This is a genomic window from Chryseolinea serpens, assembly GCF_900129725.1.
GTDB classification, from domain to species: Bacteria; Bacteroidota; Bacteroidia; order Cytophagales; family Cyclobacteriaceae; genus Chryseolinea; species Chryseolinea serpens.
Map to the genome: position 1 here is coordinate 1 of NZ_FQWQ01000007.1, position 57,671 is coordinate 57,671.

Consider the following 57,671-nt stretch of genomic DNA (forward strand, 5'->3'; position numbering starts at 1 on the left):
GGTCAATTTGCCCCGGAAAACGGTGGTCACTTTGCCCCGAAATCAGGTGGTCACTTTCATCCGGAAATTGGTGGTCACGTTACTCGGAATCTCCAGCCACCACTGAATTTGAGATTGTCCGCTTAACGGCAAGTATGTCGCGGTTGTAATTAAGCGGTGTAGAACGTAGTTATGCGATTGGGTGGCTTGATACATTTCTGGCACCAAAATTTCCGCTATATTTAAAATATATCTGCTTTTAAATACGGCATCTTAGATGAGAAGGGAACGGCTTGGGGTCTATCCTTTGGGTGGAGTTCTTCGAAAAGGACAAAGGTACAATTATAGTAGAAAGTAAATAGGGAAATGTAGTATGTTCATTAGTGAATCCGAAAGTGTGATCTATAATTAACAAACAAGAAACCCGGAATCTATGAAGTTCCAACAGTTTCAATTGGTGTGCTCGCTTATTTTATTTTCTTGTAGGATTACGTCAGCGCAGTCCACAGTCGAGAAGGTAAAATTCTCGAGAATTGAAGTGGGTTCTGGGCTTTCCAATTCCAATGTTACTTGTATCCTTCAGGATTCAAAGGGATTTCTTTGGTTCGGTACGCAAGACGGATTGAATAAGTTTGATGGATATAACTTCAAAGTTTACCGAAATAATCCAGATGACACCTGCAGCTTATTAACAAATGCAATTAACTGCGTTTTTGAGGACAGCCAAAAAAAAATTTGGGTAAGCACACGCAGTGGTGGCTTACAATATTATGACAATAAACTGGATCGATTTTACAGGATCAGTGAGTTTTCTACGAATGCCCATATCCTTCAAATTACTGAAGATGATAATAATAATCTCTGGATAACAGGCAGCAGATATCTTGATGCTTTTGTAGCACAGCTGGATCGGAGCACTGGGAAATGGAAAAGTTTTATTCTATTCCCATCTAAAGAACCAATTGAATCGCTTCTAAGAGAATCAGAAGATGAATTTTGGATAGGGGTAAGACGGGGAGGATTTTTAAAATGGAACAAAAAGGCCAATACTGTTAAACGATATCTGCATGACCCTGAAAATTCAAAAAGCGCAGTCTGTTTTGATATTCACCAAATTCTTAAGGATACCAAAGGTAACCTCTGGATTGCGTCAAGTGAGGGACTAAGTAAATTTGAAATTAAAAACGAAGAATTTACCAATTTCACGGCAAATCCTTCCAATCCTGGAAGTCTTCTTTTTAATCCGATTAGACAAATGGCTTGGGCTAATGGTCATTTATTGCTGACAACAGAAAACGGAGGACTAAGCAGGATGGACACTACCACCAATCAGTTCACCAATTTTTTATTTGACAAAAATGATCCGTATTCACTGAGTGATAATTCCGTGTGGTCTGTTTATTGTGATCATCAGAACCGAATCTGGACAGGTACTTTTTCAAAGGGATTGTGCGTAATAGACAAATTGCAAAACAAATTTTCTCAACTCGATATCGTCCTCGAAAATGATATAGTAAACGCTATTTATCAAGATCATAAAGAAAGGCTCTGGATTGGTACTGAAGGAGGTATTGTACTTAAGGATAGGAACAGAGTGAAATATTACAAACATGAGCCTAATCAAAAAGGCAGCCTCAGCAGTAATCCAATATTGTCTATCTATGAGGATAGCCAAAATCGAATATGGTTTGGGACATGGGCAGGTGGTCTAAATAGATACGATGAAAAAACGGATCGTTTTGTTAGTTATTTACCCAATGAGAAAAACTTAAAGAGTCTTTCTGATCCTAATGTATATTCCATTTGGGAATATTCCAAAACAAAGGAATTATTGGTAGGCAGTTATAAAGGGTTAAATATTTTGACAGATGAAAAAAACGGAAGTTTTGAGAGCTATAAAGAGAAGGAGAATGGAGCAAACAACTATATCAGAAGTATTTATGAAGATAGTAACGGCAACGTATGGTTGGGCACCATCGAAGAACTCGATTTATTTGATATAAAGAACAAAAAAATCATCCGTTTCGATTCAAGAACAAATAAGAAAGAAATCAAAACTAGCGAAATCGTAAATTGTATTTTGGAAGATAAAAAAAAGAGGCTCTGGGTTGCAACAACAGCAGGGCTGGAAATGATCATCGGTAAAAAATTCATTAAACGCTTTACTACTAAAGACGGATTGCCTAATAATATTGTCAATGGCATATTAGAAGACAGCAAAGGGAATCTCTGGTTGAGCACCACCGAAGGAATCTCCAAATTCAATCCCGACAACAAAACAATTCAGAATTATAATGTAAGTGATGGATTGTATGGCAACGAATTTAAACCCAATGCCTGTTTCAAAAGCAAAGACGGATTATTTTTTTTCGGAGGTAAAGGCGTAAATGTATTTGATCCTGATAGTATCCAGCAGAATCCGTATGTCCCGCCTGTTTATATCACTGATTTCAAGATTTTTAATAAATCCGTAACAATAGGGGAAAGGGACTCATTGCTTAAAAGTCATATTGGTGAGACTCAGGAGATATATCTGCCATACAAGTACAATGTTTTTAGTTTGGAATTTGCAGCTCTTAACTTTTCATCAAGCAACAAAAATAAGTATGCCTTTAAATTGGAGGGCTTTGAAAGTGATTGGAATTATGTGGAAAATCAGCGTTCAGCTACATTCACTAACCTGGATGCAGGAACGTATACATTCCGAGTTAAGGCAAGCAACAACGATGGCCTTTGGAATGAGAAGGGGGCTTCTTTGATCATTCATATTTTACCTCCCTTCTGGAAGACGTCGTGGTTCAGAACGATGGTGGGTCTTTTAATGGTAGGTTTAGCTATTGGTTATTATAAAGTAAGAGTACACGCGATCAAACAGCAAAATAAAAAACTTGAAAGCCTTGTCGCAAAAAGGACTGAGGAACTTGAACATACAAATGAGGTACTCATTCATCGTGACGAAGAAATTCAGACTCAGAACAATGAGCTTTTTAATCAACGAGAAGAACTAGCATCTCAAAATGAGCAACTTCAATCCGCACGACAAGTTATCGAAAAGCAGAATAATGAAATTATACTTCGTAACGAATCTCTAGAGGAAGAGATAAAGGACAGGACTAAAGATTTGGTGGGATATAATCAGCAGCTGGAACAGTTTGCTTTTATCACCGCCCATAACCTCCGTGCGCCGGTTGCACGCATTTTAGGCTTGGGCAATGTTTTGGAATTTGCATGTAAGAGTTATGACGACGAGAGATTGATTACCGGCAAGCTCATTTTTGCAACAAAGGAATTAGACACTGTAGTAAAAGATTTGGGTGCCATTTTGGAGTTGAGGAAAAATAACACATCCCTCATCACAGAGGTAAGTCTGCAGGAAGAGTTGAGATTGGTAAAAGAGAATTTAGAAAAAGAAATTTTGGAAACTAATGCAGAGATCAAAGAGGAATTTTCAAAGGCACCTTTGCTTCGTACTTTAAAACCTTACCTGGATAGTATCCTTATTAATTTAATTGGTAATGCTATTAAATATCGGCACCTGGATAGACGACCGCTGATTCAGATTAAATCAGAAGTTGTTGAAAATCAAATTTGTCTAACAGTAAGCGATAATGGTATAGGTATGGATCTGTCGGCCTACAGGGAAAAATTATTCACTTTGTACGGCCGTTTTCATGATCATGTGGAGGGCAAGGGCATGGGGCTTTATCTGGTAAAGACTCAAGTAGCCGCGTTAGGCGGAAAAATAGAAGTTGAAAGTGAAGTAGACTGCGGAACGACTTTCAGGATTTTCTTTCTAAATCGAAATCTGGGGTAGATGAACCATACTATCTTGCTGAACCGAGTACTTAACTAAAAGAGTGATCGACCCTGAGGCTTGGGATAGTGACAAGGAAAAAGTTGTCGACACCCACCCAGGCTTTTATCGCGGTGGTAGCGGCGCTGATGCTCACGCTGGCCACCATCGGCTTCCAGCCCATCAAGGCCGCCATGCCAGTCCGGCGACAAGTTTGAAGTCGGAGTAACACATATAATCTTCCTTGCAGATATAGATCAGATTCCCAAAATTACACTAATATTAGTCCTGTCATCCTGGTTAGTGAGATTATTTGGTGACCTACAACCTATGATTACTTTTATCCTCGTTACTATCTTGTAAAAAATGACTACTTACCGAAACGCAAAAAAAATTCAAACATGACAACCATTGATTCTTCAATATTTATTGAGACAACTTTCAAGAGCCCTGTAGAAAAAATATGGGAAGCCTGGACAAACCCAAACCTAATAATGAAATGGTTTGGATCCGATCCGAAAGGAAAAGGCTTGAGCGCTAAGCTTGATGTGCGAGTAGGAGGCTACTTTGAAATAACATTTCAAGACTCCGATCTGACAGAGCATACGTGCAGTGGAATTTATGACGAGGTACAAGTTTTAAATAAATTAACTTTTAGTTGGCGATGGAAAAATGAACCAGGTGACGAGTCTTTTGTCGTTTTGTCACTAGCTCCAGAGGGCAAATCAACGAGAATGCAGTTCCAGCATAAGAATCTCAGTAGTGGTTCAAAACACGACTATGCAAAGGGATGGCAAAATACATTTTCAAAACCTGAAAGCCTGGTAGAGGCGGGATGATCCAGATAAGCATTATTGTGGAAGACAGGTGTATGAGGTGATACGCCTATATGAAAGCCGGGAGTGGTCAATGCGGTGACAAATAACCAGACAGATAGATAAAGCCCATACTTTTCGGGACGGTTTCCATAAGCCACAATGCCTCATTAATGTGACTCCTGCAGGTATATTTTTCTAAAATGCTGTAGGTGGAGATTCCAACCCCTTGATCACTTTATTCCGTGAGGGCGTTATCACCGCGAGGTATGCAAGCATAGGCTGGCTTTTATTTGACATAAGTTCAAGTAATCAAAATCAAAGGTGGTCAGTTCTTCACGGAATGGATTGTCTGGCAGCACGGAATGTTGCGTTCATGGGCCCTCGAAAATAAAATGTCAACTGCTTCGCAATCCCCAAGATGCGAATAAAATGTCGGTGGCATAATCAGGCGTGTAAATTCATCTCCATGTTATGATCGGAATTGCCTCAAATGAGAGCAGATAGCCAGTACCCAGTGCATGCAGGACTACAAGCACTATTGGAATATACAGCTGGTTTTTGGCAAATGTCTGTTTCGGTAAATAGCAACCCCTGACATCATGACGGTTGGTATTATCAAAACGGATATTAAAGTGATGGCGAATGATATCGCACTTGGAGCGGCTATGTTGTTATCGTAGTCAGCAAAGCCAAGCTTCAACATTATTAAAAGTGCGAGATACAAGGCTGATGTGAGGGTGGGAAAATTATAGACGCTAAATGACTTGCCAGATCCAGTTGATTTAAAGAAGTGCAGAAAGCGGTGGCAGACCCAAAATACGATACTTGCTAGTCCGGAAATAATCCACAAAACAAGAAGCGTTAACTGTATGACAACGACACTTCCAGGTATTTTTTTCATCACAAGATTGTCAAAATAAAGCACCTGTCCAGCCAGTGGATCAATGATTTTGACCATACCGACCTTGCTGGTACCTGCTACTACGAATGTTGAGTCGGAACTTGCTAGATATTTTTGTTTTTGTTCCGGCGTGAATATCCAGGACTTTGTTACGACGTTTTCAACGCGTTCCACTCGTTCAATTCCTATTAGATAATCCATAAAAAGCATGCTTTGATTTCTCGGATTGATGGACACGTAATAACCATCGTCAAATGTGAATATTGTATTAGGTGGGGTAAAAGTGGACGTACTATCTTTCCTAAGCGAGCCGACTTCAAAATCCCGAATTAACTGCGAAATTCTAACGAATGCCTCTGGTTTCGAGGCATTGATGAAGATAACATGTCCAATGCCATGCTCAGGCAGATAGGCTACTTCACAGAGACCACCATCCAACGTGCCGCCATGGCCATGGTATACAAACCCCTTATATAAAGTTGTTTCGTTACCAAGGCCATAGCCCAACTGCAATCCTACACGCGCAGCAGCCGTTCCTTGTGGCACTTCCATTTTCCTAACTACTTCGTCAGACAGCAACTCATCGCCTTTAAAAGTGCCTCTATTGAGAAGGAATTCGATCAAGTTCGCCATATCGTTGGGTGTCGAATTCATTGCACCTGCCGCCCGATAAATGACGTTTCGGTAAGGAAGTACACGGAGGTTTCGGTCGTACTGAACAGCCGCATATTGCCTAAAGAGGATGTCATTATAAAATGTCGTCCTTGTCATCCTTAAGGGCTGTAGAATTTTCAGAGTAGCATACTCTTCAAAGGTTACCCCGGAAATTTTTTCAACCAGATAGGCCGCCACTCCATAGCCGGAGTTTGAATATGCTTTTCTTGTTCCCGGAACCCAGCGACACACCCGCGAGTGGGGATGAAAGTCAAGTGCAATTTTCAACGGGATGGGAACTGAATCGTTATGTGCGATTTCTGGTGAATGGATGTCGTCCCACCCGGTAGTATGACTTAATAAATGAATAATCTTCACCGGATTCGAATTCTCCCATGCATTCTGAAACTTGACCTCGGGAGCAATGCTGTGTAGCTCATCCTGTAGACTCAACTTTCCTTCGCGCTCAAGTTCAAGAACACAAAGTGTAGTGATCATTTTAGACACGGAGGCGCAACGAAAAATCGTGCCTTCGTTGGCATCGATATTTTTCCCGACATCAGCTTTTCCGAATCCCTGCGAGAATATTTTTCCCGATCTTGTAACAATAGCTATTCCGCCTCCCGGTGTTCCGGTTTCTTTCAGGATTGTCGAGATTTCTACTTTAAGCTGTTGTAGTTTACTATCGGGAGTGGGCTCGAGTCGTTGTCCGTGCAGCGTTGTTATTTGCCATAGATTGAAAAAAAGTAGGAATATTACCGGTAAGAGCACAACCTTTCGTATCATACTGACAAGACGTGGAGAGCCATTAAAATGTTACGATAAAAAACGTTGATTATATCAAGCTGAGTGACAGGGGAAGTACTCGCGGCGATTCCCGAAATGGAATGGATGATATTGATGGTAGGGATTAGCTAGCGGAGTAGTGGGCGCAAAATCATATGGTCAACTGCCGGGGAACCCGCGTTTGGATTCGAAGGGAGCTGGCTAACTAACGGGGCCAGCCAAGCGGCTTTTCGGAGCCTTTAATATAGTCAAGACCTCCCTGGACCCATTTCTTCTACCTTATCCCTTACAAATCGTGCTACTGTGGTTATAAATGTCCGTGCTACAATTTACAAGGGATAGTGGTAAACCAGTGAGTGCATCCGTAAAGCGCCAGCCGTTGATAGCTGAAGATTCTATTTCAAAGCAGTATTCACTGTTTGACTATCCACGAATTGCTCAAAGCTGATTATTTTGCCATCCTTCAATTTCCAAAGGTGCGCTACCCTGGCTTGAATTGGTTTGCCAGTTTGTTTATAAATGCCGGAATAGGTTCCATACGCGACCACCTTGTCTCCGTCGGCTACATAGCCTTCTGGGGTAAATTTGTAGTCAATCCACTCGTTGCCTAAACGACTAAATACGTTCTTGGTTATTTCGTCTAATCCGATGTAGGTGCCAGCATAAGGAAAACCTTTGGCTTCTGTCCAGGAAATATTTTTTGAAACATGGTTCGCCAGATTTCTACCGTTTTCTTCTGAATTTTTTCCTTCGTAAGTGCTTTTTATGATTTCAAGATTTGTCATAGTCGTATGGTTTGAAGAACAGCTTGACAGTGTAACCGTCGCTGCCAAGCTGAGAATCAATTGTTTTACCATTTCATTTCCCCTGTGTTTACTTTCGCGCCTATCTGCAAGGCGATTTCAAAAGTTAGCGTAGGATATTTCGCTTTCAACGCGGCGATTAGGGATTCTGAAGTTTTATTCGTTTTCAAAGCCTCTTCATAAAATTGGAGATAACGCTTTGTGTGTCTTACTGCCGATAGATCAAATGCCGATTCAGATTTGGCATGGGCAGGAATTACGATAACGGGATGCAATGATTCAATTTTATCCAGTACTGAAATCCACGTATTGCGCGCTTCTGTGCTTTGAGCATCGGCCATCCATAAGTGGAAGGTATTGCCAAAAACATTAATGCCACCTATTACCGCTTTTATGGAGGGAATCCATACGAAGGTTTTTGTCGGAAACTCTTCCAAACCGGCCACCTCTATTTTTTGACCTTCCAATTGAATGCTATTTCCTGGCAGTACCTGGGGTAAAACGGCGTTGGAGGTTATAGCTTTACCCAACCGGCCGCCCCAAACATCTAGTTTCTTTTGGGCAGTGGCTTTAATGTGTTCTATTGTTGCAGGTGACGCATAGGCGGTTACTTCCGGAAAATATCTTTTGAATACTTCCAGTCCGAAGTAAAAATCGGGGTCACCATGACTTACATAGATAGTTGTAAGTTTTTTGCCAGAGTTCTTAATTTTTTGAGCCACAGTCTCTGCATCCGCCAAAGTGAATTGGGCATCAATGAGTACAGCCTCCGTTTTGCCAGAAATGATTACTGACGCGACGCCAAAACTGTTTTCCGAGGCATTGAATACGTCGAGTGTTAATGTTTCTGTTTCGATTCTTTTGAAATTTTGAGCTTGTGTTTCCATATTCGATGAAATTAGGATTGCTAATAAAAAGGCAAAAATTGGTTTCATTTTTGTCATGGTAAGATGATGACGATGCAAAGGTGACATCATCCAATCCCCAGGAACATTGAACAAGTTCAATAAATGAAAGGCGGAATTACTTTTTTATGGAAAGCTTCTTCCTGATTTTACTCAGAAATTCGTGACTGATGCCTAAATACGCTGCAATCTGGATATTGGAAAGCCGTTGAGCCAACGAGGAATATTTCTCGGAAAAATCGATGTAACGTTGATCTGCAGTTTTGCCCAAGTAGTCAATCATTCGCCTTTGCAGGGCTACATGTGTTTTTTGGGTCATAATCCTGAATAGCTTTTCTATGGCGGGAATACTTTCGTAGGCAAGGTCTTTATCTTGTTTCGAGATCAATAATATTTCACTGTCTTCAAGAGCTTCTATAAATAATTGTGATGGCCTTTGATTGGTAAAACTGTCGATGTCGGTAATCCACCAATCTTCCATGGCAAAGTAAAGTACTTGCTCAAATCCATTTTGGTCAAGGTGGTAGACTCGAAAGAGGCCTTTCGTCACAAACGCTTCAAACGTGCAGGTGTCACCTTCCTGAAGTATGAACTGCTTTTTTCTAACAAATTGAGGCTTAAAGAAATTGCAAAACTGTTCGGTCTCCCTATCCGAGAGGGCAACATGTTTTGCTATGTTTTGGTGAAGAAGGGTTGTCATGTTGGCAATTGATAGTAAGCGCGTTGGGTAAAGGTAACAAAAATGGAAATCGACTAATGTGAGATAAAACAGGAATTGTTTCTAAATCGGATTATAAGCTCATTTATTGAACTAGTTCAATGTTTTTGGCTTGGGTTTGCTGCTTGTTTGTATTGTTTAAAAAGAAACCAGATATGGGAATATTGGGACGTTATTCGAGCTGCTCCTGAGACTTCTGAGAATTTACATCCGATGTTTTAAGTATTGGTAATCTTATGATGTTTCGAAAACCCTTACAGGCTATGGTTTAACATATAGACTAGGAAAAAAGTAATTATGGACAGAAAAAAATTTCTAACAAATGGTTTCTTAGGCTTAGGGGCAATTGCAGCGTTACCCACCGCAATCACTTCTTGTTCAGGGGACGATAAAGTCGATACGGCTACCCCTGCAAATGGTGGTGGCAACAACTCAAGTGACTGCGTGATTTCGCCGACAGAAACTGTGGGACCTTTTCCTATCCGTACCCCTGCACAGTATGTTCGGGCTAGTATTTTTGGCGACAGAACGGGCATCCCCCTTTTGATGACCCTAACCATACAAGACCAGAGTAGTGATTGCTCGCCACTTGCAGGAGTATTAGTGGACATTTGGCAATGTGATAAAGATGGTAATTATTCTCAGTACGGTGGCAATCAATTGCAAACTGCCAATTATAACAACCAGAATTTTCTTCGTGGCAGACAAACTACAGACGCTAACGGACAGGTATCATTCATTAGTATTTTTCCGGGCTGGTATCCGGGGAGAGCTCCCCATATCCATGTTGAAGTTCTTACGACAAGTGGTACCTCCCTTTTGGTAACACAAATTGCTTTTCCTATTTCTGTATATTCGGCGGTTTATGCAACCAATGGCTATAATGGAGCCCCCGATAGGTCAAACGCACAAGACAGCATTTTTTCAGATAGTTTGAGCAGAAATATGGCAGATAGTGTTACTGGGAATATTGTCGATGGGTATACACTGTTCAAAACAATTACAGTAGGATAAATATTCAATTGCGACTTTTGTCTGCGGTTCGAATGTAAGAAAGGAATGACGTGTCTTTGTTGAAATGACGCATGATGCAAGTATTCCCCTGGCTGTATTTATGTCTTTAAGTGTTGGATAGCCGAAGTTCCTAAGCTTTTCGTGATGTTGCATTGGAGCCACTCCAAAATCGATACACTCATCGCGATTAAAAACATCCCGTAAAGAGCGTCTTCGGCAGGAATCGTTCCTATTCTTATACCCAGATTTTCGGCGTTATTATACCACACAACGGGCTCCTCTATCCAGGTGCCAGTGAGAATTCCGTTTACAATAAAAAAGGGAATAAGGGTTAGGAAATAGGAGAAGTAGAATCTTCCTAAAAAATTAACCTTCCATATAAATTGAAGCGTAAACAGGTATGCTGCAAGTCCCAACAAGGCAGTGGACGTGTACCACCGATCAGTATTCAAAAAACCAATCACCAAGCAGACGAGAACGATCGTTGACGAAATGGCCTTTTGGGAAGACCCCAGATAATCTTTTTTAACCAGGTAATTCGACGCTACGTATATGAATAGCGATGCGTAAGGGATGCAAATGAAAAATAGAATTTCCTCAATAGGTAAGCTTCCGAGATATACTCCGGATAGATATTTTTCGTTGAAGCCCCAAACACCTTTCTGCGTGAACCATTCATCCCAGAGGATAAAAATTGTACCCGGAATTAAGATCGCAACCCACAGATTTCTCCACTTCTTCGAAAAATTTGCTTTTGAATAAAAGCTGAAGAGAACTGGAAACAAAATCGTGAGAAAATCAATTGTAAGGTACAGGTATTTTGAATTCAACATCATTGTGTTTCTTGACGTTCTTTTTTATAGGTGAATTGTTTGGGGGCATACTTTTTTGGGGCAATCAGGAAACCAAATGCCTCACAGCCTTCTTTGGTATGCTTGCCATGATGTATATAGTGCGCGTTAATCATGCGCTGTAGATAGCTGCTTCTTTTTTTGGGTCTCCATTTGATTCGCTGATGTACAATTACATCGTGAAAAATGATATAAAATACCCCATAAAAAAAGACTCCAACCCCTACCGCAATTCCGTACGGGCTGTAGATGACTAAACTGAAATAGTAAAGCAAACCAATGGATGGTAAACTGAAGACTACTACAAACCAGTCATTTTTTTCAAGGACTTGCTGGTGAATGGTATGATGGGATTTATGCCATGTCCATAGAAATCCATGCATGATGTGTTTATGTGTAAACCATGCAACGAACTCCCAAAACAGAAATGTTCCGATAACGATGCAGAAGCAAATAGAGAGCGTGACAGCATTCATCAGGCCTTGGTAAAATATTGACTGAGGATGTTAAAGCGGTATTCAAAAATACCTCTCACTTCCTGGGCAACAAAGAGATAATTGGCTAGCCTCCCGATAAGTCCAAAGGGTACCGCATATTCGAGTTCATCGATCATTTCAACCCCTCCATTTACTTCCTTAAATGAGTGTTTATGTGCCCAGTACGCGTATGGACCTTTTTTCTGAATGTCAACAAATGATTCGCTTTCCAATACCTCAATTATTTCTGTTTCCCAATACATTCTAACAAAGGGAAGGACAGTGATCTTGTATCTTATAATTTGACCGATGTGCATTTTATTTCCACCAGACATCGACAGAATTTTAAAGTTTAGTCGCTTCGGGGTAATGTCCGCCAAGTTTTTGGGAGAGGAGAAAAAATCCCAAGCTTGCTGCCTGTTGATGGGAAGAAATTGTTTGAAGGTTAATTTATACATTCTCTCATTTTTTATGCTATGTCAATGCGTTACTTGACCCGAATCTTCGATCATATTGTGGCGTGAGCGCGAATTTCACGGTTCAGAATATTTTGAAGTTCTGGACGATTCAGGATCAAACTAAACCAGTATGTATAGGCCTCCGGGTTTTGAAGCATGTCTTTCTTTACAGCCGCAGGTTCTGCATATTTCCAACGCTCCACTTCAACGCTATTGATAATGGGTTCACCATTGAATTGCCCGATGTAGACGTGGTCTAATTCATGTTCAATCAGGTTATTGGAAAGCTCAACATGGTATATGAACTTGAATAAATACTCCGGTTGGAGATCAATTCCCATTTCTTCCATCAACCTTCTTTTGATTGCGGTTTCCATGGTCTCACCCGGTTTTGGGTGACTGCAGCACGTGTTAGTCCAAAGCCCTGCACTATGGTACTTAAAGGCTGACCGTTTTTGAAGAAGGATTTCTCCCTTTGAATTGAAAAGCAGCACGGAAAAAGCACGATGGAGGGCGCCTTTTATGTGGGCTTCCATTTTATCCATGGTGCCGAATTCATTATCCCTTTCATCTACCAATATCACGTGGTCCATTACAGCAAATTTAGTTGATACTTAAAGTAGGAATAGGCCAGTAGTCTCGCCTTGTGCCTATTGTGAATTCTTATGCGACTCTGAAGCATTTGTTGAGATGGTGTATTTCTTATTTTTTCGAAGAGGGCAAGATAATACATGTATGCCACGTACACGCCAAAACGCGCGGAGCGCGGCAGTTGCCTGATACCGGTGTATCCATCACGGAAATCAGCTTCAATACTGTCTTCAATATTTTTTTTGCTGTTTTCATCAAAATGATTCATTTCGATGCCCGGAAAATAGGTCCGGCCCATGCCTGCAAAATCTGCATTTAAATCGCGTAGAAAATTAATTTTTTGAAAGGCTGAGCCTAGGCTCATGGCGTGCGGTTTTAGTTTTTGAAACAAATCATTATCACCGTTACAGAATACATGCAGGCACATCAAACCAACTACCTCAGCCGAGCCAAGGATGTATTCTTTAAACCCCGTCGCGTCATATTCTTTTGCGCATAGATCCATTTCCATGCTATGAAGGAAAAGGTCAATTAACTCTTTGTCGATTTTGAATTGATTTGCGGTTGCCTGGAAACTGTTCAGGATTGGATTCAAACTTATTTTTTCTTCAAGAGCACAGTAAGTATCTTGCTTAAACCGGTCAAGGAGCTCCTTTTTATTATAGTCATGAAATGTGTCTACGATTTCATCGGCAAACCTAACAAACCCGTAAATAGAATAAATTGGATCCCTGAGTTCGTTCTTTAAACAACTGATACCAATGGAAAAGGACGTACTGTAACACCGCGTTACGAGACGACTGCATTGAATTGAAACATTATCGTATAAAGCTTTCATACGGCTGCAGGTTCTGTTAGGCTGATTGAGTTATGCTGACGGATCAATTCGCGGGCGGCAATCTCTCCCGAAATAAGCGCCGGAGGCACTCCAGGACCTGGGACTGTTAACTGTCCGGCGTAAAACAAGTTCGAGATCTTCTTGTTCACGATGGATGGTTTTAAGTGAGCTGTTTGCATCATGGTGTTTGCGAGGCCATATGCATTTCCTTTAAACGCATTATAGTCAGTAATAAAATCAAGGTGCGCATAACTTTTAGTAAAAGTTATGCTCTGCCGAATGGGTTGTCCTGTCAGCTTTTCGAGTCTAGTGATCGTCAGATCGTAATACTTTTTGCGTATCTCTTCGTTGTCCTGTAATCCTGGTGCAACCGGGATTAGTATGAAAACATTTTCGTGCCCAGGAGGCGCAACAGTCGGGTCGCTTTTAGAGGGACAACAGACATAGAACAGCGGATTTGTCGGCCATGATGGTTCTTCGAAAATCTCTTTTGTATGTAATGAAAAATCCTGATCAAAAAAGAGATTGTGGTGCAACAAGTTTTTTAGAGATTTGTTCACTCCAAGATAAAACACCAGGCTGGATGGGGCCATGAGCCGTTTTTGCCAATATGCTTCATCGTATCTGCGATGAGAAGCCGCTATCAAATGCTGCTCAACATGGTGATAATCTGCTGACGCAACGACGTAGTGGAAATTCTCTACTTCTTCGTTTACTCTTAAGCCGGTGGCCTGTTTGCCAGAAACAATAATTTGCTGGACAGCGCTGTTGAATTTAAATTTAACTCCCAGCGATGATGCAAGCGTGACCATAGCCTCAATAATTTTGGACATGCCGCCCTGCGGATACCACGTACCAAGTGCTATATCCGCGTAATTCATGAGGCTGTAAAGTGCGGGAGTTTTTTGCGGCGAAGCGCCTAGAAACAATACCGGAAACTCAAGAAGATGGATGAGGTGAGGATGCTTGAAAAATTTGCGAATGTAGGACGACATCGATTGAAAAACATGGAGTTTAAAAACGCCCTTCAGTAACCCGATATCCATTAGTTCCATCATAGACAGTCCGGGGTTGTACACTAAATGGTGCACACCTATTTCATACTTGTATTTAGCTTCCTCGATGAATTTCAGTAGGTTCTTGCTGCTTCCAGGTTCTAACTGTTCGAACACCTCGCTAACACCGTCGATGCCAGCCGGCATATCAAGAAAATTGTTCGGAGCATAAAATATGCGATAGGATGGATCCACTCTCTCGAGCTGATAGTAATCTGACGGAAGTTTTCCGAAGTGTTTAAAGAATGACTCAAAAACATCGGGCATCCAATACCAGCTTGGCCCCATATCAAAGGTATATCCTTGCGCCTTAAACTTTCGCGCACGTCCCCCGGGCGAATCATTTTTCTCAAACACGGTCACATCAAACCCATGTTTCGCCAGGAAACAAGCGGAAGAAATGCCGGAAAAACCGGAGCCAATGATTGCAACTTTCTTCATTCCTGAATCAATTAATTTTTGGTCTTTGCTATTTCGTGATCACTTGTGAATCCGATGTCAACAGCGCGGCAAACCTCCTCGTCACCCGTGCGGATGTCTGGAGGTCTGGTGATGCTAATTCAACGATCGATGCGTTATTTTGTTTAGTCTTTTGTTGGTAATGTTAAACAAAATGTAACGCTTTTCTGCGATTTGATCGAAATTTCGCGTTTTGTTTAACGGGACCTCATTAGATCGATCGTCAATTGGGTTTGATAAAAAGGAGGTTGAACAAATGAGCTCTTACGGAGAATATCGAACCATCGGAAAAAGCTGTAGGCTTTAAGTATGAGCCAGATATCGGCTTAATGTTGAGAAGAGGGAAACTTCTCGTATAGGAATAGAGGGAACAAGCAGGAGTGGGCTGATGACCTACCTGGCTTTGGCGAAAACGAACCGTTTTAAAGTGGCCGTTGTAACCTCGTGGCTGGCAAATGCTCTTGAAATCATTACCGGCAGGCCTGCGATGGAACAAAATGTATTCAGTCAGTTAATCCCAAACTATTGGTCAACAAGGAGCAAGAACTGAAACAGATCGGCTGGTGCATATTTCAAGGGCCTTTATGCAGTAATGAAACCGTTATACTAAAATGATCAACCCAATTTTGAACGGGGGATTTGAAAGGGTATTAGCGATAATCCTATGAGCCTCTAGTAGTGTCTATTCTGAAATTCAAGGAGAATCTGTCAGGAGTGTCAGCCCAAACGTTGCCCAGGCCGTGACGCGACTTGCGGGGCAATTATAGCTATTGGCAGGGAGCTGCCGGCGGTTTGTTGTGGATTTGTATCTTTAGTCTTCAGACCCGTCAAGGGGCTGAAGCGATTTTTATGAGAACGGCACAAATACTATTCTGCGATCTTTGGCTTCCCAGAGACTTTATGTGTCAATTTTTGGCGCGGGCCAATCAACTTGAGACAATTGTTATCCGCGATCTTTTTCGCGAAGCGTTAAAAACTACCGATACCCTGAGAGATGAACTCAAGAGCTACATGGACAAGGGAGAGATCATTCCCATAGAAACGGTTGAACGATTGATTTTATGGGGCATTCAGCATAGACCACGTTTTCTATTGACGGGCTACCCCAGGTCTGTCGAGCACTTCGAAAGCTTTATGAAATTTTGCACTACCCATGCCATAACCGTCAATAAGCTTTGGTATTTCAAGACAGAAGACTTTGCAGACATTCTGAATGATACTAGTCACTTTTCAAAGCTGCATTGGTCAGAAGAGGAGATAGCAGAATCCAAGCAAAAGCGCTTGTCCGATCATAATAAATTTAGAGGCGTAATGAACAGCCTTTTACTTTCTCATGAACAACTATGGCACGTAGTGCAGCTAAATAGAGGAGAGTTTACAGACGCGGCGCTGATTACATCAAAAATATCGGATAAATCGTTGTAGCCGAAAAAAGATATTTTTGCCTCTGGCAGTCCTTCCAGTAGGGAACATTTGATTGATCCCTACAGGTTATCGTATTGATCTAGAGTTTTCAAGCAGTATCACCGGCGTGTTCTGCCGAGACTTTGGTCACACTTCTGCTGTGTTATACAAGAGGTTACGACAAAAGTAAAAACGTTTTCTTAATGGCTTTTCGCTTTATTCCTGAATCTGAAGTTTATTGGCAACCTTTCATAACAAGTCGTACAATCTTTTCACATTACTATTGTTGATGTCTTCGTATTGAAGTAATCTATTGTGCCTGGATTACGAGTCAGGGCTTTGATCACTAGCGCACGATGCAGCGCCGAATTGCAGCCCGAGTCGGTGATAAATGATTGCATTTTGCTCTTCGGGAAGGGCGGAAGATATGTTCACTTTTTATACAAAAGTGTCACGATGGCTACAAAGCTGCTCAAAAGATGTTGATTCAATAAATTCGCGGTCTTCGTATTTTTTTGTGCATAACCTTCAAGCCTTGAATCGTTGCGCGGGTGGTCTCATCGTACAAGCCACATTTGAATAACCCAAAGCTTACAGGCTTCATTTGTCTACTATTATAGGGTGACAGTTACTGCGCGTAATTTTTAATTTTTTAAAAACATCGATCTATTGTGTAAGTCTATAGGATTAGTATATATTTGTTATTATCGGATAAGATAAACGTTGTAACTGTGAAAAAAACACCTACCCTAACCGCATGGTGCCATGTATTGCTGGCACTGTTGTCGACTACTTCGTTTGCACAGCAAGCGCCTCCTATCATCAATACCTTAAAGGTTATTCCGCCGTCGCCTACAGCGGCTTCATTGGGACGCTATGGCGATGTTCCGATCAGTTATTATACAGGGGGCGCAAACGTGAGCATTCCGCTGTACGAAATCAAAACCAAAGATCACACACTGGCGATCAAGCTGGATTATTCTTCCAATGGCTTCAAGGTAGCCGAGGATGCTTCGTGGGCGGGATTGGGGTGGTCATTGTTTGCTGGGGGCGTTATCACCCGTACGGTAAAAGGTCTTGATGACCTCAATGGGTTTTACAGGGCGCCGCTTTTTCCTGCGTCGTGGGATGCGCCTTACCCCAGCCAGGAGTGGAACGACCTGCTCGACCGGATGCGGTCTATTGCGGATGGCCAGGAGGACTCAGAACCGGATATTTTTTCATACAATTTTGGAAATTATACCGGTAAATTCCTGATCGATAAAGAAGCGGGGGGAAATACTGCGCGGGGAGGAAATGTAGTCAAGGCCAAGAGTAACAATCTGCGGATCGAGTATAAGTATGACGAAAATGTTCAACTTTATTTCCTGGCGACGGATGATCGCGGTATAAAATATTTTTTTAACCGGCAGGAGCTGACTGTAAATTACGACGCCCACGTTCCGGGCTACTACGGAACGACTACGTCTCTCCCCAACTTGAACGATGCCGGGATCATTGCCGGTCTGCAGGGGCATTATAACAGCCAGGTAATTTCGAGCTGGTATCTTACCAAAATTGAATCTCCATCGGGCGAAACGATCGACTTCGAGTATAATACGAGCCCGTTTTCGGGACTAAGCCCGGTAAGTTTTTATGAGGAGCAGTTCATTTCACTTCCCGGCATGGTCGGCAACGGCGTACAATCTAACTATCATATTTCAAGGGAGATGCACTACCAGTATTTCCTGAAGAAGATCCGGTTCCAGAACGGATATATTTTGTTCAATAACCCGGCTACGGTGGCTGCTGCAGAGACTGCACGAGCCGATATCGAAATCCCCGCCGGGGTCACCGGGCCCACCAAACTCAGGAGCATGGAGGTGTATGACAACGCGTCGGTTCTTAAAAAGAAATTTATTTTCGACTATGGATATTTCAATGCATCACCGACCCCCGATTTTAACAGCAGACTGAGACTGGACAAGGTAACGGAATATGGTGCTGACGGTGCTACGGCCAAACCCGCCTATGTGTTTGACTATTTTAATAAAGACGATCAATTTCGTGAAAAGATATCCAAGGCGATCGACTGGTTCGGATTTTATAATGGCAAGAACGCCAATGTCAATGTACTCCCCGAGATTACCGGACCGGATGGTTCTATTTATAAGGGAGCAGACCGTACGCCCAGCCTCGACTTGAATGATTATTTGCCGGGTGTATTGAAGGCTGTTACCTATCCTACCGGCGGTCGCTCTGAATTCCAGTACGAGCGGGCTACCTTTATCCAGGGTATCATTCCGCCGAAGCCGATCACCGTTCAGCAAACCGCCTTTTATACCCACGTGTGGAGCAGCAGCGACGAGTGCCACAACAGCAGTGATGTGGATCTTTGCGTCGTGCCTTCCATATCGGATCCGTACGTCTGGACGGTCACTCCCGAGGAAGCGGTCGCCTCGGCCTATCATGCAACCATCGAGTTTTCCGGAACACACGATTACTCCGTTGACAACGGGGGCGGTGAGGGGTATGAATCCTTCCCCGCACCGGACGCCAATGGCAATTGCAGCTCGGACCCGCTTACCACCTGCGGATTTCTCAGCAACATGGCATTTGTTCGACTGGAATATTGGAGTGATCCCAACGTGGATCTTACGGTTCCTAATCCGCCGGCACCGACCTCTACGGTCAATCTCAACGGCTGGCCTATGGGTGACTGTCACTGCGGTCAATCCAACATTACCCTGAACCCGGGAAAATACCGGATCGTCGTTCCACCCAACACCATCAGCCGGGGTATGTCTTTTGATGCTACGCTTTCTTACCGGGGATTTACACCGCAAGAAATAAATTTAAGCGCTGCGGGCATCCGCGTGAAGAGCGTTGCGAACTATAACGGCACGGAGAAAACATCCTTCAAACAATTTGTCTATACCGACGATGGAACGACTGCCGGATCGTCCACGGGCAATCTGCTCAACCCCCCGGTAATTTCGGCCATCGTGCCGGCTGTCGTATTTATAATGAATGCCGGTAATAACGGTGTCGAATATACCAACCCGACGTTCACCCAGATGCTCATGCGAAGCTCGGCTTCTCAGGTGGCACCGGACTTTGTTTCCGGTAGTTCTCTGCTGGGCCATACTAAAGTTACCGAGATCTTCGGGGAACAGGGAGAAGGCGGAAAGATCGAATATAATTATAAAAACTACGCACAAGTTGCGTCAACGTACCCCGGGTTGCCGGGATACAGCAGCCCCGAGAACGGACAACTCGAGTCGGTCCTCTATATCGATAAGAACGGGACGACGATAAAGCGTATCGACAATGTGTATACCGAGTTGGGAACTTCTTCTGTCGATGCGCTGAAGGTGGTGAGCAGGATCCGCAACCCGGATTTCTGGCAGACCGCTTCCGCTGATGTGTACTTTTATTCCATGCCGTATCAGAATACATCCTCCTGGTGGGAACTCACGCAGCGAAAGGAAACCGAGTACGCCGGTGGCGTGGCAAACACAGTAACAACGGCTTACACGTATGGTAACAGTGGGCATAAACTGATCACGCAGGAAGAAAGAAATCAAAGCGATGGCAGCACGCTCCGCGTCACCTATCAGCGGCCCACCGACCAGCCGAATTTTCAGTCCACGGAGGCCTACGCCAAGATGGATGAGCTTAACCAGATCGAGCCGGTTATCGAAGAGCATACCTTGTGGAAGCCGAAAGACGGTACCGGCTTCCAGGTCATCGACGGTCATTATGTGATCTACCAAAATGTGGCTGGTGACATTGTTTCGCCATCCGCAGTTTATGAATTGCAAAAGACGCGGCCGGTCGATGAAGTTGACCTCGGATATGACGATTTTCAACTTGAGTTCGAGGTAGACCGTTATGATGAATCCAACGGCAACGTCCTGGAGTATCATGAAGCATACGACAGGCCACAGACTTTTGTGTGGGGATACGATGGCGCGTTGCTGGTGGCAGAAGCGAAGAACGCGCACGTCGACCAGATTTTTGTAGAAGGTTTCGAGGAACAGCTCGGTGAAGCGTTCGCCGATGCATCGGGAAAGAACCTGGCCAGGAGCGGCCGCAAGGTCTGGCCTTCCGGCAGCTACACGATACCCGCCGCATTCAATCCACCGGCAGCGTATACCTATAGCATGAGCTACTGGTATTATGCCGATGGTGGCTGGAAATTCAGCGGTGAGGTTTCCTTCGACAGGAACATTGTTTCGTCCGGCACGAAGATCGACGATATCCGCGTGTTTCCCGAAGGCGCTGAGCTGATCACCTACACCCACGACCCGTTGACCGGTGTTACCTCCGTTACCGATGCCAATGCCGTTTCGAGATTTTACACGTACGATGCCTTCAGCAGGCTGTCCGTGGTGAAGGACCACGAGGGTAACATCGAACGGCTGTTCGATTACAATTATGACACACAGACAAGACCCTTTAATTACATTGCTGTCAAGGAATCGTTGGTGGAGGGTATTACAACCGAGACCGACGCCGCTACCCGCACGATCGGGGACATTACAAAAACCAACCGGTTCTTCGACGGACTCGGAAGACCATCGCAGATCGTTTACCAGCAGGCTTCACCTGCACATGACGACATTGTGCAGCCGATCGCGTATGACCTGCTGGGCAGAGAGGCGGTTCATTACCTGCCGTATGTACCGCCGCAATCGGATGGTTCCTACAAGAGTTCGAGCGTGAGCGCGGCGGGTGTATATCAAAATTCTCCTCACTATACGTTTTACACTCAGGCCAGCACCACGGTGGCGCGCGACACCAAGCCGTATGCACAAACCATCTTTGAAGATTCGCCTCTGAACAGGGTATTGAAAACCGGTGCTCCCGGCGAAGCGTTCCAGCCGCAGGACGCAGAAGAGAATGATCATACCGTCAAGCAGCAATACCGGTTCAATACCGAAAACGAGGTGCTGCTGTTTCGCTATGACGATGTGAGAGATAAGATCAGCTACCAGGTTGAAAGCGCCACCGAATACTATTTGCCGAATCAGCTGAAAGCGGTGGTGGCAACCGACGCGCATCACTACGAGCAGGTGGAGTTTACGGATACCTCCGGCAAGCTGATCCTCCGCAAAAAACAATACGGGCAGGAAGGCGCCACCAAGCTCTATGCCGAGACCTATTTTATTTACGACAACCTGGGCAATCTCATCACCGTGCTCTCGCCCGAAGCCGTCAAGCTGATCAAACATTAAAAGACCTTTTATGATGAAACCTGTTACCATCGCTCTGGCGATCTTCCTGGGCGTGTGTGCCGATGCCTACGCTCAGAACGTTCTTACCCGCGACATTCAATGGAACGTCTCCAAAACATTCAATGCCCAGGATAGCACATGGAAGGAGGAGCCGGCCGTTTTTATCTCGTATGGAAAGACCCAGCTTGAGTGGAGAGACGCTCAGGGCGCGCCTATCCAGTCGTTTAAAGTAATCGATGCTGTCGGCGAGTGGACCAACGCGCGCGAGGATGGCTTTGTTCAATACGAAATTACCGATGCGCAGTATAGCGGCACGGTTTCCATCCGCAGAGAGGAAAAAGAGGTCACGATCCGGATCACGATAGCCTCGGACCCTGAGGCCTCCTACGAATTGACCATAAAGAACCACAAGACCCTATAACCCGTTTTCACATGAAATGTCTCATCGCTGCCGTTGCATCCGGATGGCTCCTGGCCTTGCTGCTTAGCATAAGTTCGACCGCGTACGCTCAAACCAACAGCGTTCCCGATGCGGTCGAGTTCCAGGTGCTGAAGAATATTTACGATAGTCTGGCCGGTTCGGGCTGGACCATCAAAACCAACTGGCCGGCTACCGGCAGCTGGCCCGCAGCGGCAGAAAGCAGTACGTTTGGAACCTGGTATGGTGTAACGGTAACCGACGGCGACATCAGCGGCATTGCATTAAACGGTAATTTGCTGACCGGCACGTTGCCGCGGTCGCTCAGTCAACTCACCAGGCTCCGCTCTCTGAATCTCTCCAACAACCAGGTGAGCGGAAGTATTCCTTCCACGTTCAGGCTGCTCGTTAACCTCCAGGATCTGCTCCTGGCAACGAACCAGCTGGCGGGTGCATTACCGGCTTCTTTTTCACAACTCACGGCCCTGAAACAGCTCGACCTGGGCAATAATTTGTTAACCGGCAGCTTCGTGATGGGCACGTGGCCCTCCATAAACAGGATTGTTCTGGATAACAATCAATTCAGCGGCGCATTTCCGTCGCAGGTATCCTCGGCGGCGGCGCTCACGTATTTGAGTGCCAATAATAACAGCTTCACGTCATTGCCGGCCGCCTTGCTTACGGCGCCTGTGCTCACCACCTGCTCGTTTACCAACAATGCGCTCACGGTCATCCCTGATTTTGGAACCTATCCCAACAAAGCGAATCTCACGCTGAATCTTGCCAGTAACAAACTTGATTTCGGAAGCCTGGAGCTCGTTGTTAACCGGGGTATTCAGTCGGTTGCGTACAATCCGCAGAAGGAGCTCGACAACACCAGTGCGATCAACGTAGCGCCTGGGGGTGTTTTGAAAATGCAGGCCAGAAGTGCCGGGGCCAATGGCTCGGTGGTTTGGGAAAGGAAACTGGATGGCGGTACGGTGTGGAGCTCCATCAACGCTCTGAATCAGGACGCGACGCAGCAGACGCTGAACCTGCCGAATTTTTCGCAAAGCGATAAAGGCTACTACCGTTATAAGCTGACCAACACCGCGATTAATGGTGTTACCATTTATTCGGTTACCGCGACGGTCAGGACGGGGCTCGATGTAGTGTGGAACGGGCAGGCCAACGTAACCAGCAGTGGAGCCGATGTGGTCAAGACCACAGCCGCGGGCTGGAACAGTGCAGGCGCCATCGCTGAAAATATTTTGCCCGCTGGCCAGGCGGGTTGGATCGAATTTCTGATCAGCCCCCAGGCCACCGCGCAAAATTACGTGGTAGGCTTTTCTACGACCACCACCTATACCCGGGCCAGCCTCAACTATGGCATCGAGATCAACGCGCTGTCCGGCAACAAAGTGTTTATCCATGAATTGAACGAAGCCGGCATCGAGCTGGGTACATGGGCCCCGGGTGACTATTTCCGCATCGAGCGTTCGGGTACTTCTATCATCTACTCCAGGAACGGTGTACAGATCCGGAGCGTAACGGCCAGTACGGCGGAGCTGAAAAGCAAGGTCGTGCTGTATAGCGGCCAGTCGCCGATGACGACATCTTCCTTCTGGATCCCCGCTTCGCGCGGCGTGGTGCCCGATGCGTGGGAGTTTGCTGCACTGAAAGATTTCTTTACAAGCCTCGGCGGCTCTACGTGGACCAAGAAGACCGGCTGGCCCACGACCAGTTGGGTCGCCAACATCACCGCGGCCCAGATGGACGCGTGGTATGGCATTGTGGTGGAGAGTGGCGACATAACCGGGTTGTCGTTCGTGCAAAACAACCTCACCGGGCAGATCCCCGCCAGCCTATCCAGGCTGACGATGATGAAGGCGATAGACCTGCGGATCAATAAGATCGGAGGGGTTATTCCCGCCACGATCACGTCGCTGGCAAACTTGAAGGATTTGAGATTGTACGATAACCTGATCACGGGAACCATACCTGAAGATATCGGTCGCCTGACGAACCTGGAATACCTTACCGTTGCTAAGAACAACCTTACCGGTCATGTTCCGGCCAGCATCGGCCAGCTCACGAAGCTGTACTGGCTGGGCCTTTACCTCAATAGCGACCTGGGGGGACCGTTGCCTACCGAATTTTATAACCTCATCAATTTAACGGACCTCTACATTTACGATACGCAAATCGAAGGCGAGCTGTTGCCGCAGATCGGGAACCTGTCGAAGCTGAGGATCTTTTACGGATACCGCAACAAATGGAGCGGGCCCTTACCGGAGGCGTTGGGTTCTATCGCGACCCTGGAGGAGCTTTACTTATTCAGCAATTCGTTCACGGGCGAGGTACCGGCGAGTTGGCGCAATCTTCAGAAGCTAAGATATATCTGGCTGCACTGGACCTCCATTAATGGCTTGGTGCCGGAATGGTTCAGCGAGATCAAGCCCCTGGTGAGCCTGGCCATCGGTGATACGAAGATGAGCGGCGTTATTCCGCCGTCATACGGCACGCTCCCCAACCTGAAGGAACTTTATCTCGAGCGGCTGGACCTTACCGGAACCATACCCGAGGAGCTCCAGGCCCTGACCAAGCTCACCATTGTCGACCTGAAGTTCACCAGCCTCAAGGGCGACATCCCCGCATGGCTGATGAACAGGTCCACACTCAAAGAGTTCCGGCTGAACGACGCCAAATTTACGGGGCTGCCTGATTTTTCGGCGCGTACCGACAAGGCTTCGCTCATCATCTACATCCAGAACAACGAGATCCCTGTGCGGCAGATCGAGCCGTATTTCACGGCCGCGGGTAAACACCCGTTCAAGGCATTTACCTATGGCCCACAGCGGAGTACCATCGAGCAGCAACTAACCGTTGCGCCGGGCGCGGTGCTGAAGCTCGTGGCGCCCGATGGCGGGGTACACGGCGTTTACGCGTGGGAAAAATTTACAGGCGGTGCCTGGGTAAACGTTGGCGCCTCCAGCCAGAATGCCGACCCGAAGATTTTCGAGCTGGCAGACATGAACGAAGACAAGACTGGCACCTACCGGTATACCGTTACCAATTCATGGCTTCCCGATATCCGGTTCGAATCGGGCGAACTTCATGTTCAGCTTTTCGATGCGCTGCAGACCGGCATCGACAATCTTTCCTACCAATACCGGTATGACGCAAAGAAAAGGGTGATCAAAAAGAAAATTCCTGGCAGCGATTGGGTGTACTATGTATACGATGCGCGCGACCGGGTCGTGCTGAGCCAGGATGGTAACCAGCGTGCACGGATCGTTCCCGAATGGACGTTCACCAAATACGATGCACGCAACCGCCCGGTGCTGAGCGGTATCTACAAAGATGCCAACGCCCTGTCGCTGGAGCAAATGCAGGAGCAGGTCGACGATTTCTACAGTTCCCGCGGATACGAGAGCGCCTTCGAGCAATTTACCGGGGTGGCAGGCGCTGCGCAGGGGTATGACAACGCATCATTTCCCGTGATCACCGACCCCACCGCCGTTTATTCCGTCACCTACTACGACAACTACCGTTTCAAAAGCCTTCTTGCAAACGCGCAGGACTATGCCTATCGCAACAATGAGCTATCAGCTTCGCCGGGTCAGCGGGCGCAGGATGAATCGCCGCAGGGTCTTTTGTCCGGGCATACCACGGGCACACGCGTCCGGAATTTCGAAACCGGCGACTGGCTTACGGAAGTGCTTTATTACGACGATCACTACCGCACCATTCAGCGGGTAGCGCAGCACCACCTGGGCGGCGCAGAGATCATCACCAACGTCTTCGACTTTCGCGGAAATGTGATCCGCACGCGCACCACCGTCACGAAAGGAGAAGCATCGACTTTCGTGATCCGGCGGTTCACCTACGATCATCATAACCGGTTGCTCCAAACCTGGCATGCCATAAACGGCGGAACGGATGTGCTGATCGCTGACAACACCTACAATGAGTTGGGCGAGCTTATTACCAAGAACCTTCATACGGTAGGGAACGAAGCGCCCAAACAAAGGGTGGATTACCGCTACAACATCCGGGGATGGATGACCCGCATCAACAACAGCGATCTGTCAGATACCGAAGGCGGGCCTGCCGATCTGTTCGGGATCGAGTACGGATATTTTGAAAACCTCGGTATCGGCAATTACGTGCCGCGGTATGATGGCACCACGTCGGCTGCCAAATGGAGCGCCGGAGTTTTGGCCTCCGATGCACTGACCCAGCGGTCGCACGTATATTATTACGACCCCCTCAACCGGATGACGGCGTCGGAATATGCCCAACGCAACCAGAGCGACTGGAGTGTTACGCCGGCCTATGCCGAGCACGTTGAATTCGACCTGAACGGCAACATTGCTACGCTGAAGCGTACCGACGCCACGGGGTCGCTCATGGACGACCTGCTCTTCGATAACGGCAGTGCCAGAACCCGTAGCAATCGCCTGCTGTCGGTTACCGAACGAGGACAGGACAGTGAAGGATTCCTGGATGTTCACGAAACAGGCCTGGACTATGGGTACGATCGAAACGGTAACCTGAGTACCGACCTGAACAAGGGTATCCGTGACGTGACCTACAACCCATACCTGAACCTGACGGAGACGGTTGAAAAAGAAACCGGCGAAAAAGTGGAGCACGTGTATACCGCCGGTGGGATCAAGCTGGGATACAAGATCTATGAGCCGGGCACGTCTACGGTTTCCAAGCGATATGATTATGTCGGTCCCCTGGTATATGAAAATGACACGTTGCGGTATATCCGTCACGAAGAAGGTAAGGTCGTGGTTCCTCTGCCGGGCGCAGCAGACGCCTCACTGGAGTATCAGTATGAGCTGAAAGATTTACAAGACAACATTCGCGTGACGTTCACCACGCAGGAGAAGACCACCGTGCAAAAAGCCACCATGGAAGACAACGGTCAGGCTGATGAAAGCAACCCGCGGGTTCGCGAAATGGAAGTGTTCAACGATCTTTTTGAAACCGAGGTCACGAACGTCAGCCAATGGCTCAACCACACCAGCTCGTCTATCGGCAATGCCATCTATCTCGATGGCTCGGCGAACCGCACGATCGGTCCCAATACGGCCCTTAAAATTTACCCTGGCGACAAAGTGGTGCTGGACGTTTACGGCAAGTTCGAGGTAGCGCAGTCGTATGACCGGCTCACCGTTGCCGAAATGCTGGCGCTGCTGGTTACGCCCATTCAATCGGCTGCGGCAAAGCTCGATGGCGCACCCCAGGCCATTTCGTCGGTGATCTCCGCGGGCCTTATGCCCTTGCTGGCCGACCCGAGGGGCGACGACAATGAGGCGCCCCCGGTATACCTCAACTACATTTTGTTCGACAACGATTTTAATGTGATCGATCTCGGCTACGACCGCATCGATGCCTCGGCGGGGTTCGAGCCTTTCCAGGAGAATACGGTCGACTTCAGTGCCATGCACGTCGAAAAAGTATTTCACACGTCAGGCTACGTATATGTTTACGTGAGCAACGAGAGCCCGGGCACGCGGGTGTGGATGGATGACCTCACCATCACCTATACGCCATCCCCCGTGCTTCAGTCGGAAGACTATTACGCCATGGGTTTGTCGATGACCGGCACAGCCTTCGAGCGTGGCAATGAGGCCTACAAAGGCCAGGTGGTTACCGACGGCATAGGGGTTAAAGATCTTGGATTCCGCCAATACGATCCGGCGCTCGGCAGGTTCCAGGCGGTCGATCCCCTGGGCGAGTTGCATTTCGATCACAGCCCGTATCAGTACGCCGACAACAACCCGCTGCATGCCGATGTGCTCGGCCTCGATCCGCCATGGGATATGCTGAGCAAGTTATGGAAGTCCTTTTTCGTGAAGCGAAAATCGAACGGACAAACGCTTCGGGTTTGGAGTGGTAACAAACCACCACGGTCGGCACGCCGGACCGGCGGATCGTCCAACACAAAACCGCCGAAGACTCCAGGCCCCTCCACCACGCCAGGAGGAAGTACAGCGACCAACGCGCCGCCGCCAGCCCCTGGAGCAGAAACGGATAAAGATAAAGACAAGGAAAAGGATAAGGACAAAGACAAAGACAAGGACAAGAAATCGAATACGGTGGTGGTATTCGGTCCTTCGCTTAGCGAATCTACGTCGCGTAACAGTCGTGGCAACGATAACCGTATACCGCGGTCATACGTCAACAGCGTAAACAACGGTGTGCCGGATGATGACTTCAGAGGTTTCTCCGATGCCGAGGTCGATCACGAAATAGGCCGGTTTACGTCTGCCCTGGATAACCTGCCGGTGTATCATGCCTACCGTGATGTGATGACCAACTTTGACCGGGAGCGGTCTCACCAGGAAGTATTCAGCCGGCTCGCCGCCAACGAAGCTCGTGCGCTGTATTATCGCGCATCGGTCGACAAAAGAAATTCATTCCTGGCGGAAGTGATCGCCAACAGCAACTACAGTGAGCTTCATGCCACGGCCAAAGCTTCGGGCTATCCGGTGCTGCCCATTAAGGAACTGATGGAGCAATTTTGGAAAGCCAACCAGGGAATCGGTTCGATGAACCTCAAGCCGATGGTGCCATCGGGCGGCATGGGCACGTTCAAAGAAGGCGAGGTGTCTCACCGCGTTACGGGTGTGCAGGTCTCGTCGGGAACGATGGACACCCGAAACCCCGAGATCACCCTGGACGACGACCTGACGATCGCGGTGCGGTTCAAAGGCAACGGCGAGACGCGTTTACGCATTGACATTAAAAGCATGCCGACGTTACGTGCCTTCCTTCGTAAATCCGGCATCGATGAGGATAAAGCTACACCCGTTGCCGATGAGGTCGCGCGGCGTATCCGCGAAGAGCTTGCCAAAACAGAACCGGATAAAAAGAAACTGACCAAGCTGATCAACTTTGCCGAGGAGGGCGACCTGGAGAAGTTTACCAACGAGGAGAAGGAAAAGGTACTGACCGTGCTCACGTCGGGGGCAATCGAATTTCTCGATGGCGATGAGGAGCGGGCTATTATCAGCGTCGTTGCCGGCACTTCGGACGAAAACATCCAGGACCTGCACGACAAGCTGCAGAAGGCCCCCGAGACTCCGGGCGAGCCCTGCCTGCTGAAAAAGATCATCGACAAGGTCGCCGATTATAATCCCAATAGCGAAGACGGTAATTTCAGTGACCTGATCGGTGTTTTCAATGAGCAGTTTCGCGCAAAATCGCATCTGAAAGGAGACCAGGGGGAGAATGCAAAGCCTGGCAACTCGGAGACGGAGCCTATTTACCTAGACAAACCGTGGTATGGCAAGGTTCAAACTCAATCGCTGCCGAAAGGCCACCGCTATGAGTACACCACGGAGCTTGCTAACGACGGCAGACTCACGGTCCGGCGTACGCAACAGTTGTTCATACCCGGCGATGAGGAAGGGGGCGGATGGGTTCCTGAGGCTGATCCGGAGGTTGTCGTTACGTACGACAAGCCGCTCGACGACATCGTAGAGATCGACCCGCGTGATGGATCGAGGTTTTACAATTCCGAAGGCGGAGGGGATCAGATCTTTTTGGGACCGGTATTGAATCTCGATTATGATATTCGCGAGTCCGAGAACGACCAGAAGCGCAATGGCATCCGGTTTGGTGCCGGTGTTGCCGGTCTTGCCGTGAGTGCCTGGATGATCGAGGCCGAAGGGCTGGCCTTTTACCTCGGCGTTATTGAGCTCGGTGCGAGCAGTGTCAATCTTACCATCACGGTTTTGAAAGATCCCCTCGAAGAGGCAGGTGTTCCGCCGGCAACTATCCAGCAGGTCTCTACAATCCTTACGTTTGTGGAGCTGGGTGCCGGCATGGCGGGAGGGCTTGTGCAAATCCCGGGTGTGCTCACCAAGTTCAAGCCGGTCGCACAAGATGTTTCCAATTACATGCAGGCCAATCCTGCCAAGTTTTCCGGGCTGCCCGAAGCGGCCGAACTTTCGAGGCTGAAGGTCAGGGAGGGAGTAAATCTGATCTTGGAACAGCCTATAACCGGCGATGTATTGAAGGGCTTTGTGCGGCAGGATCTTAGAGACTTTGCCAATGCGTTGCCGGGGTCATTACGGTATGCCGACGAAGCGGGCACGGTCAAGGTCTTCAGCCGTGCAGAGGTTCCGGGCGCCGACGATGCCATACACGTGGTGGGTGAGATCCGGAAAAACGGTACCGATGAAGTGTTTGTCATCACCGACCAGCGCATTATCGATAAGCTTCCAGGCGAGGGTGATGTTGTAGCCTTGTCGAAGGAAATGGTCGGCACGCCGGAGCTTGTAAAGGCGGTGGGCGATAACCCAGAGTTGGCCGACGCTTGGAAAGTACTTAAAAATACACCGGAGAGCATACATAAAGGCGTCAGTACATTAGCGACAGTCAGTAAGTGGTTAGATGACGGTATTCAAGTTACATTCCAGGCAATTGAAGACGGAGCAAAGATCCTGAACGGGAACGGTATCGAGATCGGCAGGTTCCTTAAAGAAGGCCCCGACGAAATACTTGAAATATCGGACGACTTCATTGTTTCGACCGCATCTTCATCTTCAAAGAAGTTTGAGGGGATCACCGTAAGAAGTAATACCGGAGAAACTTTTAAGAATGCCGGGTTTGTAAAAAATGCTGATGGGTCACTCGGATTTGTCGAAGATGTTTCGAGTTATGGAAGCCAGTTGGTCCAAAATGCAATTAAGCATAGAGGCGACTTGAGAGGCTCGTTAGCCGGGATAAAAAATACGGAAGACGCACACCACGTTATACCGGTGCAGCTACTCAAGGAAAATGACGTAGTCAAGAAAGCGGTCGAAGGAGGTTTTGAATTCAATACTTCGAAAAATGGCTTGGCCATCGAGAAGTTCGTCAAATCTACGGGAGCGGGAAGACATGGGCCGCATCCGCAATACACCGAGCAAATCAGAAAAGCCTTAAATGATTGGGCTGAGGCGACGCCAAATTATACACCCGCTCAAGCTAAAGAATTCTTAGATGGTTTGACTGACGATATTAAGAACACCATCAATACCACAACAGGAAAAATCAATGAGTTGAATCTTGGGTTATGATGATATGATCTTCTCGGCAAGCGAAATATGAATGCCGGTAAGCGTATTCTTTTCTATTTCAGATTTCAATTTTTCTGAAATGTATATTTCGGTGAAGAATGGGAATGCAAATAAATCGACAGTAGTATGGTTGATATGTATAGAATTAAACCCAATTGTATTGGTAACGCCTATTTCATTTCTTTTATCCAGGAAAACATCTTCAGATTCAATTTCAATTTTGCCCAGGTTTTTAGAGAATCTTTTGATGTAAAAATCCGATTCTTTATAATTCATGAAATTGAATTCTTTGCTTACCGCTAAGTGCATCCAATAGTAATTGTGTAGAACTCCTTTAACTTCAATAGTCGCATGATAGAACGTATGAGGTACGATGTTAGCTTTTTCAAAGACACCCTTCAATCTTTCGCTGATTAAGAATCCATGGGCATTGATGGTAGCTTGTCCCATGAGGTCACAAAGCTTGGCGTCTTTGGCCAATTTAAATCGTAGATCAGGTTTAAAATCAGGAAACTCTCTTGATCTTAATTTATGCACCGAGTTAGACGCATTGAAATCATAACCATCATAGCTTTCTACCGCAGGGTAGGCACTGCCGGTTTCTTTTGTGTCGACTGCGGGTTTTATAATGTAGTAGTTCATTTCATTCTTGTTTTTGAGGTGCCAACATAGCACAGTAAAAATAGAAAAAATGCCGGACAGCCGATTCTGCCTTAAAATACTTTTCTGCATTTCCTCCGAATAAAGTTGCTAATGTTGGAGTATACAGTACGATCATTTTTAAAAATAGAGTAATATGGAACCTGAAAAAAAATCAACGACCCGTACAAAAACCATTGTCATCGTTGTCGTGCTCGGTGTATTCACGGTATTTCAGCTTGTTACGCTGAAGAACAACTTAACCAGGAAAGAATCGAAAGACCCCCTTATCGCCAGCCTTCAGCGATTTCATTCCTTTAGGCCAGCAAATAACGCTTTCGCGATCCAGGTGCCCGCCGATTATGAAACCGTGCAATTCATGATGAGTGATGACTTGCCGTTTGCTGGTGTATCGAAAACACCGAAAGACGATGATAAACCTGTGCTGATGGTTCAGCGGATCCCGTATGATACCGCGCTGTCCGCGCTTGAAAACTGGAAAAAGTTTCAGGAAGGTGCCGGATCGGCGCTGCCTCAGTCCCAGTTCTATATACCCGCAGAGGAAACAAAAGCGGGTCAGGATAAGCCGGTCTTCGAAATCAAGTCAAAAGATGATTCCTGGAAGGGGATCGTACGCCTTGCCCGCAAAGGTGATTTTCTCTACATCGTCAAGGGCGTCAGCCGTGCGAAACATTGGGATACGTATAAGACCGATTTAAGCTATAGCGTATCGATGTTCCTCTTTCTTTAGAATCGGAACCGTCGCACGCGTTTTAATGCACGAATTGACGCTGACTTTCCTCCACCAGAACCATACAGTTGACCTATAAAGTGTTTAGTTGTAACGCAATACTTTAGTTGATTCATATATTTCTATGTTAAAATGACTGTATAATTCATGGCCATCGTGTGCCGACGACTACAAATCAGGATTAAAGATCTGACATCTTGAAGATTCGCTTGCCCAACGCCGGCTGAAAAATGGTCTCGGAGACGGCTTTGGCATAATCTTCCAGGGCATAGAAACCGCTCATGGGAACATGGAAGGAAGCGCTTTCCGAAACTCGAATCATTTCAGGCAAATCTTCGCGGTCTTTGGGTTGAGGAGGGTCAAAAAAGAAACGATAAACGTAAGAACTTATTTCCAGTCCTCGCATCAGGATGTCCATGTTGTGAATGGGATAGGACGCTTCGCTCATCACGCCGTTAACAATCACACGTCCGCCGAATGCCATGGATTGAATCAGCTGGCCCGTGATAGGACCGCCCACGTGATCAATGAGTCCATGAATACCCTGATTTGCTGTTGTGTCAAGGACAATGTCTGCGAGATTGTCCTTGAGTTTGGAGATTTCTATCACGGCAGTCGTACCCAATGACAGCAAATCATAACGCGATTCCTTTTGTCTCACCACGGAAATAACATGAACACCCAGGGCCTTTGCAAATTGCGCGGTCATGATAGAAAGTGTGGAATGTCCTGCAGTCAATGCTAACCAATCACCGGGCTTTACTTGAGCTTTTCGAAGCAGATCCCAAGCCGATACGATGTTTACAAGTTGAGATGCTTTTTCAAGGGGATAACTTGCAGGCAAAGGGATTAGCCATTCCTGCGGCACGACAGCATACTCAGCCCAGGTGTTGTAATAACTGAAGCCCACGAAGGTGCCCACGGGAAGGGAAACATTCTTTCCAACCCGCTCGATAACTCCCGCACCGTGATTGCCGGCGATCTGATTGGGGAACACAGGCTTCTTGGGCTCTGGGTATAGGTTTTGGATGAATAAGAAATCTCCTGGATTGATCGATGCCGTAACCATCCGCAGAAGCACGTCGTTGTCGCCGAGATCTGGCAAGGAAACCTGCGCGAGTTTCAGCACGTGTTGGGGGTTTCCAATTTCATTGAAAATTATTGCGTTCATATTTGTTGTTTACTTTTATGCAAGTATAAGCGCGTTCGGAATAACCAAGCATTGGCATATTTGCCTATGTTTGTGTTAAAATTGCCAATGCATTTTGTCGTCTACTTACCGGCATCCTTTTATTCTGCCATGGCAGCAACCATAGTAGAACTGTTGCAAGTGGTCAATGAGGTAAACCCTCGTGCATCCCTCACCTATGAATTTGTTTCGGGGACCTCACAAGCCCAATCCCGGTCGGGCATATCATTTCCTTCCAGCACAAAGGCGAAACGGAAAGCCGATGTATTCGTTTTGCTCGCAGGGCTAGGCAGTGGAATAAATGCTGACCTATCCCAATTGGAAGAAGAGGCACAAAAGGCAGCGCCATTCATTAAAAAAGCTCAGCAACAGGGTGCGGTCATCGCAGCAACCTGCGCGGCATCTTATTTCCTGGCACACGCGGGTCTGCTGAATGGAAAAAGGGCGACCATCTCATGGTGGCTTAAAAGGAAAGCACAAAGTAAATTTAGCGCGGTGAAATGGGAACCCTCCCGGATACTGATACGACAGGGTCGGCTTTACACGAGTGGTGGCGGCTTCTCCGGACTGGAGCTGATATCGGCCGTATTGATCGATATGGGCTTTGCAAAAGAAGAACGGGAGGCGCGGAAATATTTAGTGCTTCCTCCAGCCAGAACTTCACAGGCACCCTACGACGGCGATGAGATGGATGACAACCCGTCTCCGTTTTTAAAGCAGCTCACCAGAATATCCGATGAACACCTGCGGAATCTTACCCTGGGAAGTCTTGCTAAAATTCTGGCCGTTTCATCCCGATCATTGTCTCGCAAATTTGCCGAGGAACTATCCATGACTCCTGGAAAATGGATTCAACAGGAGCGTATTGCAAAGGCGTCTGAATTATTAAGGAAGGGCAGACTTAGTGTTTCGGAAGTCTGTTATGCCGTTGGATACGAAGATCTGCCGTCCTTTTCCCGCCTGTTTGCCAAGGTAACTGGAATGAGCCCATCCGAATTCCGGCGGCACACTTAGAATTTGGCAATGCCATAGCTTAGGCGCGTCCAGTTTGCCAAGAGACTGCGGCATAGTGCCTTCTTTTTACAATCAGCGGGAGATAGGGTTTAAATGTGTTGTTGATTGTCCCGTGTGTAATCATTTTTGATATTCCCGGTATTTACGGTAGTGGCGGGCTCGAACAAGATAATATGTGCTTCCTCGGTGGCAACGGGTCTATGCTCCACTCCTCTGGGGATGACGATGAACTCGCCCTCATTTACTTCGATGTTCCCGGTCCTCAGCTCCATTAAGAACTTTCCTTTCACCACCAGAAACAGTTCATCTTCGTCGTCATGATGATGCCATATGAATTCACCCTTCATTTTGACGAGCTTTACATGCTGACGATTTAGCTCTCCGGCGATTTTTGGACTCCTATACTCGGTGATTTTGGAGAATTTTTCGACAAGGTTTACTTTCTGCGGACTAGCCATAGGATATCGATTTTGGTTAATGACTATAATTTGAATGATAGCTCAGCCTCAAGGTTAAAAAAGGAAGGCTCGTGGTAGCTCAGCATTTTGATGTGTTTGTTTGATGCCAATAAATCCATGAGGTGTTTCAGTGACAATTTCCGTTGATGATCATCGTCAGCGCTTTTGGAGGCTACCTCAGCTATCTTTTGAGCTTCTGAAAAAAGTTCGGCCTCTAAGTAAAAGGCGTCCCCTACATGGAGTATCCAATTTTCATTTTGTTGTATGGCCACACCGCAATGCCCTTTGGTATGCCCGAATAACGGAATCAGATAAACGGTTGTCGAAAAAGGAAGCTTTAATTTGCGGGCCTCCATTCCGAACCATTTGCAGGCGCCCTTTTCGTAAAGCTCTAGTTTGGGACGATGACCTAGCTGATGGTGTAGGTATCTTGGATTCCCGCTCGCGAACGAAGCATATTCCTCCGCGGCAACATGGACAGTAGAGTAGGGAAAATCATCCAGACCGCCAATGTGGTCAAAGTCCAGGTGGGTGATGATGCAGTCCCTGACATATGCCGGAACGAACCCCATATCTTCGATTTGGTGTACTGCGGTATGACGGGCGTCAAATCGAATGTTATAAAAATCGATTTTATCTTGGCCTATGCGTTTCAATGGGCTCTGAATATCCCGAAGCCCGAACCCGGCATCCACTAGCGCCAGGTGGCCATCTTCCTCGAGCAAAAGGCAATGACAGGCTACGCTGCCAACACCTGGCGGAGAAAGAATGCCGCAATTTAAGTGATGAATATTGATCATTAATTTGTGGCGCGTCGCTTCATTCCAGAGCCGCCACTTGAGCCGATCTTTCAACGCGCACCGGCAAAGCTATTACATGCGGCAAGAGTGTAAAAATCAAATCTCCTCATGAATAACAGTGAATTTATTCATGGACGTTTTTAAATATAGGCTTGCGCGATTTTTTTATCGTTTTTTGGTCACGTCAAAAAGTAGAGAAGTTGCGTATGAGTGTGGTACCAGAATCCTTCTCGACGCCTCAATTGTATCATCAATGATCGCGTAGTATTTTTTTTCTCATTGTCATAATTACGGGGTCTATCGATTGATAGGCCCCGCCGTACGGATGTATCTGTCGCGTGCCGAAGGACTAACGGCGGTCGATATGATTCCCCGCCGGGCGTTATCCTGCCTGTAAAGAAATGACATTTCGACTTATTCCCGTTTTGTAAAAATCGACGTACATTGTTATTCGCCTTAGCTTCAGAGCATGGCCATCCTCAAAAGAAAGATTTACCTATGAAAATAAAAGACTTTGCCATTGAGCGCTACTTTTCCGAGCACGAATTCACGGCTAAATATTTGTTATCGGCTTCGGACCCGGATGGCTTTTCGTTACAGTATGTACTTGATCTGGCATCTCAAAAGGAGAAGGAGAGTTGGGCTAACCTGAGACTGGGTTACACAGAAACCAGAGGTGCTCCGGCATTAAGGAAGGCTATAGCTGGTCACTATGCGGCAATGACTCCCGATGAGGTCCTGGTAAGTTCTCCGGGTGAAGCGAACTTCTGTCTAATGAATGTTCTGCTGGAGAGGGGAGATGAGGTGATCTGTATGACACCGGCATATCAATCCCTTTACCAGATTGCTGAAAGTATAGGGGCCCGGTTATCGTTTTGGAAACCAGAAGAAAGCAACGGCTGGTATTTTGACCCTGCGCAGCTGAAGGAATTGGTCAGTACCAGAACGAAACTTATTATTGTCAACTTCCCGCATAACCCTACCGGGTTCTCGCCGTCATCCGAGGACTGGAATGAAATTATCAATATCGCCCGTCATCGTAATGTGGTCTTGCTTTCGGATGAAATGTATCACGGTTTGATCTATGATCCGAAAGACCAGATCCCCGCGGCCTGCGATTTGTATGAAAACGCGGTGAGCCTATGGGGGATGGCCAAATCTTTCGGGCTGGCAGGGCTTCGCTTGGGCTGGTTAAGCAGTAAAAACGCAGCTTTGCTCAGCAGGATAGAAGCCTTTAAAGACTATCTGACAATATGCAATAGTGCTACTAGCGAAATCCTTGCTACGATCGCCCTGAATAACAGCGACCATTTCATTCAGGCAAATATCCGGAAGATCAAAACCAACATCGAAGCGTTTAAGCAATTCCAGGAAAGAAACCCGGAGTTGTTAGACTTTCATATACCCAAATCGGGTTCCACGGCATTTGTCAGGTTGAAGATTCCTTCCCCTGCATTTGAATATGCCGAAAGGTTAGTTCAGAAAACGGGTATCATGATGCTGCCTTCCGAGAAATTTGACTATGGTGGTCAACATGCAAGGATAGGGTTTGGCCGCCAAAATTTACCTGAGATATTGAAAACCTGGGAGCAATTTCACAAAACAGGCGGCTAAAGGTCCGAACTGAATTCTTACAATCTGGTTGTGAATTTCCCACGCTGTCGCCTGTCGCTCTAAATAGAAATTACTAAGTCATCCCCTATGCGTACAAAGAACTTCGTCCTCATCCTGCTATCGTCGCTTTCCGTTCTTACTTTTCTCGATCGCAACGCTATTTCTATTGCGGGCCATCGCATTACCGAGGAGCTTCACTTATCGGAAAGTCAATTTGGATGGATCCTTACGGCCTTCACCTTGTCGTATGGGCTGTTGGAAATTCCCATGGGACTTTGGGGCGATCGCTCGGGCGAAAAAAGAATCATTACCCGGATTGTTGCCACGTGGTCGCTGTTGACGGCGCTAACGGGTCTTGCTACTGGATTTGTCTCGCTGTTTGCCACGCGATTCATTTTTGGGGCAGGCGAGGCGGGCGCTTATCCGAACACGGCCATTGCCATTCGCAAATGGTTCCCCCTGCAGGAGCGGGCGAAGGCGCAGGCATTTGTCTGGATGGCGAGCCGGTTGGGCGGTGCGCTGGCGCCGCTGTTGATCGTTCCCCTGCAAATGCAGTTTGGGTGGCGCGTCACCTTCTTTGTCCTCGGTGGTGTTGGACTCGCCTGGGTGCTGGTTTGGCATCGACTTTATCCATCCGAAAGCCCGCTGCAGGACAACACAGACCAGCAACAATACGTCGCACCGGAAAATGACGCGCCTCGCTGGACCGTGCATTTGAAAGACAGAAATTTCTGGTTCCTGCTGGTCATGTACTATTGCTATGCGTGTGGTGTATTCTTCTTTATCTCTTGGTTACCCAAATACCTGCAGGCCGGAAGAATGATCGCGGAAAAAGATCTCAGCTATTCCGCCGCGTTACCTTTCTTATTGGCTGCCGGCGGATGCTTGCTGGGCGGCTGGTTGAGCGACCACCTGGTGTCGCGCATCGGTTTGAACTGGGGCAGGAAGCTGGTGCCCGTCGTTGGCCTTAGCCTGTCGGCGTTGCTGATGTTGGGTTGCGTTGCCGTGGACAGCAACGTGGCGGCCGTGATCATGCTTGCCTTGGGGTTGGCCACCATGGATGTAACGGCGCCCGTGTCATGGGCGATAGCCATAGAGTTGGCGGGAAAAGCGAGCGGCGCAGTGACGGGAGCCATGAACACAGCAGGCTTGCTGGGGGGCACTATTGCCTCGCTGGGGGTAGGCTACCTTATCTCCTGGACGGGTAGCTACGATGTGCCCTTGATCATACTGGCGATTCAACTGCTTATCGGCGCCTTCTTTGCATCACAACTAAAGGTGTCGACGCCACGGGCCCTGGATAAAACATAAGCCAAAACACATGAAGCACTAATTGTCTTTTGCATATGAGAATCTTATCAACGTATCATCTCCCGGTTGGCCGGGCAGGTTCTGCACCTCGCACGTCGCCGACGGCCCGCCTCCGTGTGGTGCTGGTGTGCGGATGCCTTTTGGGTTTCGCGTGGCTGGCACGTGCACAACCCCAGGAGGAGCAGGCCGTCCGCCAGCAACGACAACAATCCAATGAAGCCATCGCCCGGCACGACACGGCGTCGCTTGCCCAATACTGGCTGGATGACATCCACGTGCTGACGTCGCGAAGCGTGTCGCTGCAGGGAAAGCCGGCCAACTTGCGGGCCTTCCAGCAAGAGTTTCGAAGCAAAGAAAAGCTGATCTACGTGCGAACACCTGCTACCATCGAAGTGTTTTCTTCGTGGCATATGGCGGCAGAATATGGCCGATGGACGGGCACGTGGACAGTAAACGGCGAGGCCATTCGCGTGAGCGGTAGCTACTATGCCAAGTGGCACTACCAGCACGACAAATGGAAAATCAAGTCTGAGATATTTGTGCCGGCCGCCTGTGAGGGCGGCGACTATTGTAAAACGATGCCCACACTTCAAAGCAACGCAGTCATAGTGGTTCAGAATTATTACTATCCAAAACCAGGAAAAGAACTGGAGGTATTGGAGACACGCCGGCGCGCGTCGCAGGTGCGCGCTCAACTTGGATTGCCGGTGGGCCGTATTTTGCAGCGAACCGTTGAGTCAACCGCGCAGGCCTTCGTGGTTTGGGAGTGCGAGTATCCTTCCCTGCAGGCACGCGAGGATGACGTCAAGCGCTTAGATCAGTCTGAGGAATTTAAGAAGGTGCAGGATCACATGGGTACGTTGCTGGAAAAGTTTGATCGCGGCGTTTGGCTTATACGGGAGTAGAAGTGCGGGGGGATATGCCTGGCCGAAATCTATCCAGGTAAAGCCAAAGGCCACCAGAGATTCAGGCAGCGGCATTATTTTGGATTGCCTTTATGGTCCAGCCAATGGATAAGGTTGAGTAAGAACTGCAGGTTCTGTTGTGCGTCAGGCGAGTTCAATCCAAAAGGGACTTTGTCTTTCCCCTTCAGTTGAGCTGTGAACATTGCCGCTTCGCCAAACACAGCCACCCGGCCTTTGCCGTATTCCAGTATAGCGCCTTGTGAGAAGCCCTTTATGGGAATGCGTTTTGTGCCAGCATTAAATTTCCAGGCCGTGTCCGGAAGTAATATTTTGTAGCGGTCGTCGAATGTAAGCAAAGAAGTAGCCCTTGAGGGAATTTGGAACGCTTGACCCGTGAACGTAGCCACACGTTCGACCCGTTCGCCGGACGTTTTCCCCTTTGTTATCGCGTGATTGGCCAACGCGCCACTGCTCGCTGTGAAAACGTCTAGTTCGCGTTTTGCGCCGGGGTAGAGGCCGGCCGTTGTGTCGGTTGCAAAGCCGTTGTAGAAGGTGAACCCAAATGCCTTTGCAAGGTCGGTCGCTGCATCAGGAAAGGGCATGTGGTCCGCAATGAGCAAAAGTGAGCCACCATCGTCCACCCATTTTTTAACCGCTTCGATTTCCGCCGGTGTGAACGCCGGCAGAATGGGTTCCGCCCACACCGTTTCGTTCGAAGGATGTATGGCATTGGCAATCACAAGCACGGAGGCTTTTTTTAGTGACGAAAGAGAAAAGGGAGTTTTATTCGGTTGCACTTGATAACCATCCCGTCGCAGCACTTTGGCAAAAGCCAGATACCGGGTTTCGATCGTGTGAAAGTTATGGTGTGCCTCATCAATGAACAATATTGGCCCCTTATCCGGTGGATGGGAAGGTGATTTAATTTTTGGTTCAAACGCCGAATCAGGCACTTGCTGGGCTCGGCTGGGGGTGATGGTTAATGCGAAGGCTAGCACAAGAAGAAGGAATGTTTCTTTCATGGCATTTCGGTTAGGTTGGGTTTGTATTGCGGCCAGTTAAATTCGCGAAAAAAAACAAAGTCACCTCAGGTCATAGTACCCGAGGTGACTGTGCTTTTGGCTATGTGTATGAATATGTAGGAAAAGACATGCTAGTGTGTTTCATGTTCCGCTTCGGATATTTCCAAGGACGGGTTGTTAACCACCTGGCCGAAAAACAGCGCGTTCAAAAATAGGCGTGCCGTGCCGTACCAATAGCCTCTGAAGTAGGGATCGTCGGCAAACAAGATGACGCGGCCGCGGCCGGCATTGCTCACGACAACGGAGGCGCTGTTGGCAATCCGTTTTAGGTTTGCCTTGGAAACATAACCACTCACCAGCGGATTGGCCGTATATTTCACCACGGTGCCATACGGGCTTCGACCCGACTTCAGGAAGGTGCTGCCGTTGCGAAAGACATATAGCTTGCGACTCTCGAAGCCAAAGCCCAACGGGTGCGTAATGTCGAGGTCGGCCGAGTATATGGAACCTTCAATGGATTTGGGACCTTCAATCTCGTTGCTCTTTATGAAATCAAAGCGATTGATTTGCGTGGTGTCGGGTTTGTATTCCGTCACCAGCTTTTCCGTTACCAGGCCTTGCTTGACGGCCCACTCGCTGGCGTTTTTAATGGTGATCAGCGTGTTGCCTTGTTCGATCCAGCTTTTCAATTTGGCCACTGTATTTTTGTCGAGCGCACTGTAGTTTCCTCCCACCAATACGAGCACGTTGTAACGCGTCCAGTCAATGCGCGCCGCGTTGCTGATGTCGATTTTTGTGATGGAGAAATCAACTTGCTTGTTGAGCAGGAACCAAAGCTGACCTACCTCAGCGGAGTTGGTGCCTTGGCCTACCAGGAGGGCGGCCTCGGGTTTCTCCAGTGCCCGGATGTTGTTGCTTCCCAAATCGATTCCCTGCGCATTGAAGCCGGTGGACACCGCGGTGAAGCTGACCTTTGACGTGGTGGTCACTTCCTTCACTACCCGGAACAAAGAGTCGGCTGAGATCTTTTGCCATGCCACGGGCACGACAATGGTACCTTGCGGAAATTCTTTACGAACCCCTTTCTCCTCGACGGTAAAGGGCTTGAACGAGACCTTTGTCAATAACCCATATTGCTGTAAGGCATACAATGCTTTCGAGGCATTGTAGTCGGACCAATTCAATAAATACGCGTAGTCAGACTTGCCGTTTTCGATTTGTCCTTCCACTTTTTTAACCGCCGTCACGCGCGTGCCCAAAGCAACATTGGCATCTTTGATGCGGGCAAACGGAACGCCATAGCCGTGTGCCACTGCCCAGCCCGTTACATCGTAGAATACGCTATCGTGAAAGTGTGTCACTTCCTCGAACAGAGAATGAACGATACGGTAATGCGGTTGCGCGGTGGGCACGATGTAGGACTTGCCTTTTTCGAAACGTTTGCCTTCCACCGTTGTGGTTCCACTGGTCTCGTATACTTCGAGTTTATGCGTTAACAAAAGGGACAGGAATTTTTGATTGATGGTTTCATCCACGCTGCTACCAAACACAAAGGCTTTATTTGGATTCTTCTTTGCATCCTCCAGGGCAGAGCTAAAGAACTTGCGTTGGTGACGGAGCAGGATATCTTTTTCCGCAACGGCACCCCGAACCGTGGCAATGCCCGTGAGCACGTGGTTGCGTATGGTGAAGGGAAACGTCACAACACCCTGGTTGCTTTCCTGTGCCAAACCGCGTGAACTTCCCACTTCAAACGTAATGCCCACCGCACCCTGGAAATCGGGATAGGTTGATCCATAAATGGCGGAAAGATTATCGAATTGCTCTTTTGTCCAGTATAACGAGCCGACGCTGTTGAGGGCTTCTGCGTGATACTTGGCAAGCTTGACATTCAGGACGTCGTATGTTTCGCGGGGGATGATGGCACTCTCGGAGCCATACGGTTTCGAGGGTTCAAAATAATAGGTGCTGTTCGTTCCCATTTCATGGAAATCGATTTGAACGTTGGGGTACCAGGTATGATAAAAATTCAACCGGTTTTTGCTCTCCACATGCACGGCCGCTAGCCAGTCGCGATTGAGGTCGAAGAGAAAATGATTTGTTCTCCCCATGGGCCACAGTTCGGTGTGCTCGCGATCCAACGGATCGGTGACGGGTGGAAACGACTTATTCTGATTGTGCCAGGCAGCCGCGCGGTCGCGGCCATCGGGGTTGACCGACGGATCGAACGTCACCACGGCTTCGCGCAAAAACTTTTGGGTTTCTTCGTCTTGGGATGCCACCAGGTAATAGAAGGTGAGCAAGGCCGCCTCGCCGCTGGAGGTTTCATTGCCGTGAACGGAATAGCCCAGGTGAACAAACACCGGAAGGTTTTTATAATCGGGCTCTGCGGCCTTTGGGTCAACAAGCTTTAAATGTTCGAGCCGGATACTTTCCAACTTTCCGTGATTTTCCGGCGAGGTCACGGTAGCGATGATTTGCACCCGTTCCTCGTACGTTTTTCCAATCTCCTTCACGGTTACTTTGTCTGAAAGCCGGTCAAGCTCCTTGAAGTAATCAACGATGCGATCGTGGCGTGTGTAGTGCGACCCAATGGGGTAGCCCAGGAATTTCTCAGGGGAAGGAATGGCGGGATCAAAATTCCCTTTTGGAAAGTAATACCGGTCTTGTGCGGTCGCCGAGAAGGCCACAAACAACAGCAGCAGTAAACCTGATCGCGATAATTTTGATTTCATAATATGAGTATAAAGTTTAGTGGTGGATGAAGATGGTATGCCCGTCTTCATTACAACGGGCATACGTCATGCAGTTAATAACCGGGGTTTTGGTCTCCGGCAAGATCGGGATCTGCACCGATGTCTACAAGCGGAATGGGAAAGAGCCACTTGCGTGTGTCGGTCACTCCCAGTACATCGCCTGCACGTTTGGTTCGCACGAGGTCAAACCAACGGTGTGCCTCAAAGGCAAACTCCAGCCGGCGTTCGTCTTCGATAGCCAGCAACACTTCGGCTTTTGTCGCTGCCGTGCTGTTGGCAAGTCCCGCCCGTTGGCGCACGGCATTGAGATCGGCGAGCGCACCATCCGCCCCATCGAGCTTATCCTGCTGGGCGCGGGCCTCGGCACGGATCAGATACAATTCGGCAATGCGAAGGATATAGGCCGGATCATCGCGCAACCCCGAACGATTGTATAAGTTTCCATAGATCGATGTGGTGGAACCTGTCGTGACAGACGCCAGTAAAGATGAACGATTGCCGCCTCTGGCATTGAGTGTAGCGATGAAATCGGTCGTGGGCTGAAAGTTATACTGTCCGCCCAAAGCGCTGGGGTACCAGTTGTTCCAGATCGTGTTGGGATCGGCATTGCTGAACGTCAATTCAAATACAGATTCGTTGGTGAGAAAGGGAGCCGTGAAGAATGCTTTGTAGGGCGTAACCAGTGCGTAGGATGAATTCCCGATCACCGTAGAGGCAAACGCCTCGGCATCCACCCATTGTTCCCTGTACAAGTGTAGTCTTGCGCGTAAAGCTTGCGCCGTTTTTTTCACGGCCCGGTTGCGCGTTGCTGCTTCGGGCAGTAGTTCTTCTGCTTTCGTCAGGTCGGCGAGCACCTGGTCGTAGGTTTGCGGCAGGGAACTTCTGCGAATGCCTTGGGCGTCGGAGATTGTTTTTGTGGGCTTCAGCACCAGCGGCACGCCACCCCATCCGCGACCGAGATCAAAATAGCCTAAGGCCCGGATGAAGTAGGCCTCGCCTGTGATCTTGTTTTTTTCCGACGCTGTCAGCACCGGGTCGGTCAATCCAGGCACAACATCGATAATCGTATTGGCGGAGTTAATGGCCTGGTAGATGGTGGTCCATGTGCCGGTAATGATCACGTTGTCGGGTGTCAGCGCGTTCTGATCGGTTTGCAGGAACTGATTCAACGTGCCGTTGAACCTGACGTTGTCGGCCGGCAGAAAGCCCAGCGTGGGATAGTTGAGTGAATAATAATTTTGAACGTTGCTATACGCGCCCAGCAACGCTGCGTTGGCACTGGTCGCGTCTGTTATAGCGCTGGCCGCCGGTAGTTGCTGATACGGCTTCGTGTCCAGGATATCGTTGCAGGACGACAGCAACAAGGTGAATGCTGTTACGGCTGCCGTTATGGTTTTTGAGTATGTGTTCATGATCGTTTCAATTTTAAAGTCCGATGTTTAATCCCACCTGTACGGTGCGGGGTTGAGGCACCGTTGCCCAGTCAAAATTTTTGGTGTTGCCAACACCGCTCTGGGAATTTACCTCTGGGTCTAGTCCCGAGTAGCCGGTTCCGGTCCACAGGTTTGTGCCTTGCACATACAAGCGGAGGGAGGCTACCCTGTATTTGGAAAGTAAGGCTTTGGGTACGTTATAGCCAAGACTAACGGTTCTCAAGCGAATAAACGAACCGTCTTCGAGGTAGCGGGAGCTCAGGTTTTGAACCGTTCCTCCATAATTGTTGGAAGACGCCACGGTGGTCATGCGGGGAATGTCGGTTATGTCGCCGGGCTTCTGCCAGCGCTCAAGCTGTTCGGGTATGTAGCCGATGTTGCTTTGTGTTCCGCCATGCACCAGGAAGAAGCGGTTCATGTTCATGATCTGCGCGCCTTTTTCAAAATAGAAGAAAGCGTTCAGATCAAAGGCTTTGTAGCGGAGCGTATTGGTGAAGCCACCATAGAAATCAGGCCAGGCATTGCCAACGATCTGCCGGTCGGCCACCGTGATGCCGTCGTTGCCCTTGTCGTCGTACACGGCATCGCCGGTCTGAGGATCGACATACAATTGCTTATAGATCCAAAAGGAATACAGCGGAATGCCTTCCTGCAAACGGAATATATCCCGCGAACCTGCCGTGAAAGGAGCGGCAAGTTTCTCGATCTTATTCTTGTTGGTGGAAATGTTGAAGCTGCTGGTCCATTGAAAATCGGCACTGCGAATGATGTCGCCGGTGACGGTGAGTTCAAATCCTTTGTTGCTCACCGCACCGTAGTTTTGCAGCAGGGAAGAGTAACCTGACTTCAACGGAACCGGAACATTCAACAACAATCCCGACGTATACTTGTCATAATAATTGATGTCGAACGTGAGCCGGTCGCGGAAGAAGCCAAGATCCAATCCCACGTTCCATTGACGGGTTTCTTCCCAACTCAGATTCGGGTTGGCCAACTGCAGCGGCGCCGTTCCGGGCGAGTCTGTATAGTTGTTGCCACCTTGCCACAACCCGATCGATGCATATTCGCTGATGCCCGCCTGGTTGCCGGTCTTCCCGACGCTGGCACGTAGTTTCAGCTCGTCGAATATCCCCAGGTCTTTGATGAAGCGTTCTTCACCCAAGCGCCAGGCCGCACCCACAGCGGGAAAATAGCCCCAACGGTTCGAAACGCCAAAGCGTGATGACGCATCGGCGCGGAAGCTGGCATCCAGTGTATAGCGTTGGTTCCACGTTGCGCTGGCCTTTCCAAAATAAGAAAGTAAGGCAGACTCTGCTTTTGTTGACGTACCGGTCTGGGTAGCCGCCGACGCGATGGTCTCTAAAGAGTTTGTGGGAAATTGCTGGCCGCTAAGGGAAGTAACCTGGTAGGTGTTTTTTTGAATGGTGTTCCCGGCAATCACCTGGAGGCTGAGTTTGTCCCAGGTTTTTAAATAGGTCAGTGTCTGTTCGTTGAGTAAGGTAACGTCGCGCGACAAGGCCGAGGTTGCCGTGCCCTTCGGTTGTCCCGCCAGGATCAGCGTGTTGTTGTAATTGTTCTCGTACATGTCGTTGAAATCAATGCTCCAGCTGGTGCGAAACGTCAGGTTCTCGGTGATGGCATATTCCCCGAATACATTGCTGATCACACGGGTACCCGTGGCGTTGTTGTTCAAGTTGTCGATCAACGCGAGGTGGTTGTCGAAACTGCCGTACTTGGCATAGGTTCCGTTCTCATTAAACACGGGCAGGTTGGATTTCGGGAACAGAGCCGAGTTGATCACCCCCACCGGGTTGTTGTCGTTGCTGCTCACATTGCGGTGCGTGCGCGTCAGTGCGGTACTGGTTCCGATTTTTACCTGTTCGTTCAGGTGCTGGTCCAGGTTGATCCGCAGGCTGTAACGATCAAACTCCGAGGGCTTCACAATAGATTCCTGGTTAAAGTAACCGCCTCCGATATAATACTGCGTTTTGTCATTGCCACCGGAAGCAGACAATTCGTAGCTGCGGGTTCTTGCCGTACGAAATACATCGCTGATGCGATCATAGGTTGGCTGCTCTTCAGGAAGTCCGGATCCACCGGAAGCCTTTGAGCGAAACGGGACCAGCTCCGGGCTGCCACCATCGTTGAGAAACCTTTCGTTCTGGAGGGTGGCCAGTTCAGGCCCCGTCACGACTTTGAATTTTTTGGGAGCCCACGACCAACCTTGGTACGTATTGAAATTTATCCGCGAACGCGAATTGGCCTTTCCTCGCTTGGTCCTTATCAGCACCACGCCATTTGCACCACGCGAACCGTAAATGGCGGTGGCATTGGCATCCTTTAGGATTTCCAGCGATTCGATGTCGGAGGGATTGATGTCGGCCAATGGGTTGGAGGCCACCTGGTTTCCTAATCCCGTGCGGACAAGATTGTTGTTGTTGATGAAAACGCCATCCACAATGTACAGTGGGTCGTTGCTGGCGTTGATGGAGTTCGTGCCCCGCACGCGAATGAAGATCCCTCCACCGGGCACGCCGGAGTTTGCCGTTACCTGCACACCCGCAGCTTTTCCCTGGATGAGTTGATCCGGGCTGGGCGCCGGGGTCGACTTTAGCTCATCGAAGGAAACCGATGTTTGTGAGCCCGTCAGCGTCTTGCGCGACTGCTCGCCGTAGCCGACGATAACAATCTCTTGAAGCTCCTTGGCATCCGCTTCCAGGGCGATGTTGGCAACGGTTTGGTCATTGCTTAGCGCTACTTCTTGTGTCAGATATCCGATGAAGCTAAACAACAGCGTGGCTTTCGCCGGGACGGCAATGCTGTAGTTTCCATCGGCATCGGTCGATGTGCCGGTGGAGGTTCCCTTCACCAGCACGTTAACGCCTGGCAAAGCCGTGCCGTCTTCGGATGAGGTTATCCGGCCGCGCACGACAGCCGGGTTTTGCGCATACCCATAGAGTGATGAGGCGAGCAGGCCAAAAAAGAGTAGTATTCTTTTCATGATTCAATTGTTTAAAGTGTGGACAAAGCGGGTCCGTCTCACGGGTTTTGTGAGGAGCGCTTGTCGTATGAAATAAAAAAGGGACAAAACCGGAAAGCCGGTAAAGGATGATAACCCGAATTCTTCTTCTGCGGAGTGAGAACTAGCAGCAGCGCCCGGGCCCGGAAATTAACAAGTACATTTTTTCATAGAAGAAAGTATTTAGGTTTGAAATCGTTTTCAATGGGCATATGCCCTGATATACTTTCAGAAGGACAATGACTACTAAATTTTTGGTGGGTAACTATAGTAACACTTGGTGGGTCCGGCCTGAGGTGTAAATCGATCAAATGATCTTCGCGCAACAGTCCCGTGTGGCGTTGCACGTTGTTTGGTGGATGGTAAGAAACTGCATCATGGTGTTGGGTGCAGCATAAAACAAGGTCTCTAAATAATATTGATGGAAATGATGGTTCATTTTTTATCGGGGGATAAGGCTGCAAATATAGACGAATTTTGATTTAGTATGAAAGTCTATAGATTTAATAGATAAATAAACGGAAGATTTCCATAAATGGTTTTTAAAGGGTTGGAACGTCTTCCGTACAAGATGTTAAATTGTCGATGCTGAACGAAAACGGATAATTTTCAGTTCTCCTGGATCATTAAAGCTGTTCTATGATCTCCACCTTTACATACTTCGATGCCTGATGTTTTGCCACCGCGCCGCCTGGGATTGCTAGAGGCCACGGCCATAAACATGACCGATATGGTGGGTATCGGACCCTTCATAACACTACCCATGGTGATCTCCATTATGAACGGTCCCTATTTTTTGTATGCCTGGATTGCCGGAGCCGTGTTGTCATTTGTGGATGCCACGATCTGGAGCGAATTGGGCGCGGCCTTTCCTTTGGCGGGGGGCTCATACAACTTTCTGAAAGAGACCTATAAAAATAAAGGCTTGGGCAAGCTCATGAGTTTTCTGTTCGTATGGCAGACCATGATCCAGGCTCCGTTGGTAATTGCTTCGGCGGCAATCGGGTTCTCAGCCTATTTTTCCTATCTCGTTCCACTTTCCGTTGTTGAAACGAAGCTGATGAGTGGTGGCGTAGTGTTGAGCATCATTTTTCTGCTTTACCGAAGGATCGAAGTCATCGGAAAGATCAGCGTGTTCTTATGGATCGCCGTCATGGGCACCATTCTTTGGATCATTCTGGGCGGGTTCGTGCATGGCAATATCCTTCAACCGCTGTCCCACCTAAACGACGGTCTGACGGTAAGTTATTCATTTGCCGCAGCGTTGGGATTTGCCTCTGTGAAAAGCGTATACAGCTATCTGGGCTATTACAATGTTTGCCACCTTGGCGGCGACATCGTAGATCCTTCCCGTAATATTCCGAAGAGCATGTTCATGTCCATAGGTGGGATTTCGATTCTTTATCTTCTGATGAACATCAGCATCGTCAGCGTGATCCCCTGGCAGGAGGCCAAGAACAGCGATCATGTGGTAAGCCTGTTCATGCTTCGGCTCCTGGGGCCCGGTGCCGCCACGGCCATAACCTATCTTATTTTGGTGGTGGCCTTTGCTTCTGTTTTTTCCGCCACGCTCGGCTACAGCCGCATTCCGTATGCCGCAGCCGTTGACGGAGCCTTCTTTAAGGCCTTTGCCCGTACGCACCCCAAAGGAAACTTTCCCCATGTCTCGTTGCTTTTTTTGGGAGGCATTGCTTTTGTATTCAGCTTGCTGTTCAAACTAAGCGATGTCATCAGCGCCATTCTGGCGATGCGCATCCTGGTGCAATTCATCGGTCAGGCGGTTGGTCTGCTGATGTTGCGAAAAGAGAAGACTGCAAACTTCCCCTACAAAATGCCTTTCTTTCCCTGGCCGGTTTATCTGGCCATTGTCATGTGGTGCTGTATCTTACTTTCTACCGGATGGCAAATGGCCTTAGGTGGCGTGTGTGTTATTGGCATTGGCGTAGGACTTTATTTTTTGAAGGAACGGCTGGAAAAGCAACGCCTTCGGGAGGCGTAAACATAAACATTAGGCGACCGCCGGTTTTTTAAACACTTTTTGTAAGATATAATATAGAGGATACCCCGCCATGAACAGGAGAAAGCCGACAAATGCAGTGCCCGGTTCGAAGTACATCACGCTGGCGTTGACCAGGGCATAGCCGACAATAAAAATAAGGGTGAGCCAGGGATAGAATTTCATCTTGTAGATTCCCACATCGTGCACGTTTGCCCGCCTGGCCCGCCGGCGCAGAACAAACACGGCAGCGCAGGCAGCGATGAGCCCGATGCTGTCAAAGAACATGACATAGTTCAATATCTTTTGAAACGACGACAAGGTAAAGAGAAACAGGATGATGATGGCCACGTAGACGGTTAGCGCAATTTCCTGCGTTTGGGTTCTTTCATTCACCTTTTTGAAAACCGCGGGCAAAACATTCTCCTCTGCCATGGCATAATATACGCGCGGGTTCGATAGCAGTGAGGCGTTGACGTAGGCCAGCACGGCCAGGAACATGATGATGGAGACGAACACCGCGGCATAATCGCCAACGATCACTGCCGTTATTTCTGCCGCCAGGGCAGGAGAATGCTTCAGCCCCTCAAATCCCAAAACGTTCACGTATGAAATGCTTACCAGGAGATAAAGGACCAGCACGAGGCCCATACCAAAAAAAATGGAACGCGGCATCGTGCGATTCGCGTTGGGGACATCGCTTCCGAAATTCATTGTTTGATGATAACCGCCGTAAGTAAAGAATATGGGGACAAAACAGAGCCAGAAGGCTTTCAACGCATCGTTGCCGGTGAGCGCCTGGGCCACGGCAGCGTCGTGATGCGAAGGCCTTATGAACATGGCGGAAATCATGAGCACCAAGACGGCGATCTTGATGACCATGAGCACGTTCAACGTCCTGGCGCCCATCTTTATGCCACCCAGGTTGATGCCGTACAAAAGGATCACGGAGGCTATCGTCGTGATGCGTATGCCGGCTTCCGGTGCGAGGTTTGGAAAGAGGAGTGGGTTGATATATTCGGCGCCCATAATGGCTACCGATGCGCTTGATCCTGCGTTGGCGATCACGGAAATCCAATTCACCATGAACGCAAAGGCCGGATGATAGCAATGTGAAAAGATCTTATAGAATCCGCCCGCTGCCGGGTAGCGGGAGCCCACCTCGGCCAACGTTAACGCTCCGAAAAAACTGATCACCGCGCCGGCAATCCAGGCCAGGAAGAAAATGGTTGGCACCTGCGCTTTTTGCGCGATCTCTACAGGCGTGCGGAAGATTCCCGTTCCGATAACAACGCTCACCACAATCATGGTGAGGTCGAAGGTGTTTAGCCGCGCCTTGATGGACATAGCCTAACGGGTTAGCAGTCCCGCATCGAGTACGAACTGCGATCCCGTGACAAAGCGGGCCTTGTCCGACACCAGGTAGAGCACGGCTTCCGCCACATCCTCGGGTTCAATCCAGGGCACTGGCAATAAATTTCCGGCAGAGGCTTCCGCGATTTGTGCCGGTGTTTTTCCTTCCAGTGCCGCCAGCCCATCGTTCATCGGGGTGTTCACGCCGGTGGGGTGGATGGAGTTCACACGGATGTTGTGTGGTGCCAGTTCGATGGCCCACGACTTTGTCAGTCCCACCAATCCCCACTTGGAGGCGGCGTAGTGACTGAGGCGGTTCATGCCCCGGAGGCCGGCGATGGAAGAGTTGTTTATGATATTCCCGGTCTTCAGGGCGATCATCGACGGGATCACATGGCGCGCCGTGAGCCAGGCGCCCTTCAGGTTAATGTCCAGCATGGCGTCCCAGGCTTCTTCCGATAGTTCATGGGCCAGTCCGTAGGCGCAAATGCCGGCATTGTTAAAGAGAATGTCGATGCGGTTGAAATGGAAAAGTGTTTCGTGAACCGCTGTTTTTACCTCGGCATCTCTTCGAACATCTCCGGAAAATATAAGACATGCCACACGAAGCTTTTCGATGTCCTGTTTAAGCGTTGTTAAGTCCTGTTCGGTTCCGAGTGCATAACCCGGATACGATAATGGCTTGGCAATATCAAATGCCGCAATGTGAACGCCTTCTTTGGCCAGGGCAAGGGCTGTGGCGCGGCCCTGGCCGTGTGCCGCGCCCGTAATGAATGCGACTTTTCCTTTTAACGACATGGTTATACGTTTTTGAACAGGTTTGATTGAAGCGCGCCTGATTTCTCCACGACTTCACCCACGCGCGCAAAAGGAATAAGGTATTCGTCTATTTCGGTCTGAAGCACATTGTTGAAGATGTTGGTGGCGATCATGATGCCGGCAAAGGCGGTGAGCACCACCAGTTGAGCCGGGGTGAATCGTTGCGCCACAGCATCAAATGTCTCGTCGGGTACGCTGCCCTTATTTCTGCCGATGGCCGCGCCAAACGACACTATCGCCTGGTCGGTTTCCGAGAGTACCAGATTTTCAGGATCCTCGCCCGATTCGATAATGATTTTTCTAAAGTAAGTGCTGCACAACGGACAGTCCGAGGCTTCCGAAATCGACCAGGCAAACAAAGGCGAAAGCCTTTGCCCCAAAATTTTCTTCACCTCCTCAAAGAGCGGATACCATTCCATGTAGGCCTTGAAGGCCGTTAGCGAGTGGCCGAGCGTAGACTTCATGTTGGTGATGCGTCCGTTGAAGAGGAGCTTATGCTGACTGTAGGAAATTTTGATTTCGGTAGGTGTTTTTTCAATTTCCAGGGGTAATATTCTGGGCATAGATTTTAAGTTTAGGGTTGGTTCTGTTATTTGTCGGCTTCAATCGCCTGGACTTCAATGTCCCAATGGGCCACGAGCAACTCGAAGCGATGTTGCTCTTCGCGCTTGAGTTTTTCCAGGTCGGGATATAACTCTTTTTTGTAAGGCTCCGTCAGGTTGGGATCGAACGCGGCCTGAGCGTTTTTGAACTTCAGGGTTACACGGTAATCCCAACGGCCATCTTCTGTGGCATGCTGCCGGGGCTTCTCGATTGTAATGGAGAGCAGATCGCCTTTCTCCAGCGCTTTTTTTAATAACGGGTAATGATTTTTTTTATAGAGCGCGATAAACTCTTCGGCATAGCCCCACTTTACCTTATAGTAGTTTTCGATGATGAAGGCGTCGTCAACCTTTGTCTGGGCATATGCATTTCCACACAGGACGACCAAAAGAACCAGACCTATTTGTTTTGTAGTAGCCATGCCGTTTGCGTTTTTAAGCTTTGAGACTTTTGTTCAGTGGGTCAAGTTATAAAAAAGTCTATTAAAACTATAGAGATTATAGTTTAAATAAAATTTATTCTATAATTTTACAGCGGAATTTATACAGAAGGGGGGAGAGACAGGCTCTGCGAACCCCTAGCAACTTCCAGGTTTGAAACCCGGGTCAGTGCTAAATCCTGCCACCAAAGGGTATATAAATCAGAGAAATCATGAACAAGAAATTTTCATTTTCAGCTTCCGGATTTTTACCGGGTAACCAACGCAAACGCCGTCACCCCGCCCCATTGCATTGTTGTCACTCATGATCTCATAGCCTGACTTCACCGGGCCCAAATGCCCATACAGATACGTACGGGCGGTATACTTTATTTTTTTAACAAAACAGGAAAACCAATGTCCTCACCACTCGCATCGATCGATATTTTTTCGGGCAATCCTTATGAATCCATGTTGGTGCGCTTCGAACAAGCCGCAGAAATTTTGGACCTTCCGGAAGACACGCGCGAAAAGCTGCGTAAGCCGGCCAAACAAATTCAGGTTCATTTTTCCGTGCTGTTAGATAATGGAAGGGAGCGAACCTTCGAAGGCTATCGCATCATCCATTCCACGACCTTGGGTCCATCCAAGGGCGGCATCCGCTACGACATCAACGTAAACCTGAACGAAGTGAAAGCACTGGCGGCGTGGATGACGTGGAAGTCGGCCGTGGTGGGACTTCCGTTTGGCGGTGCCAAGGGAGGAATTGTCGTCGACCCAAAAAAATATTCTAAAACAGAATTGGAACGGCTCACGCGAGGCTATACGAAAGCGCTCATCGATATTTTTGGCCCCGACAAAGACGTGCCCGCGCCCGACCTGGGCACGGGTGCCGACGAAATGGGATGGCTCATGGAGGAGTTTTCCATTCTCCACGGCAAGCCTATCTATGCCGTTGTTACCGGTAAACACATACACGCCGGCGGATCGCTTGGCCGCGTAGAAGCCACGGGCAGGGGTGTGAGCATCGTTACCCTGCTGGCGCTTCGCAAAAAAGGAATAGACATTTCCGGAGCTTCTGTGGCGATACAAGGTTTTGGAAACGTGGGACTTCACGCCGCCCATTTTCTGCATCAGCACGGACTGAAAGTTGTTGCCGTGAGCGATGCCAGCGCCGCCTTCTACCATCCGGAAGGAATTGATATCGATGACCTCATCGTTTATAGCCGGTTGAATAACGATTCGATCAGAAATTATCCCAACGCTGGGGCTATCTCCGGAAAAAAATTGCTCACCCTTCCGGTGGATGTGCTCATCCCCGCGGCCAAAGAAGATGTCATCACCCAGGAAAACGCCGACGAGATCCAGGCAAAAATAATAGTGGAGGCAGCAAACGGACCAACCTCATCCGAAGCCGACGAAATACTGGATCTGAAAGATATCCTGGTGGTGCCCGACATTCTGGCCAATGCCGGTGGCGTGATCGTTTCCTACTTTGAATGGCTGCAAAACTCCAACAACGAAAGCTGGAGCATCGATACCGTGAACCGGGAGCTTCAGGTGTTTCTGGAATCTTCTTTTCAGAACGTCTTTACGGAAGCCTCGCGTTATGCCGTTTCCCCGCGTATCGCCGCCTACATCATCGCCCTGAGCCGCGTGGCCGGAAAGAAGCGATCTATTCTTTAGGACAACCATAAGAAAAACAGAAACTATAGCGCTAACCCATGAACTTGAAAACCAGAAGCCTTGCTACTCTATTGATCCTGCTCAACGTTTTGCTGCTTTCCTGCAAGGATAAGCCTCAACTCCTGGAAGAAGGAAGATATCGCGGTGTGTTCACCACGCAGAACAAACCAATACCGTTCAACTTCAGCGTCGAAGACGACACGGCCGGGACGATCAAAGTTTTCCTGGTGAACGGCAAGGAAAAAACCGCCCTGGACAGCGTGCAGTATCAACGCGATTCCGTATTGATTTCCATTGAGGTGTATGACGCCATCCTGGTAGCGCGAATAAAGGACGACACGTTGAAAGGGTACTTCCGGAAAAATCAAGTGGCGCGACAAGGCATACCTTTTCTGGCCGTACGCGGCGACACGTCGAGATTCGACGTAAAAAATCAAAGCACTGCTGCGCTGGAGGGAAAATGGTCTGTTAACCTGATCAACGAAAAAAACGAAGCGCGCTACACGGTCGGCCTTTTGCAACAAAAGGGAAACCTCGTCACCGGCACAATTCTGACTACAACGGGCGACTACCGCTATCTGCAGGGTGTTGTAGATGGCGATAGCCTCAAGCTGTCGGGCTTCGGCGGCTCAAATCCTTCGTTGTTGGTGGCAAAATTGGTGGACGACCGGCATTTGTTTGGTGATTTTATTTCGCCTGGCGGTAAGGTTAGGCTGGAAGCTGTTCGCAGCGACACAGCAAAACTGCCCGATCCGTATTCGCTAACGTATTTGCAAAAAGGCTATGACAAACTTTCATTTTCATTTCCTGATCTGACCGGCAAGCCCGTGTCGTTGGAAGATGAAAAGTATAAAGGTAAAGTGGTGGTGGTGACCATCAAGGGAACCTGGTGTCCCAATTGTGTCGATGAGGCGGCCTTTCTTTCTCCGTGGTATAAAAAGAACAGGGAACGCGGCGTGGAGATCGTAGGCTTGAGCTTTGAACGAAAAGACGATCTGAATTTTGCCCGCGAACGCATTGGCAAATTCATCAAACATTTCGATGTACAATACGATATACTTTTTGCCGGCCTGGCCGACAAAGCGCAAGCCGGAACGAAACTGCCGGCCCTGAATGCCGTGCTGTCTTTTCCGACAACCATCTTTATAGACCGCCAGGGCAAGGTGCGAAAAATCCATACCGGGTTTACGGGGCCGGCTACCGGCGAACATTACCAGCAATTCATCGATGCCTTTAATAAGGACATCGATCAGCTTCTTAACGAAACAAACGGTGTTTGATTGAACGCTATGAAATACGGAAATCCGCCGCTGTACAATCAATCCTTCACCAACACGGGCGCGGGCCCTGTCGTCATCCTGTTGCATGGATTGTTCGGTAGCAACGTCATGTGGAAGGCCGTCGTGAACGCGTTGAAGGAGGATTTCAAGGTGATCGTGCCCCGCCTCCCGTTGTTCGAGCTGCCGGTGGAACAAGCCAACATCAAACACCTGGCAGCATTGCTCCACGAGTTCATCGAGTGGAATCAATTCACCAATGTTACCCTGGTGGGCCACGCCCTCGGAGGACAGGTAGCCCTGCTCTATGCGCACCTCCATCCCGGCAACGTGCACAAACTCGTACTCACCGCCAGCGCAGGATCAAAGGAAAACTCTCCCGTGCTCAATGCGAGGAATAGCACAAGCAGCTACCGCGACGTGCACAACAAAATTCTGGAGGCATGCTACCGGTCCGAGCTGATTTCCAATGAGCTGGTGGATGAGATCTACACCTCGGTTCACAACATTCCCAGGAGAATCAGCCTCTGGAACCTGGCGCTCTCTTCGCGGCGCGCAAACGTCTCTTCTTTTTTGACGACTATCCGCCATCCCGTGTTGCTGATCTGGGGGCTGCAGGACAAAATAACACCACCTGAAGCGGCGCTCCATTTTCACGACTTGCTGCCCAACGGCAGGGTGAAGTTCATTGATAAGTGCGGGCACATGCCCATGGTGGAGCAGGCCAAAGAGTTCAACGACCACCTGTTGCTTTTTCTGCGGAGTCATCCGGCCCATGCGGTTTTGTAACCCGGAGGCTGCCGCTCATCAAAAAGTATATAAAATCTATAGATTTTATAAATACTTGAATTTATTTGCCTGGGGATTGGGCAAACACGACAATGCCTGCTCAAAAGAAAACGGGTGATTTTAATGCAAGAACCTCATTAACCAAACTTTCACTATAAATTTTATCTTCCATGTCTAGTCATGCAGAGAAACCCATCGGGATATTTTACGAACATCCCGTTTGGTTCAAACCACTATTTGAAGAACTGGAATCACGCAAGATTCCCTACGTCCGCATCAATGCCGCCGAGCATTCGTACAATCCGGCTGAAATTGAGTCGCCTTATTCCCTGGTAGTGAACCGGATGAGTTCTTCTGCTTATTTGCGGGGGAACACGCAAGGCATATTCCACGCTGCCAACTATCTGGCGCACCTGGAGCGCATCGGGGTGCCCACGATCAACGGCGCAGCCGCTCAAAACATTGAAAGCTCCAAGGCCAAACAACTTTCGTTGCTCACCTCGCTAGGCGTTTTGTATCCAAAAACCAAAGTAGTCAATCATATTTCGCAGCTTGAACCGGCAGCCAGGACGTTGCAATTTCCCGTGGTCATAAAAGTGAATATCGGCGGAAGC

At 48.3% G+C, this 57,671-nt stretch carries 40 protein-coding genes and 1 riboswitch (1 of these 41 running past the window's edge); of the genes, 18 read left to right on the top strand and 22 right to left on the bottom strand.

Annotation, left to right across the window (positions count from 1 at the left end; all coding sequences use genetic code 11):
• Window positions 1-412 precede the first annotated feature (412 nt).
• From BUB30_RS34110 to BUB30_RS34115, 3 genes are all read left to right on the top strand, one after another.
• Entirely contained in the window at window positions 413-3,793 is a 3,381-nt protein-coding gene (locus tag BUB30_RS34110; RefSeq protein ID WP_073143508.1) for a two-component regulator propeller domain-containing protein, read from the top strand.
• A 68-nt stretch (window positions 3,794-3,861) separates the two neighbouring features.
• Window positions 3,862-3,990, top strand: coding sequence for a hypothetical protein (locus tag BUB30_RS35860; RefSeq protein WP_262485815.1), 129 nt, complete (start codon window positions 3,862-3,864; stop codon window positions 3,988-3,990).
• A 183-nt stretch (window positions 3,991-4,173) separates the two neighbouring features.
• Window positions 4,174-4,611, top strand: a complete 438-nt coding sequence (locus BUB30_RS34115) for an SRPBCC family protein (protein ID WP_073143510.1) — start codon at window positions 4,174-4,176, stop codon at window positions 4,609-4,611.
• 514 nt (window positions 4,612-5,125) lie between these two features.
• On the opposite strand, the gene BUB30_RS34120 is transcribed toward BUB30_RS34115, so the two are convergent.
• The 4 genes from BUB30_RS34120 to BUB30_RS34135 all read right to left on the bottom strand — a co-directional run bounded on the left by BUB30_RS34120 (window position 5,126) and on the right by BUB30_RS34135 (window position 9,339).
• Complete coding sequence (locus tag BUB30_RS34120; RefSeq protein ID WP_073143512.1) at window positions 5,126-6,931, bottom strand: serine hydrolase domain-containing protein; 1,806 nt, start codon at window positions 6,929-6,931, stop codon at window positions 5,126-5,128.
• A 395-nt stretch (window positions 6,932-7,326) separates the two neighbouring features.
• Window positions 7,327-7,716: a nuclear transport factor 2 family protein gene (locus BUB30_RS34125; RefSeq protein WP_073143514.1), complete on the bottom strand. Its 390-nt coding sequence runs from the start codon at window positions 7,714-7,716 to the stop codon at window positions 7,327-7,329.
• Between the two features lie 65 nt (window positions 7,717-7,781).
• Window positions 7,782-8,669, bottom strand: coding sequence for an MBL fold metallo-hydrolase (locus tag BUB30_RS34130; RefSeq protein WP_073143623.1), 888 nt, complete (start codon window positions 8,667-8,669; stop codon window positions 7,782-7,784).
• An 88-nt stretch (window positions 8,670-8,757) separates the two neighbouring features.
• Window positions 8,758-9,339, bottom strand: a complete 582-nt coding sequence (locus BUB30_RS34135; protein ID WP_073143516.1) for a Crp/Fnr family transcriptional regulator — start codon at window positions 9,337-9,339, stop codon at window positions 8,758-8,760.
• 315 nt (window positions 9,340-9,654) lie between these two features.
• On the opposite strand from BUB30_RS34135, the gene BUB30_RS34140 reads away from it, so the two are divergent.
• Window positions 9,655-10,371, top strand: a complete 717-nt coding sequence (locus BUB30_RS34140) for a dioxygenase family protein (RefSeq protein ID WP_073143517.1) — start codon at window positions 9,655-9,657, stop codon at window positions 10,369-10,371.
• A gap of 98 nt (window positions 10,372-10,469) precedes the next feature.
• Here BUB30_RS34140 and BUB30_RS34145 read toward each other — a convergent pair whose 3' ends face one another.
• The 6 genes from BUB30_RS34145 to BUB30_RS34170 are packed head-to-tail and all read right to left on the bottom strand — an operon-like array spanning window position 10,470 to window position 15,081.
• Complete coding sequence (locus BUB30_RS34145; RefSeq protein ID WP_245804223.1) at window positions 10,470-11,207, bottom strand: lycopene cyclase domain-containing protein; 738 nt, start codon at window positions 11,205-11,207, stop codon at window positions 10,470-10,472.
• Window positions 11,204-11,698: a sterol desaturase family protein gene (locus tag BUB30_RS34150; RefSeq protein ID WP_073143519.1), complete on the bottom strand. Its 495-nt coding sequence runs from the start codon at window positions 11,696-11,698 to the stop codon at window positions 11,204-11,206. Before BUB30_RS34150 ends, BUB30_RS34145 begins: the two co-directional genes overlap by 4 nt.
• The gene (locus BUB30_RS34155; RefSeq protein ID WP_073143521.1) at window positions 11,698-12,156 is read right to left on the bottom strand and encodes an SRPBCC family protein; all 459 of its coding nucleotides are present in this window, start codon (window positions 12,154-12,156) and stop codon (window positions 11,698-11,700) included. Before BUB30_RS34155 ends, BUB30_RS34150 begins: the two co-directional genes overlap by 1 nt.
• 50 nt (window positions 12,157-12,206) lie before the next feature.
• A complete protein-coding gene (gene idi, locus BUB30_RS34160) occupies window positions 12,207-12,749 on the bottom strand; it encodes an isopentenyl-diphosphate Delta-isomerase (protein ID WP_073143523.1) in 543 nt (180 codons plus the stop codon).
• Window positions 12,749-13,585, bottom strand: a complete 837-nt coding sequence (locus BUB30_RS34165; RefSeq protein ID WP_073143525.1) for a phytoene/squalene synthase family protein — start codon at window positions 13,583-13,585, stop codon at window positions 12,749-12,751. Before BUB30_RS34165 ends, idi begins: the two co-directional genes overlap by 1 nt.
• On the bottom strand, window positions 13,582-15,081 hold the full coding sequence (locus BUB30_RS34170; protein WP_073143526.1) for a phytoene desaturase family protein: 1,500 nt from the start codon (window positions 15,079-15,081) through the stop codon (window positions 13,582-13,584). Before BUB30_RS34170 ends, BUB30_RS34165 begins: the two co-directional genes overlap by 4 nt.
• Before the next feature lie 867 nt (window positions 15,082-15,948).
• Between BUB30_RS34170 and BUB30_RS34175 the strand changes: the two genes are divergently transcribed.
• The 4 genes from BUB30_RS34175 (at window position 15,949) to BUB30_RS34190 (ending at window position 31,205) form a co-directional block, all read left to right on the top strand.
• A complete protein-coding gene (locus BUB30_RS34175) occupies window positions 15,949-16,524 on the top strand; it encodes a nucleoside monophosphate kinase (RefSeq protein WP_073143528.1) in 576 nt (191 codons plus the stop codon).
• Between the two features lie 710 nt (window positions 16,525-17,234).
• Window positions 17,235-21,722, top strand: coding sequence for a DUF6443 domain-containing protein (locus tag BUB30_RS34180; protein WP_143165196.1), 4,488 nt, complete (start codon window positions 17,235-17,237; stop codon window positions 21,720-21,722).
• A 10-nt stretch (window positions 21,723-21,732) separates the two neighbouring features.
• Window positions 21,733-22,143, top strand: a complete 411-nt coding sequence (locus BUB30_RS34185; RefSeq protein ID WP_073143531.1) for a hypothetical protein — start codon at window positions 21,733-21,735, stop codon at window positions 22,141-22,143.
• Between the two features lie 11 nt (window positions 22,144-22,154).
• On the top strand, window positions 22,155-31,205 hold the full coding sequence (locus BUB30_RS34190) for a leucine-rich repeat domain-containing protein (RefSeq protein WP_073143533.1): 9,051 nt from the start codon (window positions 22,155-22,157) through the stop codon (window positions 31,203-31,205).
• Here BUB30_RS34190 and BUB30_RS34195 read toward each other — a convergent pair.
• Window positions 31,200-31,847 carry an imm11 family protein gene (locus tag BUB30_RS34195; protein ID WP_143165197.1) on the bottom strand — a complete coding sequence of 216 codons (648 nt, stop codon included), beginning with the start codon at window positions 31,845-31,847 and terminating at the stop codon, window positions 31,200-31,202. The two genes, BUB30_RS34190 and BUB30_RS34195, sit on opposite strands and share 6 nt — an antisense overlap.
• A 154-nt stretch (window positions 31,848-32,001) precedes the next feature.
• Here BUB30_RS34195 and BUB30_RS34200 point away from each other — a divergent pair, with 154 nt between their 5' ends.
• The gene (locus tag BUB30_RS34200; RefSeq protein WP_073143537.1) at window positions 32,002-32,595 is read left to right on the top strand and encodes a hypothetical protein; all 594 of its coding nucleotides are present in this window, start codon (window positions 32,002-32,004) and stop codon (window positions 32,593-32,595) included.
• Window positions 32,596-32,776: 181 nt separating this feature from the next.
• On the opposite strand, the gene BUB30_RS34205 is transcribed toward BUB30_RS34200, so the two are convergent.
• Window positions 32,777-33,766, bottom strand: a complete 990-nt coding sequence (locus BUB30_RS34205; RefSeq protein ID WP_073143539.1) for a quinone oxidoreductase family protein — start codon at window positions 33,764-33,766, stop codon at window positions 32,777-32,779.
• Between the two features lie 129 nt (window positions 33,767-33,895).
• On the opposite strand from BUB30_RS34205, the gene BUB30_RS34210 reads away from it, so the two are divergent.
• A complete protein-coding gene (locus BUB30_RS34210) occupies window positions 33,896-34,798 on the top strand; it encodes a GlxA family transcriptional regulator (protein WP_178377255.1) in 903 nt (300 codons plus the stop codon).
• Window positions 34,799-34,887: 89 nt separating this feature from the next.
• Here BUB30_RS34210 and BUB30_RS34215 read toward each other — a convergent pair whose 3' ends face one another.
• Both BUB30_RS34215 and BUB30_RS34220 read right to left on the bottom strand, forming a co-directional pair.
• Complete coding sequence (locus BUB30_RS34215; protein WP_073143542.1) at window positions 34,888-35,256, bottom strand: cupin domain-containing protein; 369 nt, start codon at window positions 35,254-35,256, stop codon at window positions 34,888-34,890.
• Window positions 35,257-35,279: 23 nt separating this feature from the next.
• A complete protein-coding gene (locus BUB30_RS34220; protein ID WP_143165198.1) occupies window positions 35,280-36,110 on the bottom strand; it encodes an MBL fold metallo-hydrolase in 831 nt (276 codons plus the stop codon).
• Window positions 36,111-36,554: 444 nt separating this feature from the next.
• Here BUB30_RS34220 and BUB30_RS34225 point away from each other — a divergent pair, with 444 nt between their 5' ends.
• The 3 genes from BUB30_RS34225 (at window position 36,555) to BUB30_RS34235 (ending at window position 39,886) form a co-directional block, all read left to right on the top strand.
• Window positions 36,555-37,670: an aminotransferase class I/II-fold pyridoxal phosphate-dependent enzyme gene (locus BUB30_RS34225; RefSeq protein ID WP_073143544.1), complete on the top strand. Its 1,116-nt coding sequence runs from the start codon at window positions 36,555-36,557 to the stop codon at window positions 37,668-37,670.
• A gap of 87 nt (window positions 37,671-37,757) precedes the next feature.
• The gene (locus BUB30_RS34230) at window positions 37,758-38,981 is read left to right on the top strand and encodes an MFS transporter (protein ID WP_073143545.1); all 1,224 of its coding nucleotides are present in this window, start codon (window positions 37,758-37,760) and stop codon (window positions 38,979-38,981) included.
• A 35-nt stretch (window positions 38,982-39,016) separates the two neighbouring features.
• Window positions 39,017-39,886, top strand: a complete 870-nt coding sequence (locus BUB30_RS34235; RefSeq protein WP_073143547.1) for a nuclear transport factor 2 family protein — start codon at window positions 39,017-39,019, stop codon at window positions 39,884-39,886.
• Window positions 39,887-39,960: 74 nt separating this feature from the next.
• On the opposite strand, the gene BUB30_RS34240 is transcribed toward BUB30_RS34235, so the two are convergent.
• The 4 genes from BUB30_RS34240 to BUB30_RS34255 all read right to left on the bottom strand — a co-directional run bounded on the left by BUB30_RS34240 (window position 39,961) and on the right by BUB30_RS34255 (window position 48,098).
• Entirely contained in the window at window positions 39,961-40,908 is a 948-nt protein-coding gene (locus BUB30_RS34240; protein WP_073143548.1) for a DUF4350 domain-containing protein, read from the bottom strand.
• A 131-nt stretch (window positions 40,909-41,039) separates the two neighbouring features.
• The gene (locus tag BUB30_RS34245; protein ID WP_073143550.1) at window positions 41,040-43,643 is read right to left on the bottom strand and encodes a M14 family zinc carboxypeptidase; all 2,604 of its coding nucleotides are present in this window, start codon (window positions 43,641-43,643) and stop codon (window positions 41,040-41,042) included.
• 74 nt (window positions 43,644-43,717) lie between these two features.
• Window positions 43,718-45,076, bottom strand: coding sequence for a RagB/SusD family nutrient uptake outer membrane protein (locus BUB30_RS34250; protein WP_073143552.1), 1,359 nt, complete (start codon window positions 45,074-45,076; stop codon window positions 43,718-43,720).
• Window positions 45,077-45,089: 13 nt separating this feature from the next.
• Window positions 45,090-48,098 carry a SusC/RagA family TonB-linked outer membrane protein gene (locus BUB30_RS34255; RefSeq protein ID WP_073143554.1) on the bottom strand — a complete coding sequence of 1,003 codons (3,009 nt, stop codon included), beginning with the start codon at window positions 48,096-48,098 and terminating at the stop codon, window positions 45,090-45,092.
• 682 nt (window positions 48,099-48,780) lie between these two features.
• Here BUB30_RS34255 and BUB30_RS34260 point away from each other — a divergent pair.
• A complete protein-coding gene (locus tag BUB30_RS34260; protein WP_073143555.1) occupies window positions 48,781-50,115 on the top strand; it encodes an APC family permease in 1,335 nt (444 codons plus the stop codon).
• A gap of 9 nt (window positions 50,116-50,124) precedes the next feature.
• Here the strand turns inward: BUB30_RS34260 and BUB30_RS34265 are convergent, their stop codons facing one another.
• The 4 genes from BUB30_RS34265 to BUB30_RS34280 are packed head-to-tail and all read right to left on the bottom strand — an operon-like array spanning window position 50,125 to window position 53,308.
• On the bottom strand, window positions 50,125-51,459 hold the full coding sequence (locus BUB30_RS34265; protein WP_073143557.1) for an APC family permease: 1,335 nt from the start codon (window positions 51,457-51,459) through the stop codon (window positions 50,125-50,127).
• A gap of 3 nt (window positions 51,460-51,462) precedes the next feature.
• Window positions 51,463-52,263, bottom strand: coding sequence for a mycofactocin-coupled SDR family oxidoreductase (locus BUB30_RS34270; RefSeq protein ID WP_073143559.1), 801 nt, complete (start codon window positions 52,261-52,263; stop codon window positions 51,463-51,465).
• Between the two features lie 2 nt (window positions 52,264-52,265).
• Entirely contained in the window at window positions 52,266-52,847 is a 582-nt protein-coding gene (locus BUB30_RS34275; RefSeq protein WP_073143560.1) for a carboxymuconolactone decarboxylase family protein, read from the bottom strand.
• Between the two features lie 26 nt (window positions 52,848-52,873).
• Window positions 52,874-53,308 carry a hypothetical protein gene (locus BUB30_RS34280; RefSeq protein WP_073143562.1) on the bottom strand — a complete coding sequence of 145 codons (435 nt, stop codon included), beginning with the start codon at window positions 53,306-53,308 and terminating at the stop codon, window positions 52,874-52,876.
• A 116-nt stretch (window positions 53,309-53,424) separates the two neighbouring features.
• Window positions 53,425-53,529: riboswitch (SAM riboswitch) on the top strand.
• Window positions 53,530-53,722: 193 nt separating this feature from the next.
• Here BUB30_RS34280 and BUB30_RS34285 point away from each other — a divergent pair.
• From BUB30_RS34285 to BUB30_RS34300, 4 genes are all read left to right on the top strand, one after another.
• Window positions 53,723-54,991 (top strand): Glu/Leu/Phe/Val family dehydrogenase, encoded by a 1,269-nt coding sequence (locus tag BUB30_RS34285; protein ID WP_073143564.1) that lies wholly within the window; start codon window positions 53,723-53,725, stop codon window positions 54,989-54,991.
• 38 nt (window positions 54,992-55,029) lie between these two features.
• Entirely contained in the window at window positions 55,030-56,271 is a 1,242-nt protein-coding gene (locus BUB30_RS34290; protein WP_073143565.1) for a peroxiredoxin family protein, read from the top strand.
• 9 nt (window positions 56,272-56,280) lie between these two features.
• Window positions 56,281-57,057 carry an alpha/beta fold hydrolase gene (locus BUB30_RS34295; RefSeq protein ID WP_073143567.1) on the top strand — a complete coding sequence of 259 codons (777 nt, stop codon included), beginning with the start codon at window positions 56,281-56,283 and terminating at the stop codon, window positions 57,055-57,057.
• A gap of 170 nt (window positions 57,058-57,227) precedes the next feature.
• Window positions 57,228-57,671 carry the 5' end (the start) of an ATP-grasp domain-containing protein gene (locus tag BUB30_RS34300; protein ID WP_073143569.1) on the top strand. It continues 546 nt past the right edge of the window, so 444 of the gene's 990 nt are visible here — the first part of the coding sequence; its start codon is at window positions 57,228-57,230; its stop codon lies off the right edge, out of view.

Excerpts from the sequence above, each read along its gene's own strand:
- BUB30_RS34110 (WP_073143508.1), top strand. The coding sequence starts at position 413 with ATGAAGTTCCAACAGTTTCAATTGGTGTGCTCGCTTATTTTATTTTCT.
- BUB30_RS34115 (WP_073143510.1), top strand. The coding sequence starts at position 4,174 with ATGACAACCATTGATTCTTCAATATTTATTGAGACAACTTTCAAGAGC.
- BUB30_RS34120 (WP_073143512.1), bottom strand. The coding sequence starts at position 6,931 with ATGATACGAAAGGTTGTGCTCTTACCGGTAATATTCCTACTTTTTTTC.
- BUB30_RS34125 (WP_073143514.1), bottom strand. The coding sequence starts at position 7,716 with ATGACAAATCTTGAAATCATAAAAAGCACTTACGAAGGAAAAAATTCA.
- BUB30_RS34130 (WP_073143623.1), bottom strand. The coding sequence starts at position 8,669 with ATGAAACCAATTTTTGCCTTTTTATTAGCAATCCTAATTTCATCGAAT.
- BUB30_RS34135 (WP_073143516.1), bottom strand. The coding sequence starts at position 9,339 with ATGACAACCCTTCTTCACCAAAACATAGCAAAACATGTTGCCCTCTCG.
- BUB30_RS34140 (WP_073143517.1), top strand. The coding sequence starts at position 9,655 with ATGGACAGAAAAAAATTTCTAACAAATGGTTTCTTAGGCTTAGGGGCA.
- BUB30_RS34145 (WP_245804223.1), bottom strand. The coding sequence starts at position 11,207 with ATGATGTTGAATTCAAAATACCTGTACCTTACAATTGATTTTCTCACG.
- BUB30_RS34150 (WP_073143519.1), bottom strand. The coding sequence starts at position 11,698 with ATGAATGCTGTCACGCTCTCTATTTGCTTCTGCATCGTTATCGGAACA.
- BUB30_RS34155 (WP_073143521.1), bottom strand. The coding sequence starts at position 12,156 with ATGTATAAATTAACCTTCAAACAATTTCTTCCCATCAACAGGCAGCAA.
- idi (WP_073143523.1), bottom strand. The coding sequence starts at position 12,749 with ATGGACCACGTGATATTGGTAGATGAAAGGGATAATGAATTCGGCACC.
- BUB30_RS34165 (WP_073143525.1), bottom strand. The coding sequence starts at position 13,585 with ATGAAAGCTTTATACGATAATGTTTCAATTCAATGCAGTCGTCTCGTA.
- BUB30_RS34170 (WP_073143526.1), bottom strand. The coding sequence starts at position 15,081 with ATGAAGAAAGTTGCAATCATTGGCTCCGGTTTTTCCGGCATTTCTTCC.
- BUB30_RS34175 (WP_073143528.1), top strand. The coding sequence starts at position 15,949 with ATGAGAACGGCACAAATACTATTCTGCGATCTTTGGCTTCCCAGAGAC.
- BUB30_RS34185 (WP_073143531.1), top strand. The coding sequence starts at position 21,733 with ATGATGAAACCTGTTACCATCGCTCTGGCGATCTTCCTGGGCGTGTGT.
- BUB30_RS34190 (WP_073143533.1), top strand. The coding sequence starts at position 22,155 with ATGAAATGTCTCATCGCTGCCGTTGCATCCGGATGGCTCCTGGCCTTG.
- BUB30_RS34195 (WP_143165197.1), bottom strand. The coding sequence starts at position 31,847 with ATGAACTACTACATTATAAAACCCGCAGTCGACACAAAAGAAACCGGC.
- BUB30_RS34200 (WP_073143537.1), top strand. The coding sequence starts at position 32,002 with ATGGAACCTGAAAAAAAATCAACGACCCGTACAAAAACCATTGTCATC.
- BUB30_RS34205 (WP_073143539.1), bottom strand. The coding sequence starts at position 33,766 with ATGAACGCAATAATTTTCAATGAAATTGGAAACCCCCAACACGTGCTG.
- BUB30_RS34210 (WP_178377255.1), top strand. The coding sequence starts at position 33,896 with ATGGCAGCAACCATAGTAGAACTGTTGCAAGTGGTCAATGAGGTAAAC.
- BUB30_RS34215 (WP_073143542.1), bottom strand. The coding sequence starts at position 35,256 with ATGGCTAGTCCGCAGAAAGTAAACCTTGTCGAAAAATTCTCCAAAATC.
- BUB30_RS34225 (WP_073143544.1), top strand. The coding sequence starts at position 36,555 with ATGAAAATAAAAGACTTTGCCATTGAGCGCTACTTTTCCGAGCACGAA.
- BUB30_RS34230 (WP_073143545.1), top strand. The coding sequence starts at position 37,758 with ATGCGTACAAAGAACTTCGTCCTCATCCTGCTATCGTCGCTTTCCGTT.
- BUB30_RS34235 (WP_073143547.1), top strand. The coding sequence starts at position 39,017 with ATGAGAATCTTATCAACGTATCATCTCCCGGTTGGCCGGGCAGGTTCT.
- BUB30_RS34240 (WP_073143548.1), bottom strand. The coding sequence starts at position 40,908 with ATGAAAGAAACATTCCTTCTTCTTGTGCTAGCCTTCGCATTAACCATC.
- BUB30_RS34245 (WP_073143550.1), bottom strand. The coding sequence starts at position 43,643 with ATGAAATCAAAATTATCGCGATCAGGTTTACTGCTGCTGTTGTTTGTG.
- BUB30_RS34250 (WP_073143552.1), bottom strand. The coding sequence starts at position 45,076 with ATGAACACATACTCAAAAACCATAACGGCAGCCGTAACAGCATTCACC.
- BUB30_RS34255 (WP_073143554.1), bottom strand. The coding sequence starts at position 48,098 with ATGAAAAGAATACTACTCTTTTTTGGCCTGCTCGCCTCATCACTCTAT.
- BUB30_RS34260 (WP_073143555.1), top strand. The coding sequence starts at position 48,781 with ATGCCTGATGTTTTGCCACCGCGCCGCCTGGGATTGCTAGAGGCCACG.
- BUB30_RS34265 (WP_073143557.1), bottom strand. The coding sequence starts at position 51,459 with ATGTCCATCAAGGCGCGGCTAAACACCTTCGACCTCACCATGATTGTG.
- BUB30_RS34270 (WP_073143559.1), bottom strand. The coding sequence starts at position 52,263 with ATGTCGTTAAAAGGAAAAGTCGCATTCATTACGGGCGCGGCACACGGC.
- BUB30_RS34275 (WP_073143560.1), bottom strand. The coding sequence starts at position 52,847 with ATGCCCAGAATATTACCCCTGGAAATTGAAAAAACACCTACCGAAATC.
- BUB30_RS34280 (WP_073143562.1), bottom strand. The coding sequence starts at position 53,308 with ATGGCTACTACAAAACAAATAGGTCTGGTTCTTTTGGTCGTCCTGTGT.
- BUB30_RS34285 (WP_073143564.1), top strand. The coding sequence starts at position 53,723 with ATGTCCTCACCACTCGCATCGATCGATATTTTTTCGGGCAATCCTTAT.
- BUB30_RS34290 (WP_073143565.1), top strand. The coding sequence starts at position 55,030 with ATGAACTTGAAAACCAGAAGCCTTGCTACTCTATTGATCCTGCTCAAC.
- BUB30_RS34295 (WP_073143567.1), top strand. The coding sequence starts at position 56,281 with ATGAAATACGGAAATCCGCCGCTGTACAATCAATCCTTCACCAACACG.